Below are 44,228 nucleotides of genomic sequence, written 5' to 3' on the forward strand. Positions count from 1 at the left end.
CGGCGGTCGGTCCCGCCCTGCGCGGGCTCCTGCTCCCAGCCGCGCAGCCGAGCCGCGGCGGTGCGGAGCACCAGCTCCCGCGACCATCCCGACGATGCTCGGAGCCGCGGCGAGGCCGGTCGCGCCCTCCCGCGTCACCGCGGCCAGTGCGCCCAGGCCGGCGACCACGACCAGGAGCAGCGCCCCGAGCGGCGGGCGGCGGAACTCCAGCAGGCCCGCGGCGACCGCCAGCAGCGCGACGGCGAAGGCCAGCGAGAGGAGGAGGACGAGCTTGTCCCCCGTGCCGAAGAGCGCGATGGTCGCGTCCTTCACGCCGGCCGGCACGATGTCGATCACGAAGCCGCCGACCGCGACGAGCGGACCGCCCCCCGCACCGGTGAACACGGCCACGAGCTCGGCGCTCGCGAGCGCGACGGCGGCGGCGGCAATCCCCGTGAGGATCGCGAGCAGTGCGGCTCTTCTGGGGGGCATGGCCGCACTCTAAGCCACGGTCCGGAGTGCGGGCTGGGGCGCCGATCGTCAGATCGAGAGCAGTCGTGCCCCGTGCACGGGTCCGGTCACGCGGACCGCCCTGTAGCGTGCCGTCGTCAGCTCCAGCTGGAGCTCGTGCGCCGCGTCGGCGTCGGGCGCGAGGAACGCGACGGTCGGGCCGGAGCCGGACACGAGGCCGCCGAGCGCGCCGCTCTGCTCGCCGCGCTCGAGGATCCGCGCGAGGCCCGGCTGCAGGTGCAGCGCGGGCGCCTGCAGATCGTTGTGCATGGCATCGGCGAGCATCGCCGCGTCGCCCGCCCGCAGCGCCTGCAGCACGTTCGGGTCGACGGACGGCGACGTCGAGATCGGACGGAAGTCGTGCAGGTGGCGCTCGCGGTGCCGGTCCAGCTCGCTGTAGACCTCGGGGGTCGACAGGCCCTGCTCCGAGAGCACGAGGACCCACTCGAACCGGCCCTTGGCCAGCGCCGGGCTCAGCTCGTCGCCGCGGCCCACTCCGATCGCCGTGCCGCCGGTGAAGGCGAAGGGCACATCGGCGCCCAGGCTCGCGGCGATGCCGAGGAGCTGCTCGCGGGTGCACGCCGTGCCCCAGAGCGCGTCGCAGGCGAGCAGCGTGGCGGCGGCGTCGGCCGACCCGCCGCCCATGCCGCCCGCGATCGGGACGTTCTTCTCGATCTCGAGATGCACGCCCCGGCGGTACCCCGTGGCCCGTGCGAGCGCTCTCGCGGCCTTGATGGCGAGGTTGCTGCCGTCGACCGCCAGGCCGGACGTGTCGATCGAGCCGGAGAAGGCGACCGAGAAGTCCGGAGCGGCGCTGGCGCGCACGTCCTCGTAGAGCGACAGCGACTGGAAGGCCGTGGCGAGCTCGTGGTAGCCGTCGTCGCGGACCGCCCCCACTTTGAGGAAGACGTTGATCTTGCCGGGAGCCCGCGCGTGGACCACGGTCGACGTCGCGCGAGCAGCCATGCCTCCAAGCTACAGGGTGGCGGAGGGGCCCTCGTCCCGGTCCGAGCCGTCGTCGTCGGGGTCGTCCGAGCCCGACTCGGGCAGCGCACCGCCCCGGGTCGGCACGAGCGCCGGATCCAGGGTCCGGCCCAGCGCGACGAAGGACTCGACGGTCAGCTCCTCGCCCCGCGCCGTCTGCGGGACGCCCGCGGACTCGAGGGCGGTGATCGCGGCGGCACTGTCGCCGAACAGCGTGGCGAGCGACTGCCGCAGCATCTTCCTCCGCTGGGCGAACGCCGCGTCGACGACGGCGAAGACGGCCCGGCGCAGGGCCTCGTCACCCGGCTCCTCGCCGCGCTGGAACGACACGAGCACGCTGTCGACGTTGGGGACGGGCCAGAAGATCTGCCGCGAGACGGTGCCGCCGGTCGAGAACGAGCCGAACCACGCCGCCTTGACGCTCGGCCCGCCGTAGACCTTCGAGCCGGGACCCGCGGCGAGGCGGAGGCCGACCTCGGACTGCACCATCACGACGCCCGAGCGGATGCTCGGGAAGTGCTCGAGGAAGTGCAGCAGCACCGGCACCGAGATGTTGTACGGGAGGTTCGCGACCAGCCGCACGGGCCCGCCCGGCAGCTCGAGCACCTTCATCGCGTCGGCGTGCACGACGTGCAGCTCGGCACCGGGAGCCATCAGCTCGACCGTGTGCGGCAGCTGCTCGGCGAGGCGCCCGTCGATCTCGACGGCGACGACCTGCGCGCCCACCTCGAGCAGGCCCAGCGTCAGGGAGCCCAGGCCCGGGCCGATCTCGACGACCGTCTCGCCCGCCCGCACTCCGGCGAGCTTGACGATGCGGCGCACGGTGTTGGCGTCGTGCACGAAGTTCTGGCCGAGCTTCTTGGTCGGAGTGACGTCGAGCAGCTGCGCGAGATCGCGGATCTCGGCGGGGCCGAGCAGTCGAGGGACGGACGCCGCCTCGACCTCGGCCGCGTGACGGCCGCTCATGCGAGCTGTCCCACGGGCTCCGTCGGCTCCGATCCGACCTCGCCGCCCCACTCGCCGTAGACCTGCTCGGTGTTGGAGGCGATCGTCGCAGCCAGGTGCCCCACGTCGGTCTCGAGGTGCGCGGCCATGGCGCGCAGCGTGTGCGGGAGGAGGTAGGGGGCGTTCGGGCGTCCGCGCAGCGGCATCGGAGTGAGGAACGGCGCGTCCGTCTCGACGAGGATCAGGTGCCGCGGAGTGACGGCGAGCGCCTCGCGGAGCGGCTCCGCGTTCTTGAAGGTCACGTTGCCGGCGAACGAGAGGTACCAGCCCTCCTCGGCGCACATCCGGGCCATCTCGGCGTCGCCGGAGAAGCAGTGGAAGACGGTGCGCTCGGGGGCGCCGACCCGGCGGAGCGTCTCCATCACCTCGCGGTGGGCGTCGCGGTCGTGGATCTGCAGCGCGATGCCCGCCTCCTTCGCGATGCGGATGTGCTCCTCGAACGAGCGCTGCTGCGCCCCGCGGCCGCTCTCGCCGGTGCGGAAGTAGTCGAGACCCGTCTCGCCGACGGCGCGCACGCGGGGCTGCGTCGAGAGCTCGGCGATCACCGCGAGGGCGTCGTCGAGCTCGCCCCGCGCGTCGAGCTCGGGGGCCTCGTTGGGGTGGATCGCGACGGCGGCGAGCATGCGCGGCTCGGAGGCGGCCATCTCGGCCGACCAGCGGCTGGTCGCCACGTCGGTGCCGACCTGGACGACTCCGCGGACGCCGACCGTGGAGGCGCGGTCGAGCTGCTCGCGGTAGTCGAGCGGCTCGAGGCCGTCGGCGATCTCGAGGTGCGTGTGGTTGTCGTAGACGGGGACCACGAGGGCCTCGGGCAGCGGAGGGTACGTCAGGTCGCGGCCGGAGGTGTTCTCGCGGGCGCGGACGTGCTGGCTGTCGGTCATGCGCTCCAGGCTACCGGGAGGGCCCGGACGGCCCGCGTTCGGGGTGACGTCGGCCGCCCCTCCGCCTTGCTGGTCGAGGCCGCAGCAGAACCTCTGCCAGGAGCACCCGTCATCCACCATCCCGGCTGAGGAGCACTCTCGGCCGAGGTTCTGCACCGAGCTCGCTGGTCGAGTCGCCCCGCAGGGCGGATCGAGACCTACCGACTCCGGACATCGGGGATCTCGATACGCCCGCGGAGCGGGCTACTCGATCAGCGGAGGGAGGGCCCGGGCGGTCAGCTCGCGGGGGCCTCGATGCGGGGGAAGAGGGCCTCGAGGGTGCCGACGGTCGTGCCGACGGGCAGGCGGCCCCAGTCGCCCGCCTCGCGGATCGGCTGGGACGCGAGAGCGCCGAGGGACTCCTCGACCCCGAGTGCCGTCCACAGCTTCGCGGTCGCGCGGGGCACGACCGGCGAGAGCAGCACGGCCAGGGCGCGCAGCCCCTCCGTCGCCGTGTAGAGGACCGTGCCGAGCCGCTCGCGGTCGGCGTCGTTCTTCGCCAGCGCCCACGGCTCCTGCTCGGTGATGTAGCCGTTCAGCTCGTCGACGATGGTCCACACCGCCGTGATCGCGTCGTGGATGGCAAGGGCGTCGATCGCCGTGTCGGCCGTGGCGGCCGCGGCGGCGACGGTGCGCTGCACCCGCTCCTCCGCCTCCGTGGCCGCGGCGGGCGCGGGGACCACGCCGTCGTAGTAGCGGTTGAGCATGGCGATCACGCGCGAGGCGAGGTTGCCGAATCCGTTCGCGAGCTCGGCCTGGTAGCGCGCCGAGAGGTCCTCCCAGGAGAACGAGCCGTCCTGTCCGAACGTGATCGCGCGCATGAAGTAGTAGCGGAACGCGTCGGAGCCGAAGGTGTCGGTGATCTGCTCGGGTGCGATGCCGGTGAGCTTCGACTTCGACATCTTCTCGCCGCCGACGAGCAGCCAGCCGTGGCCGAAGACCTGCTTGGGCACGTCGAGACCTGCGGCCATCAGCATGGCGGGCCAGATCACCGCGTGGAAGCGGAGGATGTCCTTGCCGACGATGTGGGTCGCCGGCCAGCGGCGGGCGAACTCCTCGTCGTCCTGGCCGTAGCCGACGGCGGTGACGTAGTTGAGCAGGGCGTCGAACCAGACGTAGACGACGTGCGAGTCGTCCCACGGGACCTTCACGCCCCAGTCGAAGCTGGAGCGCGAGATCGAGAGGTCGGCGAGCCCCTGGCGCACGAAGCTGACGACCTCGTTGCGGGCCGACTCCGGCTGCACGAAGTCGGGGCGCTCCTCGTAGAGCGCGAGCAGGCGCTCGGTGTACTCGCTCATCTTGAAGAAGTAGTTCTTCTCGCTGAGCAGCTCGACCGGCTTGGAGTGGATCTTGCAGACGTACTGGCCCTCGTAGTCGCCGGTGCCCTCGTCGAGGTCCGAGAGCTGCTTGTACTCCTCGCAGCCCACGCAGTAGTAGCCCTCGTACTCGCCGGTGTAGATCGCGCCGCCGTCGTAGAGCTTCTGGAGGAACTTCTGCACGTTGACCTCGTGCCGCTCGTCCGTGGTGCGGATGAAGTCGTCGTTGGCGATGTCGATGGTGCTGAGCAGGGGCTGCCACGCGGTCTCGACGAGGCGGTCTGCCCACTCCTGCGGAGTCGTGCCGTTCGCCGTCGCGGTGCGGAGGATCTTCTGGCCGTGCTCGTCGGTGCCGGTGAGCAGCCAGGTGTCGTCACCGGCCTGACGGTGCCAGCGGGTCAGCACGTCCGCCGCGACCTCCGTGTACGCGTGCCCGATGTGGGGGACGTCGTTGACGTAGAAGATCGGGGTCGTGAGATAGAAGGAGGCGCCGTCGGACATGGCGACCATCCTATTCACCGCGCGGTGCGGCGCCTCCTGTGTGACGACGCGCTCAGCCGCGGCGCGACGCCAGCGCCGCCTCGTAGAGCTCGCGCCGCGAGAGGCCGGTGCGCTCGGCGACCTCGGCCGACGCCTCCTTGAGCCGCGCCCCGGCGGCGACCCGCGCGAGGACGTCGGCGAGCGCGTCCTCCTGCGACGCCTCCCGCTCCGGAGCGCCCTGCACGACGAGGCAGATCTCGCCGCGGAGCCCCCCGGCCGCCCACTCGGCGAGCTCGGCCGCCGTGCCCCGGCGCACCTCCTCGAACATCTTCGTCAGCTCGCGGCACACGACGACCCGGCGCTCGGGCCCCATCGCCTCGACCAGATCGGCGAGCGCGTCGCCGATGCGGTGCGGCGACTCGAAGAACACCATCGTGCGGCGCTCGTCGACGAGCGAGCGGAAGGTCGAGACCCGCTCGCCGTGCTTGCGCGGCAGGAAGCCCTCGAAGCTGAACCGGTCGGTCGGCAGTCCCGAGACGGCGAGCGCCATCAGGACGGCCGAGGGGCCGGGGAGCGCCGTCACCGCGACTCCGGCCGCGACCGCCGTCTCGACGAGGTGGTAGCCGGGATCGGACACGGTCGGCATGCCGGCGTCGCTGAGGACGAGCAGGTCCTCCTCGCGGGCGAGCTCGACCAGCTCGGCCGCCCGCTGGCGCTCGTTGTGGTCGTGCAGCGCGTAGAGGGCCGGCCGGTTCTCGATGCCGAGCGCCCGCAGCAGCTGGATCGTGACGCGGGTGTCCTCGGCGGCGACGTGCTTCGCGGTCGAGAGCGCCTCCACGAGCCGCCGGGAGGCGTCGCCGAGGTTTCCGATGGGCGTGCCCGCGAGGATGATCATGCGGCCAGTCTCCCAGCCCGATCGAGCGCAAGCCCCCTGCGGGGGTCCAGGAGCAGAGCGGAGGGTGGAGGTCCCGCGGCGATCGTGCGCGGGAGGGAGAAGGAGAACCGTGAAGGCAGTGCAGTACCGGCAGATCGGCAGCGAGCCCGAGGTCGTGGAGGTGGACAAGCCCGTGCCCGGGCCGGGCCAGGTCCTGCTCCGGGTGACCGCGGCGGGCCTCTGCCACTCCGACTCGTTCCTCATGGGTCTCCCCGAGGACCAGTACACCTACGGGCTCCCGCTGACCCTCGGCCACGAAGGCGCCGGAGTCGTCGATGAGCTGGGCGACGGAGTGACGGGCGTCGAGGTCGGCGATGCGGTGGCGGTCTACGGGCCGTGGGGCTGCGGCGTGTGCCGCACGTGCGCCTCCGGTCGGGAGAACTACTGCCCGCACGCCGCGGAGCTCGGCATCACCCCGCCCGGTCTCGGCTCGCCCGGCGCGATGGCCGAGTACGTCGTGATCGACGACGTCCGGCACCTCGTGCCGCTGGGCGACCTCGACCCGGTGGAATCGGTGTCGCTGACGGATGCGGGCCTCACTCCGTACCACGCGATCCGCTCGGTCGCCTCGAAGCTGGTGCCCGGAGCGACCGCGGTGGTGATCGGCAGCGGGGGCCTCGGCCACATCGGCATCCAGATCCTCAAGGCGATCTCGCCCGTGCGGGTCGTGGTGCTCGACCTCTCGGACGAGAAGCTGGCCCTGGCCCGCGAGGTCGGCGCCGACGAGACGCTGCGCTCGGACGACGAGGGCGTCGTCGCGCGGATCCGCGAGCTCACCGACGGCGAGGGCGCGGAGGTCGTCCTCGACTTCGTCGGCGCGGAGCCGACCCTCGAGATCGCCCGCCAGGTGGTCGCGGCCGACGGAGCGGTGCAGATCGTCGGCATCGGCGGCGGCGTGCTCCCGACCGGGTTCTTCTCCACTCCCTACGGCGCCTCGGTGCGCGCGCCCTACTGGGGCTCGCGGACCGAGCTGATGGAGGTGCTGGACCTGGCCCGCGCCGGGCTCGTGCGCGTGCACACCGAGCGCTACTCCCTCGACGAGGCGCCGGAGGCGTACCGCCGACTGCACGACGGGAAGGTGCGCGGGCGGGCGGTCGTGGTGCCGTGAGGCCCCGTTAGCATGGCCGGGTGACGGACCGACCGCAGCGCGACTTCGACGACCTGCTCCTCGACTCCGCCGGAGCGACCCGGTCGGTCCCCGTCGAGCCCGCGGAGGACGTCGCATCGGCACCCCGGGTGCGCGAGCCGCACCCCGACGTGCCGCGGGGCTCCTGGTTCGACGACGTGTTCGCGCGGCTGACCCTCACCCCGCTCCGGCGACGGCTGTGGGATCTCGGGCTGCCGATCGCCGTGGTCGTGCTCGCGGCCGTGCTGCGGCTCTGGAACCTCGGCCACCCCCGCTCCCTCGTGTTCGACGAGACCTTCTACGTGAAGGACGCCTGGACGCTCTGGAACCTCGGCTTCGAGGGCGCCTGGCCGGAGGACCCCGACCCGGGCTTCGCGGCGGGCGACGTCGGCACGTTCACGGGAGCGCCGTCCTTCGTCGTGCACCCGCCGCTGGGCAAGTGGATCATCGGACTCGGGATGGGCGTGCTCGGCGCCGACGACAGCGTCGGCTGGCGGATCTCGACCGCGATCGTCGGGATCCTCGCGGTCGCGCTCGTCATCGTCGTCGGGCGGCTGCTCTTCCGCTCGACGCTGATCGCCTCGCTCGCGGGCCTCTTCCTCGCGCTCGACGGCCACGCGATCGTGATGTCGCGCGTCTCGCTGCTCGACGGGATCCTCATGCTCGTCGCGCTGTGCGGCGTGACGGCCGTGCTGCTCGACCGCCGCTGGGCGGAGCTGAGGCTCGCCGAGAAGGTCGCGGCGGGGGCGCTGCCCAGCTGGGGGCCGGTGCTCTGGTGGCGGCCGTGGCTCCTGGTCGCGGGCTTCGTCTTCGGTCTCGCGGCCGGCGTGAAGTGGACCGGGATCTACTTCCTCGCGGCCTACGGCGTCTACCTCGTCGTGGTCGACGCGCTGATGCGCCGCCGCGCGGGCGTCCCCTTCTGGGGCAGCGGCGCCGTGCTCAAGCAGGGTCCGGTGACCTTCCTCCTGGTCGTGCCGATCGCGCTCGTCGCGTACCTCCTCACCTGGACCGGCTGGCTCCGGACCTCGGGCGGCTGGGCCCGGCAGTGGGCGACGGAGGCCCCGGGCAACGCCTGGACGGGCGCGATGGCGTGGGTGCCCGACTGGGCGCAGAGCCTCTGGCATTACCACGTGCAGATGTACGACTACTCGATCAACCTGCGCGCCACGCACCCCTACGAGGCGAACCCGCTCACCTGGCTGCTGATGAGCCGGCCGACCAGCATGTACTTCGTCGACGGGGCCGAGGGCGTCGACGGCTGCACCGCGGTGCGCTGCGCCGAGGCGATCACCTCGGTGGCGAATCCGCTGATCTGGTACGCCGGAGTCGCCGCGCTGCTCTACCTGCTCTACCGCCTGGCGCGGTACCGCGAGTGGCGCGCGGGCTTCGTCCTGATGGGCATCGTCGCGGGCTACCTGCCGTGGATGCTGTACCTGGACCGCACGGTCTTCCAGTTCTACTGCGTCGTGTTCCAGCCGTACATGATGCTCGCGCTCGCGATGACGGCGGGGATCGTGCTGGGCTCGCCGGGCGACCCGGTCCGGAAGCGGACCCGCGGGATCGTGGTCGTGCTCGGGTTCGTCGTGCTCGCCGCCGCGCTCACCGCCTTCTTCTACCCCCTCTGGACCGGGCAGCAGACCTCGTTCGCCTTCTGGCAGGCGCACATGTGCTCCCGTCGTGGGTCTGATCGGGAGACTCGGTCCCGGAGTCGCGGTCTGCGCGGCCGCCGCGGTGCTCGCGGCCGTCCTGCACGCTCTCGTGCCCGCGGTGCCGATGCTCACCGCGGCCGTCGCGCTCGGGATCGTCGTCGCGCAGGTGCCGGCGGCCCGCCCGGCGCTGGGCGGCGTGCTCTCGCCGGGGCTCAGGTTCTCGTCTCGGACGCTCATGCGCACCGGGATCGTGCTGCTGGGGCTGAAGCTCTCGCTCGTGGACATCGCGGCGCTGGGCTGGGCGGCGATCCTCGTCGTGGTGGGCATCGTGCTGGCGACCTTCGCGCTCACGTGGGCGCTCGGTCGGGCGCTCGGACTGCCCGGTCGGGAGCCCCTGCTGCTGGCGGCCGGGTTCTCGATCTGCGGTGCGTCCGCGATCGGCGCGATGGCCGGGGCGACACGGGCGAAGGAGTCGGAGCAGGCCGTGCCGGTCGCGCTGGTGACCCTCTGCGGAACGCTCGCGATCGCGGTGCTGCCGGCGCTGCGGCATCCGCTGGGCCTCTCGGCTGAGCAGTTCGGGCACTGGGTGGGAGCGTCGGTGCACGACGTCGGCCAGGTCGTCGCGACGGCGCAGGTCGCGGGGGCGTCGGCCCTCGCGATCGCGGTCGTCGTCAAGCTCACTCGCGTGGTCCTGCTCGCGCCGATGGTCGCGGTGGCGGCGGCGGTGACCCGGCGGAGCGGGGAGGCGGCCGGACCGCGGCCCGCGATCGTGCCGCTGTTCGTGGTCGGCTTCCTCGCGGCAGTGCTGCTGCGCACCTGGGTGCCGCTGCCGGAGGGGCTGCTCGCCGGCGCCGACACCGCCCAGACCTGGCTGCTGGCGGCGGCGCTGTTCGCCCTCGGCACCGGTGTCCGGCTGCGCGCGCTCGTGACGACCGGCTGGCGAGCGCTCGTCGTGGCGCTCGGCTCGTGGTTCGCGATCGCCGCGATGGCGCTGGCGGCGGTGCACGCGACGGTCTGATCCTGGGACTGTTACGGACTGCGACCGCTCTCGCGCCCCGCTGTCGGAGGGCGACGGTAACGTCGATCGCATGGCAGATCGCGAGTACGGCTTCAAGACGCGTGCAATCCACGCGGGCAACATCCCCGACCCGGTGACCGGTGCGCGCGCGCTCCCGATCTACCAGACCAGCGCGTTCGTCTTCGACGACACCGCCGACGCCGCGGCGCGCTTCGCCCTGCAGAAGTACGGCAACGTCTACTCGCGCCTCTCCAACCCCACCGTCGCCTCGTTCGAGGAGCGCGTCGCGAGCCTCGAGGGCGGCCTCGGCGCCGTGGCGACCGCGTCCGGCCTCTCGGCGCAGTTCATCGTCTTCGCGGCCCTCGTCGGCTCGGGCGATCACGTCGTCTCCTCCGCCAACCTCTACGGAGGGTCGATCACGCAGCTCGACGTGACCCTGCGCCGCTTCGGGGTCGAGACGACCTTCGTGCAGTCGAGCGATCCGGCCGACTACGCGGCGGCGATCACCGGGAAGACCAAGGTCCTCTACGCCGAGACCATCGCGAACCCGTCCGGCGAGATCGCCGACATCGAGGGCCTCGCGGCCGTCGCGCACGCCGCGGGCATCCCGCTCGTCATCGACTCGACCGTGGCGACGCCCTATCTGGTGCGCCCGATCGAGTGGGGCGCCGACATCGTCATCCACTCGGCCACCAAGTTCCTCGGCGGCCACGGCACCACGCTCGGCGGCGTCGTCGTCGAGTCGGGCCGCTTCCACTACTCGCACGAGAAGTTCCCGCTGCTGCACGACTCCGTCGCCTCCTACGGCGACCTCTCCTGGGACGGCAACTTCGGCGAGTACGGGTTCCTCACCCGCCTGCGCGCCGAGCAGCTGCGCGACATCGGCCCGGTCCTCGCTCCCCACTCCGCGTTCCTGCTCGCCCAGGGCGTCGAGACGCTGCCCTACCGGATCCAGGCCCACGTCGACAACGCCCGCCGCGTCGCCGAGTGGCTCGACGCGGACCCGCGCATCGAGGCCGTCTACTGGGCCGGCCTGCCCGCTCACCCGCACCACGAGCGCGCGCAGAAGTACCTGCCCAAGGGACCGGGGTCGGTGTTCAGCTTCGTCGTGAAGGGCGGCCGCGCGGTCGGCCAGACCTTCATCGAGTCGGTCGACCTCGCCAGCCACCTCGCCAACATCGGCGACGCGAAGACGCTGGTGATCCACCCCGCCTCGACGACGCACGCCCAGCTCACCGAGCAGCAGCTGCTCGACGCGGGTGTGCTGCCGGGCCTCGTCCGCCTCTCGGTGGGCATCGAGGACGCCGACGACATCATCTACGACCTCGACCAGGCGCTCGCGCAGGCGGTCGAGAAGCACGGCACGCCGGACGCGCCGACCGAGCTCCCGGAGGACGCCTCCGCGATCCTCCTCTCCCCCACCGTGGAGGTCTGATCCCATGACCACGACCGACGACACCGTCGTCCAGCTGTCCAACGGGCTCAGCTGCTCCGTCCCGACCAACTCGCCGCTGGCGAAGATGCTGCGCTCGCAGCGCACCTGGGTCGGCCCGGACGCGAAGCAGCGCCTCGACATCCTCCGCCGCGCGAAGACCGTCGCGATCGTGGGCGCCTCGCCGAACCCGGCCCGCTCGTCGTACTTCGTCTCGACGTACCTGCAGCAGTCGAGCGACTACGAGCTGTTCTTCGTGAACCCCAACGCCACGGAGATCCTCGGGCAGCCCGTCTACAAGAGCCTCGCCGACCTCCCCGTCGTGCCCGACATCGTCGACGTCTTCCGCAAGGCGAGCGACATCCCCTCCGTCATCGACGACGTGGTCGCGATCGGCGCGCCGACCGTCTGGGTGCAGCTCGGCATCTGGAACCAGGAGGCGGCCGAGTACGGCGAGTCGAAGGGCCTGACGGTGGTCATGGACCGCTGCATCAAGGTCGAGCACGCCCGCTTCCACGGCGGTCTCCACCTGCTGGGCTTCGACACCGGCCAGATCACCGCACGCAAGACGATCCGCTGAGACGACGGGCCGGCCGGGGAATCCCCGACCGGCCCGTCCGTCCCCGTCGCCCTCTCAGTCGCCCTTGACGTTCACCAGCTGGCGCAGCGTGTGCCGCACCTCGACGAGGTCGGCGGCGTCGGCCATCACCCGGTCGATCGGCTTGTAAGCCGCCGGGATCTCGTCGAGGAACGCGTCCGTGTCGCGGTACTCGATCCCCGTCATGGCCTCGCGCAGCTGGTCGTGCGTGAAGGTCCGGCGCGCCGCCGCCCGCGAGTACTCGCGACCCGCTCCGTGCGGGGACGAGTCGAGGGACATCGCGTTCCCCCGGCCGACGACCACGTACGAGGCCGTGCCCATCGACCCGGGGATCAGCCCGGGACGCCCGGCGTCGGCCTGGATCGCGCCCTTCCGGCTCACCCAGACGTCGCGGCCGAAGTGGCGCTCCTGCTCGGTGAAGTTGTGGTGGCAGTTGATCCGCTCCACCTCCTCGACCGGCGTGCCGATCCACTCCGAGACCTGCCGGACGACCCGGTCCATCATCTCCTCGCGGTTCAGCAGCGCGTACGTCTGCGCCCAGCGGAGCTCGGCGATGTAGCGGTCGAACTCGGCCGTGCCCTCGACGAGGTAGGCGAGATCCGGGTCGGGGAGCGTGATCCAGTGGCGTGCGCAGTAGTCGCGGGCGATCCGGATGTGCTCGCCGGCGATCCGGTTGCCCACTCCCCGGGAGCCGGAGTGCAGGAACAGCCAGACCGCCCCCGTCTCGTCGCTGCTGACCTCGATGAAGTGGTTGCCGCTGCCGAGCGTGCCCAGCTGCAGCCTCCAGTGCTTCGAGTACCGCGCCGGGTCGAAGCCCGCCGCCTCGGCGAGCGCGGCGAGCTCCGCGACGCGCGGCTCGGCGGTCGCGACGACCTTGCGGTTCGCGGCGCCCGCCGAGAGCGGCACGGCGCGCTCGATCTGCTCGCGGAGTGCCGCGAGGTCGCGGCCGGCCAGGTCGTCGCGCGTGAACCCGGTGCGCACGGCGATCATGCCGCAGCCGATGTCGACTCCGACGGCCGCGGGGATGATCGCGCCGAGGGTCGGGATGACCGACCCCACGGTCGCGCCGCGCCCGAGGTGGGCGTCGGGCATGAGCGCCAGGTGCGGGAACACGAACGGCATCCGCGAGGCGGTGAGCGCCTGCTCCCGCGCGTTGTCGTCGAGGATGCTCGCCCAGGAGACGAGGCGGTCGGTGAGCTTCTGCATGGTGCTGGTCTTCTTCATGGTGGTGTTCTTCTGCATGGTCCTTCCTCTCGTGAAGGCCCGGCGGTCGCCGGGGATGGGAGGAGACGCGTTCGGGACGGCGGGATGCCGCGAGCCGTGCACGCGCCGCCTCCCCTGCAGAGGAGGACGGGAGCGGTGGGGCCCCGAACCGGCGTCGTCCGGGGCCTGGGCAGCTGCCTAGGAGGTCCGGAGGACGCCGGGCTGGAGGTTCGCGGGCGTGCGCTCGCCCGAGAGGGGCAGCGTGTGTTCGCGGGACGCGGCGACCGTGCAGTCGGCGACGAGCAGTCTCGTGGTCATGCGACTGCTCCTTCCAGGCGTCGGGGGTGCGCGCTCCGGTGGCGCGCTCGGCGACGCTAGCAGCGCGGGCGAGACCTGTGCAACCCGGGCGTGTCGCGCTGTCCTCGGGTAGCGCTGTCCTCGGGCAGGAGGAGGGTCCTCCTCCGCGCCGGCGTGCCACCTCCCCCGCGCGACGGATTCGCCTCCGCATCGGGTGGAGGGTCTCTGGACGGCTCCTCCGATCGTCCGTTCGGCGGCGACGAGGCGGGTAGGCAGGAGGTGCACGGGAGAACGGACTCTCCGGGATCGGACAACGATCGGGCCGCCCGCGGCCTCGAGGAACTGGACGGACGATGAGGAACACGACCTTCACACCCAGCACCACCGCACCGGCTGCGAGCGCGGCGTCGGGGCCGAGGCCCCCGCACCGCGGCAGGCGCCTCCTGATCGCCGGCGTCGCCTGCGGCGCTCTGGCGCTCGGGCCGATCGCCGCCACCCCTGCCTTCGCCGCCCCGGCGGCCGCGACCAGCGCGGCGCAGAGCGCGGCCGCCGCCTGGAGCGTCGTCGCCGAGGGCGAGAACAGCGCCAACGCGCGTACCGTGCAGCACCTGCTCACCGCGGCCGGGCACCCGGTCGACGCCGACGGCGTCTTCGGCCCCGCGACCGCCGACGCGGTGAGGGCGTTCCAGAGCGAGCGCGGCCTCTCCTCCGACGGGATCGTGGGCGAGCAGACCTGGTCCGCGCTGATCACGACGGTCTCCTCCGGTGACAGCGGCGAGGCCGTCACCGCGCTGCAGGTGCAGCTGAACAAGACCGGTGCCGGGCTCACCGTCGACGGCGCGTTCGGGCCGGCGACCGCCTCGGCGGTGGAGGGATTCCAGTCGGGAGCCGGGCTCGCGGTCGACGGCGTCGCCGGCCCGCAGACCTGGCAGTCGCTGGTCGGCTCCGGCTCCGGCACGACCCCCGATCCGGGTCAGCCGGGCGAGACGTTCGCGTCCCTCAGCGAGGAGCAGCTCGCGAACGTCCGCACGATCATCGCCGAGGGGAGGACCGCCGGCGTCCCCGAGTACGGCTGGGTCGTCGCGATCGCGACGGCCATGCAGGAGTCGCGGCTGCGGAACCTCGAGGGCGGCGATCGCGACTCGGTCGGCCTCTTCCAGCAGCGGCCGTCGACCGGCTGGGGCGACGCGGCCGACCTCGTCGACCCGGTGTTCGCCTCGCGGGCCTTCTACGGAGCCGCGAACAGCCCGACCGAGAACACGGGCCTCCTGGACGTGCCGGGCTGGGAGTCGATGAGCGTGACCGAGGCGGCCCAGGCGGTGCAGGTCTCGGGCTACCCCGACGCCTACGCGCAGTGGGAGACCCTGGCCCGCGAGGCCGTCGAGAGCGAGGGATGAGGACCATGAGCAGCACCACCACCATCACGACCCCGATCGTCGAGGACGAGCCGCGCAGCCTCCGCGCCCGCGCCCTGGCCGTCCTCACCGCCCTGCTCCTCGCCGTCGGCGTCGTCGTCGGCGTCGCCACGAGCGCGCAGGCGGCCGACTGGCCGGTCCTCTCCTCCGGATCCCGCGGCGACGACGTGACCACCGCGCAGTACCTGCTGCGCGGCTCCGGCCAGTCGCTCGCCGTCGACGGGGAGTTCGGAGCGGGCACGGCGAGCGCCGTCACCGCGTTCCAGTCGGCGAAGGGCCTGGCCGCCGACGGCGTCATCGGCGGGCAGACGTGGGGCGCACTGGCCACGACCGTCCGGAGCGGCGACTCCGGTGACGCCGTGAGCGCCGCGCAGACCCAGCTGAACGCGAACGGCGCGTCGATCGCGGTCGACGGGGCCTTCGGCTCCGGCACCGATGCCGCCGTGAAGAGCTTCCAGAGCGGCGCCGGGCTGACCGCGGACGGCATCGTCGGGCCCGCCACCTGGAAGGCCCTGATTGCAGGGACCGGAGGCGGCACCACTCCCCCGCCGAGCGGCGATGCGGCGGCGACCGCGCAGGCGATCCTCGACGACCCGGGCATCGAGTTCGTGGCGCTCACCCCGGATCCCGCCTCCACGGCCCTGCAGAACGTCACCGACACGGCGGCCGGCCGGCCGGCGATGACGAGTCCCGAGGGGCACGCCGGGTCGGGACCCGTGCAGCTGGACCCGGTGATGCTCGACGCGCTCCTGCGACTGAGCACCGAGCACGGCTTCTCGGTGCGCGTCACCTCGATCGCGGGCGAGGAGCACAGCGCGGGATCGCTGCACTACACCGGGCGCGCGTTCGACATCGACATGATCGACGGGGTCACCGTCTCGGGCGGCGCCGACCACCTGCCGGTGCAGGCCGCCTGCGACGCGATGGGAGCCGGCAGCTCGCTCGGCCCCGGTGACGCCGGGCACGCCGATCACGTGCACTGCTCCTTCTGAGGGGCAGGACCACGCGAGGGCGGGTGCCGATCGGCGCCCGCCCCTTCCGCGCGCACCCGGCGTAGTCTCTCGACATGAGCGCCTACGTCTCCGTTCTCGACCTGTTCAGCGTGGGGATCGGTCCGTCGAGCTCGCACACCGTCGGCCCGATGCGCGCCGCCCTCGCCCTCGCCGAGCGCCTGCGGTCGGCGGGACTCCTCCCCCGGGTCAGCCGGATCGGCTGCACCCTGTACGGCTCCCTCGGCTCCACCGGGATCGGTCACGGCACCCCCGACGCGGTCGTCGCGGGCCTGGCGGGGCTCGACCCCGAGACCTGCGATCCCGAGGAGGTGCGCGGGGCCTGGCGCCGCCTCGACGTCGACGGGTCGATCCTGTTGGCAGGCGAGCAGCCGCTGCCGATGTCGAGTGACGACGTCGCCTTCGAGCCGCGGACCCGCCTGCCCGAGCACCCCAACGCGCTCACGTTCAGCGTGTGGCTCGGCGAGGAGGCGCTGCCGGAGTGGGAGGAGACCTACTACTCGATCGGCGGCGGCTTCATCCGGCGCGCGGGAGAGCGGGCCGACCTCGCGGCGCTGGCGGCGCATCCGCACCCCTTCGTCTCGGGCTCCGATCTGCTGGCGATCTGCGAGCGGACCGGCACGGGCATCGCCGGGATCGCCGCGGCGAACGAGGCGGCGCTGCATCCGGATCTCGACGTCGACGCCCGGCTCGACGCGATCTGGGACGCCATGGCGCGTGCGTCGAGCACGGACTCGTCACCGAGGGCGTCCTGCCCGGCGGCCTCGCCGTGCAGCGCCGCGCGTCGCTCATGCGCGAGCGGCTCGAGGCGCTCGAGGAGGACCCGCTCGACCGCGCCCGGGCGACGGCCGTGGAGTGGCTGCACGCCTTCGCGCTGGCCGTCAACGAGGAGAACGCGGCCGGCGGGCGCGTGGTCACGGCGCCCACGAACGGAGCGGCGGGCATCATCCCCGCCGTCGGCCACTACTACCTGCGCTTCGTGCCCGGTGCCGGGCGGGCGGGGCTGCGGGAGTTCCTCCTCACCGCCACCGCGATCGGCTCGCTCTGCAAGACCAACGCCTCGATCTCGGGAGCGGAGGCGGGCTGCCAGGGCGAGGTCGGCTCGGCCTGCGCGATGGCGGCTGGCGCCCTCTGCGCCGTGCTGGGCGGAAGCCCCCGCCAGGTCGAGAACGCCGCCGAGATCGCGATGGAGCACCACCTCGGACTCACCTGCGACCCGGTCGGCGGACTCGTGCAGATCCCCTGCATCGAGCGCAACGCCATCGCCGCGTCCACCGCGGTCAGCGCCGCCCGCCTGGCCCTGCACGGAGACGGGACGCACCGGGTCTCGCTCGACACCGTGATCGAGACGATGCGGCAGACGGGCATCGACATGTCCTCGAAGTACAAGGAGACGAGCGAGGGCGGCCTCGCGGTCAACGTCATCGAGTGCTGAGGTGAACCCGGGTTACGCGCGGGAGTGCGGCCGCGACGGCCGGCGCCTACCGTGGGCCGGGTGAGCAGCTCTCCCTACCTCGCCCGGCCGATCGTCTCGACGCAGTGGCTGGCCGATCAGCTCGGCCGCGACGGACTCGTCGTGATCGACGCGAGCGTGCTCTTCGTGCCCGCCTTCGACGGCCGCTACCGCTACCTCACCGGCGAGGACCAGTACCTCGTCGAGGGGCACGTGCCCGGTGCCGTCTTCGCGGATCTGCTCGAGCACCTCTCGGACGCCGAGGCGCCGCATCCGTTCACGAGGCTCGACCCCGAGCGGTTCGCCGCGGCGGTCGGCGCGCTGGGGATCGACGACGACTCCGTGGTCGTCGTCTACGACTCCGCGGTCGGCCAGTGGGCCTCGCGGCTCTGGTGGCTGCTGCGCACGGCCGGGCTCGACTCCGTGGCGGTGCTCGACGGCGGCCTGACGGCGTGGCGGCAGGAGGCGCGCCCGCTCGAGACGGGGCACGTCGCCCCGACGCCGCGCGACGGGCCGACCGTGCGCGAGGAGCGCCCGCTCTGGGTCGACAAGGCCGAGGTCGAGCGGGTGGTCCGCGGCGAGGCCCCGGGCGCTCTCGTCTGCGCGGTGCCGCCGAAGGAGTTCACGGGCGAGGCGGGGCAGCGTCCGCGCCGCGGCCACATCCCCGGCTCCCGGAGCGTGCCGGCCGCCCGTCTGGTCGACCGCGAGACGAACACCCTCCTGCCGCACGACCGGCTGCGCGCGCTCTTCGGCGACGCGCTCGACGCCGAGCGGGTGGTGCTGTACTGCGGAGGAGGCGTCGCGGCGGCGGCGGACGCGCTCGCCCTCACGCTGCTCGGCGTCCGCGAGGTGGCGATCTACGACGGATCGCTGAACGAGTGGGCCGCCGACCCCGACGCGCCCCTGGTGGTCACGGCCGCCTGACGAGCTCCGGCAGGTCCGTCGTCGGCAGCGTGCAGACGAACGCCTCGCAGGAGTAGGCGGTCGGCAGTCCCCCGCGGGAGGTCCGGCCCTCGAAGAGCTCGAACCCCGCCTCCGACCAGTCGGCGGCGGACCGATCGGTGACCAGGGCGAGCACGCCCACCTCGGTCGCCAGGGCGCCCCGCGCGAGACCGGTCAGCGGCGCCGCCTCCGGAGCGACCACGACCAGCTGCGTCACGGGCTCGGCCAGCGACGAGGCGAGCGCGAGCACCGCACCGAAGCCCATCGGCTGCTGCAGGGCTCCGGGGGCCACCGCGGCGACGACCGCCTCGGCCGCGTCGCGGTAGCGCCGCTCCCCCGTGAGCAGGAAGAGCTCGTGCGCGGCCCGCGCCGTCGCCGAGAGGCCGGAGGGGTATGCGCCCTCGGACGGATCGGCCGCCAGCAGCAGCCGCGCGCGACGAGCGCCGGGTCGCCGCCGCCGGGCAGGGCGAACGGCGGCCACGCCTCGGGCGCGGCATCGAGCGCGCCGTCGATCAGCGAGCGGGCGGCGAGGGCGTAGCGCGGCGCTCCGTCGGCGAGCGCCAGCTGCAGGAGCCCGCCGGCGAGCATCCCGAGGTCCTCGAGTGCGGGCCGGGCCGTCGAGACGCGCTCGTCGAGCGAGGCGCGGACGACGAGCGCGCCGTCGACGACGTGCCGGTCGAGGAGGAAGTCGGCCGCCCGGCGGGCGGCGTCGACCCAGTCGGCACGCCCGAGGAGGCGCCCGGCGCGGGCGAGCGCCTGGATCGCGAGGCCGTTCCAGCCGGTGACGACCTTCTCGTCGAGCGCCGGCGGTGCGAGGTGCGAGCGGTCCTCGGCGAGGTAGTAGCCGCCCTCGGAGCGCTGCCCGTCGACGATGCTCTCGGAGTCCTGGGCGCTGGCGAAGCCGCCGCCCGGGCGCTGCAGCGTGGTGATCAGGAACGACGCGATCCCCTCCGCGATCCCGGTGAGCGCGGTGCGGTCGGAGGTGCCGGCGCGGCCCAGCAGCAGGGCGGCGACGTCGAGCAGCTGGGCGTTGTCGTAGAGCATCCGCTCGTAGTGCGGCTCGCTCCAGTCCTCCCGGGTCGCGTAGCGGAAGAAGCCGCCGTCGCGATCGCGCAGGGGCGAGGCGGCGAGGGCCAGGAGGGTGCGCTCGGCGAGGTCGGCGCCGCCCGCCCGGGAGGCGAGGAAGCCGAGCACGGGCGCCACCGGGAACTTCGGCGCCGTGCCGAAGCCGCCGTGCACGCGGTCCTCCTCGGCGGCGAGGCGCCCGACGGCCGTGTCGAGGGCGTCGGCCCTGGGGAGCGCCGTCGACGCGGGCAGAGCGGCGGTCGCCTCGCGGAGGGCGTTCGCGAGCGAGCCGGCGGTGGCGTGCACCTCGTCGCGCCGGAGCCGCCAGGCCTCGCCGACCGCGTCGAGGACGTCCGAGAAGGCGGGCACGCCGCCCACGGCCCGCGGCGGGAAGTAGGTGCCGGCGTAGAAGGGCTCGCCGCCGGGCGTGGTGAAGACCGTGAGCGGCCAGCCCAGGTTGCGCGTGAAGGCGCTGGCGGCGGTGAGGTAGGCGGTGTCGACGTCGGGGTGCTCCTCGCGGTCGACCTTCACCGCGACGAAGCCGCCGTTCAGGCGCTCGGCGAGCGCCGGGTCCGAGAACGACTCGCGCGCCATGACGTGGCACCAGTGGCAGGTCGCGTAGCCGATCGACACGAGCACCGGCACGTCGCGCCGCTCGGCCTCGGCGAACGCCTCCTCGCCCCAGGGGAACCAGTCGACGGGGTTGTCCGCGTGCGAGCGGAGGTAGGGGCTGACACTGGAGCGCAGTCGTTCGGCCATGCCTCCACGCTAGACGCGAGCCTCGGCGCGGTCACGGGGTTGCAGAACCTGCACCGGGAGCCTCGCTCCGCCGTGATCGTGGCCGACGGGTCCTCTCAGCCGCGGTCCTGCTCCTCCACCTCGGGTGCCGGCACGAGCGGCAGCGCCAGGGCGGGCGTCAGCGCGACGATCGCGAAGGCGAGCGGATAGCCGACCAGGCCGATCAGCGCGCCCACCGCCGGCGCCGCGATCGCCGCCGCGGCGAACTGCCCCGTGTTCTGCGCCCCGAGCGCGCGGCCCGACCAGAACGGCCCGGCGATCTCGGCGACGGAGGTGAACGCCAGTCCGTTGTCGGCGACCGAGATCGTGGTCGCCACGACGAACAGGACCGCCGCCACGGCCACCGCGCCGTCGATCGCGCTCGTGGCGGCCAGGAGGAGCAGTGCCGCGACTCCGGCGACCGCGACCCAGCGCAGCGGACGCAGCCTCGACCCGACGCGGTCGCTGAGCACCCCGACTCCGATGCGGCCGAACGCGCCGGCGAACTGCGCGACGGCCACCAGGACGCCGGCCGCCCACGGCTCCCAGCCCTGGTCGGCGATCAGCCAGACCAGGCCGAACGTCGAGAGGGTGAACTGCGGCACGACCAGCAGGGCCGACACTCCGTGGATGCGCCAGAGCGCCCCACCCGAGCGGTAGGGGTTCCGCACCGGAGCCGAGGCCCCGGTCCGGGGCGGACGGGGCGGATCGACGATGCCGATCGCGCAGGCGACGGCGAGCACGGCGAGCAGGACGACGGGCAGGGCGAGCGCGGCCGGCACCCCGGCGGCGCTCGCGAGCGGCGGCACCGTGAGCGACGCGACCGCGACTCCGAGCGGCTGGCTCATCTGCCGGATGCCCATCGCGAGCCCGCGCCGGTTCCGCGGGAACCACCCGATCACCACGCGGCCGCTCGCCGCGTTGACGCTGCCCGACGCCATGCCGCCCAGCAGGAGGAAGACCCCGAGGAGCACGAGATCGCCGGTGAGCATCGCGGCGACCCCGGCGAGCGCCGTCGCGGCGACTCCGGTGGCGAGGACGATCCGCTCGCCGTGCCGGTCGGCGAGGGCGCCCCACGCGACGAGGGTGAGCACGAGCCCGACGTTCGGCGCGGCGGCGAGCAGGCCCGCCTCGGCGAGCGAGTAGCCGTACTGCGTGTGCAGGAGGGGGATCAGGAACGGCGGGACGGACACGAAGACGGTCGTCGCGGCCTGCGCGGCGACGCCGATCGCGAGCATCAGCCAGGGGCGGGGGGTGCGGGGCACAGTGCTCCAGGGATCACGAGCGGGACGGTGCCCAGGAGGCTACCGGGGCGACGGGGCCGGACGAGGCGCGACGTCGCTCCGTGTCGGGGCGCCGGGTCAGCGCTCGAAGAACCAGCCGCTGGGCCGCTGCGGCCCGCTCGGCGCGGCTCCGCCTCCGGTGCGCCCGCCCCGGCGGCCGAGGATCAGGTACGCGATGCTCCCGACGAACGGGGCGATCACGATGAAGGCGACCCAGCCGACCTTGCCCACCCTGCCCAGGCGCGGGTTCGCGAGCACGCCCTGGATCGCGAAGAGCAGCAGCACGATGTTCACGACCACGAGCAGGGACTGCGGATTCACGGCCGTGCTCTCCGCTCGAGGGTCTGCAGCCCCCGGCGGATCTCGCGGGGGGACGTGGGCATTCTGCCACGGCGCCGTAGGATGGAGGGCTCATGTCAGACGTCCTCAGCATCCGCTATCCGCCCGAGCTCCCCGTCTCGGCGCGGCGCGACGACATCGCCGCCGCGATCCGCGACCACCAGGTCGTCATCGTCGCCGGAGCGACCGGATCGGGCAAGACCACGCAGCTCCCCAAGATCTGCCTGGAGCTGGGGCGCGAGAGTATCGCGCACACGCAGCCGCGGCGCATCGCCGCGCGCACGATCGCCGAGCGCATCGCGGAGGAGCTCGACGACGAGGTCGGCGGCGTCGTCGGCTACCAGGTGCGCTTCACCGACAAGGCGAGCGCGTCGACGCGGATCAAGCTGATGACCGACGGCATCCTGCTCAACGAGATGAACCACGACCGGCTGCTCAGCCGGTACGACACGATCATCATCGACGAGGCGCACGAGCGCAGCCTCAACATCGACTTCCTGCTCGGCTACCTGCACCGGCTCCTGCCGCAGCGGCCCGATCTCAAGCTGATCATCACGTCGGCGACCATCGACCCGCTCAGCTTCGCCGCGCACTTCGCCGACGCCGAGGGGAAGCCCGCGCCGATCATCGAGGTCTCGGGACGCACGTTCCCGGTCGAGGTCCGCTACCGCCCGCTGGTCGCCGAGGAGCCGGAGGAGGAGGACGACACCGACACCCCGGACGCCACCGCCGGCAGCCGCGATCTGATGACCGGCATCGCCGACGCGCTCGCCGAGCTCGCCCGCGAGGATCCGGGCGACGTGCTCGTGTTCCTGTCGGGCGAGAACGAGATCCGCGACGCCGAGGACGCGATCCGCGGGCTCTCCCTGCCGGGCACCGAGGTGCTGCCGCTGTACGGGCGGCTGTCGGCCGCCGACCAGCACCGCGTCTTCGAGCGCTCGCGCACTCCGGGCGTGCGCCGCCGCGTCGTGCTCGCGACGAACGTCGCCGAGACGAGCCTCACCGTGCCGGGCATCCGCTACGTGATCGACGGAGGGACGGCCCGCATCTCGCGCTACAGCGCGCGGTCGAAGGTGCAGCGCCTCCCGATCGAGGCCGTGTCGCAGGCGTCGGCGAACCAGCGCTCCGGCCGCTCGGGCCGCACCAGCGACGGCATCGCGATCCGCCTCTACTCCGAGGAGGACTACCTCCGCCGCCCGGAGTTCACCGATCCCGAGATCCTGCGGACCGGCCTCGCGGCGGTCATCCTGCAGATGATCTCGCTCGGCCTCGGCGACATCGCCGAGTTCCCGTTCCTCACCCCGCCCGACTCGCGCGGTATCAAGGACGGTCTCGACCTGCTGACCGAGCTCGGCGCGATCCGCACGCCCGGCGCGTCCTCCTCCGACGCCCGCTCCTCCGACGCCCCCTCGCGAGATAGCACCTCGGTACGCGGCACGCCGCAGAGGGCGAACCGGAGCGGCATCCCGCGGAAGGAGCAGGGCCCGCAGCTCACCCGCATCGGCCGCGACCTCGCGCGCCTGCCGATCGATCCGCGGTTCGCCCGCATGGTCATCGAGTCGCGCACGCACCACACGAGCCGCGAGGTCATGGCGATCGTCGCCGGCCTCACCATCCAGGACGTCCGCGAGCGCCCGCTCGAGCGCCGCGCGCAGGCCGACCAGCAGCACGCCCGCTTCCTCGACCCGACCAGCGACTTCCTCACGCTGCTCAACCTCTGGAACTACGTCGAGGAGAAGCAGCAGGAGCTCTCCTCCAGCGCCTTCCGCCGGCTCTGCAAGGCCGAGTACCTCAACTACCTGCGCGTGCGGGAGTGGCAGGACGTGTTCCGCCAGCTCCGCCAGCTCGCGAAGCCGCTGCGCCTCGAGCTCGGCGAGCCGCGCGTGGATCCGGACGGCATCCACCGCTCGGTCCTGGCCGGGCTGCTCTCGCACATCGGCGTGAAGGACACCACCTCGCAGCAGGCCCAGCGAGCGGCCAAGAGCCGGGAGCGCCAGAACGTGCAGTACGTCGGCGCCCGCAACGCCAAGTTCTCGATCTTCCCCGGCAGCGCGCTGGCCAAGAAGCTGCCCGACGCGGTGATGAGCGCCGAGCTCGTCGAGACGAGCCGCCTGTTCGCCCGCTCGAACGCCGCCATCGACCCGGCCTGGGCCGAGGCGATCGCGGGCGACCTCGTGAAGCGGCAGTTCAGCGAGCCGCACTGGGAGAAGTCGCAGGGCGCGGCCGTCGCCTACGAGCGGGTCACCCTCTACGGAGTGCCGCTCGTCGCGCGCCGCCGCGTGCAGTTCTCCCGCATCGACCCCTCCTACGCGCGCGAGCTGTTCCTCCGTCACGCTCTCGTCGAGGGCGAGTGGGAGTCGCGGCACGCGTTCGACCGCAAGAACCGGGCCCTGCGAGCCGAGCTCGAGCGCCTCGAGGAGCGCACCCGCCGCCGCGACCTGCTCGTCGACGACGAGGCCGTCTTCGACTTCTACGACCGCCGCATCCCGCGCGACGTCACCTCCGTCCGCTCCTTCGACTCCTGGTGGAAGACGAAGCAGCACGACGAGCCCGACCTGCTGACGATGACGCAGCAGACCCTGCTGCCCGAGGACGCGGAGGAGATCGACGAGACCGCGTTCCCCACGCAGTGGCGTCAGGGCGACCAGCGCTTCCGCCTCTCCTACCGGTTCGAGCCGGGCACGGAGGAGGACGGCGTGACGGTGCACGTGCCGCTCGCGCTCCTGCCGCGCGTCACTCCGCTGGGCTTCGACTGGCTCGTGCCGGGGCTGCGCGCCGAGCTGGTCACCGCCATGATCAAGGCGCTCCCCAAGCACCTGCGCCGGAACGTGGTGCCGGCGAACGACTGGGCGAAGCGCCTCACCGCCTCGCTGCCGCAGGACGTGCCGAACCCGCCGACGGAGTCGTTCGCCGCGACGCTCGCCGGAGCGATCCGCCGCGAGGCGGGCGTGGTGATCGACGGCTCCGACTTCGATCTCGAGCGGATCCCCGCGCACCTCCGGGTCACGTTCGCGATCGCCGACGAGCGCGGCCGCACCATCGCCGCCGGCAAGGAGCTGGCCCCGCTGGCCGAGCGCCTGCGCGGACGCGTGCGCGACGAGGTCGCCCGCGTCGTCGAGGCCCGCGTGCCCGACGCGCTGGAGCGCCGGGGCCTGAAGACCTGGGACATGCCGGAGCTGCCGCGCACCACCGACACCCGCCAGGGCGGCAACACGATCCGCGCGTACCCGGCGCTGATCGACGACGGCGACTCCGTGTCGATCCGCCTGATGGCGACGCCCGAGGACCAGGCCCGCGAGCACCCCAGGGGCGTGCGCCGCCTGCTCCTGCTCGCGACGCCCAGCCCCGTGGCCTACGTGCAGCAGCACCTCAGCTCGAACGAGAAGCTCGTGCTCGCGCAGAGCCCGTACCAGAACACGACGGCCCTCTTCACGGACTGCCTGCTGGCCTGTGTCGACGCGGTGCTCTGGCGGATGAAGCCCGACGGCATGCTGTTCCTCCGCGCCGAGTTCGACGCGGTGCGCGACCGGGTCTCGGCGAGCGTGATGGACTCGATGTTCGAGACCGTGAAGACGGTCACCACCGTGCTCTCGACCGCGCGGGCCGCCGAGAAGGCTCTGAAGAACTCGACCAGCATGGCGCTGCTGCCGGCGCTGACCGACGCGCGCGAGCAGCTGTCGGCCCTCGTGCATCCGGGCTTCGTCTCGGCGACCGGTCTCGAGCGGCTGCGGCACCTGCCGCGCTACCTCGCGGCCATCACCGAGCGGTTCGGCAAGATCTCCGAGAACGTGGGCCGCGACCGCGTCTGGCTGAACGAGGTGCAGGCGGCCCTCGAGCTCTACCGCTCGGCCGGCGGCGCGCTGCCCCTGCCTCCGCACTCCCCCGAGAACCTGCAGCGCGCGCGCTGGATGATCGAGGAGCTGCGCGTGAGCTTCTTCGCGCAGTCGCTGGGCACCGCCGAGAGCGTCTCGCTGCAGCGGATCCGGAAGGTCCTCGCGGGCTGACCGGCGGCCTCGGGGCGCCGTCCCCGGCGGCCGCCCCGGGCGGCTAGTGTCGTCCGGTGGGCAGCTACACCGAACTCCTCAGAACCCCCGGGGTGGGGCGCATCATCGCCGCGCAGCTCACGGCGCGCTTCCCGTTCGGGATGCTCTCGCTCGCCTTCCTCCTGCACGTCGAGCACGTGCACGACTCGTACGCGGCGGCGGGGCTCGTGCTCGGCTCGATGTCGATCGGGCAGGCCATCGCCGGGCCGCTGACCAGCCGCTTGATGGGCCGCCTCGGCATGCGCCGGGTGCTCACGCTGACCCTGATCGTCTGCGCCGCCGCGATCATCGCCATGGCGGTGCTGCCGCTGGAGGTCTGGCAGTTCGTCGCGATCGGCTTCCTCGCCGGGCTCAGCATGCCCCCGGTGCAGCCCGCCGTCCGCACGATCTACCCCAAGATGGTGCCGAGCTCGATGCTCACCCCGCTCTTCTCGCTCGACGCCTCGGCGCAGGAGATCATCTGGGTGCTCGGACCGGTGCTGACGACCTTCGTGTCGATCCAGGTCTCGACGGTCGCGGGCATCCTGACCGCGGCCGTGTTCCTGATCGGCGGCGGCATCTGGTTCATCGCGTCGCCCGAGGTCGGGCGGGTGCGCATCCCGCGCTCCAAGCGCCGGATCGGCGTGGTGCTGACCAAGCCGCCGGTGCTGCTGGCGACCGTGGTCGGGTTCCTCCTGGTCGGCGCGTGCGCGGCGGTCGAGGCGGGCGTCGTCGCCGTGTTCGGCGAGGGCGGGGTGGAGTCGGGAGTGGTGCTCGCGATCTTCGCCGCCGGCTCGCTCGTGGGCGGTCTGACACTGGGGCACATCCCGATCAGCCGCTGGGCCACCGCACGTCGCATGCTGATCGTGACGGTCGGCATGGGGCTGGCCGCCTTCTCGACCGACTTCTGGTGGCTCTCGATCACGCTGTTCCTGGCCGGGGTCGGCATCGCTCCGGCCCTCGCCGCCCTCTTCACGATCACCGCCGCCAGCGTGAAGTTCTCGGACACGGCGGAGGCGTACGGCTGGGTCGGCACCGGCCAGCTGATCGGCGCCGCGCTCGGCTCCGCGATCGCCGGCGTGCAGATCGACTCCGAGGGCCCGACCGCGGCGATCGTCGTGGCCGCCGTCTTCGCCTTCGTCGGGTTCGTGGTGCCGGCGGTCGGCCGCCGCTACCACCCGGATCTGCGCGGCCGCGACTCGAGCCCGCTCCCCGACACCGAGCCGGTCGAGCTGCCGACCTGACCGCCCCTCGGGGTTTCCCCGGCAACACCCCTAAAGTGGTCGCCACGCGGCGGCCGGAGGTGAGGCGACGATGGGACTGCGGGAGGACGCCGAGGAGCTCGTCCGCGCGCATCGACGCGCGGTGGAGCAGGCCCAGGCGATCGAGCCCTGGGCCGATCCCGAGGCGCCGGAGTGGTGCGGCGAGCTGGCCGCGGCGCTCTGGCAGGGCGCGTTCCGCCCCTCCCCCGTCTACTACCGCGCCGAGGACCCGTCGCACGCGTGGCGGGGACCGCACACGGTGCAGCTGCACCACCTGGGCTTCGGCTGGATGATCACGGCCCGGTCGATGCGCGACGGCGCGCTGGTGCCGAGCACGGCGGTCGTGCTCGAGACGGGGTCGCTCTGGCTCGGGCTCGGGCCCGGCCGCCGGCCGCACCGGGGGCTGCTCGCCCTCGCCGACACCGAGAGCGTCGAGGGACTGCAGCCGGGGCACGACCACTACTTCGCGGTCCGCCGCTTCGCCGCGGGCGACGACGCCACGGCGGCCGAGCGGCGGCTGCTGTTCGGAGTCGCCGGGCTCGCCGCGCTGATCGAGGACGCGGTGCGCGTCGTCCGCACGGAGAGCTCGGCTGGGAGCTCTGAGCTCCTCCCGCGTCCAGGGACGGTGACGGACCGCGTGCCAGCATGGGGGGCATGAGCGTCCCCCTGATCCCCCTGAACGACGGCCGCGCGATCCCGCAGCTCGGACTCGGCGTCTACAAGATCGGCGACTCCGAGGCCGCCCGCGCGGTCGGCACGGCGCTGGAGGCGGGCTACCGGCACATCGACACCGCCACCCTCTACGCCAACGAGCGCGGAGTCGGCGAGGGCATCCGCGCGAGCGGGATCCCGCGCGAGCAGGTCTTCGTCACGACGAAGGTGTGGGACGACGACCACGGCTACGACGAGACGCTCGAGGCGTTCGACCGCAGCCTCGAGCTCCTCGGCACCGACTACATCGACCTCTACCTCGTGCACTGGCCGATCCCGTCCCGCGACCGCTACGTCGACACGTACCGCGCGCTCGAGCGGCTGCAGCAGGAGGGCCGCGCGCGGTCGATCGGCGTCTCGAACTTCGCGATCGAGCACCTCGAGCGCCTCGGCGCCGAGACCGGGGTCGTCCCCGCGGTCAACCAGGTCGAGCTGCACCCGCGGCTGCCCCAGGAGGAGCTGCGCGCGTTCGACTCGGCCCACGGCATCGTGACCGAGGCGTGGTCGCCCCTGGCCAGGGGGCGCCTGCTGGAGGAGCCCCTGCTGGCCCGTGTCGCCGCGCGCCACGGGGTCTCCCCCGCGCAGGTCGTGCTCCGCTGGCACGTGCAGAACGGGGTCGTCGTGATCCCCAAGTCCGTCACTCCCGAGCGGATCCGCGCGAACATCGACGTCTTCGGCTTCGAGCTGGACGCCGAGGATCTGGCAGGAATCGCCTCTCTCGCGACCGGCGAGCGCACCGGTCGCGACCCCCGCTTCGACTGACGCGCCCTAGCCTTCCACCATGACGACGCGGACCGCCCTCCTCCTGCACGGTCTCGGCGGCGCCGGGGGCACCTGGTGGCGGGTGGCCGAGGCGCTCGAGGCCGCGGGCTGGACGGTGAGCGCGCCGGATCTGCGCGGCCACGGCGACGGGGCGCGCGGCGGCTCCTCGCGGCACGACGACTTCGCGGACGACGTCCTCGCGCTGCGACCGGACGGCGGCGGTGCGTGGGGGCTGGTGGTCGGCCACTCACTCGGCGGTGCGGTGGCCGTGCGGGCGGCGGCGCGCGATCCGGAGTGGGCCGCGCGGCTCGCGCTGATCGACCCCGTCCTGCGCCTTCCCGAGGAGAGCGCGCGGAGGTGCGCGCCGACGAGCTCGACGCGCTCACCGCGACGGACGAGCAGCTCGCCGCCGCGGTGCCCGGCTGGGACGCCCGCGACCGCGCCGAGAAGCTGCGGGCGGCGCACTCGGCCGACCCCTCCTCCGTCGCCGCGGTATTCGACGACAACGACCCGTGGGACCTGCTGGCCGACGTGCCCGCCCTGCGGTCCCCGGTGCTGGTGCTCGCGGGCGACCCGCAGGTCTTCACGTTCCTCGGCCCGCGGCTGGCGGCCGAGGTGCTGCGGGCGAATCCGCGGGTGCGGTACGCGGTCGTGGCGGGAGCGGGGCACAGCCCGCACCGCGACCGGCCGGCCGAGACCGTGGCGATGCTGCGGGAGTGGGCGGAGAGCCCGGCGACGGCCTGAAACCGGCTCACCCGAGGAGCGGCCGCCGCGACGGTCCCGCCGTGTTTCTCAGAGGTGAAATCAGCCCCGGAAGGGTGTCCTTCTCGTGACTTCTGAGAATAGCCTCGCCTGCAGCGCACCCCGTTCGCAGAAGCGGGGAGCGCCGGTCGCCCACCCGGCGGCCTCTGTCATCGACGAAGGGACACCCCTGTGGTGAACAGCACACCCCGAGCACCCGGCGCACGGCGCCGGCGCTCCCTCCTCGGCACCAGCGCGATGATCGGAGCGGGCGCCCTCGTCGCCGGCTTCGTCTTCGCCCCGAGCGCGAGCGCGGTCGAGGCCGCCGACCTCGCCGACGCCGTCACGGTCGACGGCATCATGGAGCACCTGGAGGCGTTCCAGGCGATCGCCGACGCGAACGGCGGCAATCGGGCCATCGGCACGACGGGCTACGAGCTCAGCGGCCAGTACGTCGAATCCGTTCTCGCGGCCGCCGGCTACGAGACCGAGCGCCAGGACTTCACGACGACGACGCAGACGATCGACGCGTTCTCGCTCACCACGACCCCCGCCGTCGAGGGCATCCCGATGTCGTTCACGCCGTCCACGCCCGAGGGGGGCGTCACCGGCGAGCTCATCGCTCCCGTCGACCCGCTCGGCTGCACGGCCGATGCGTGGGCCGGTCTCGACGCCACGGGCGGAGTCGCCCTGGTCAGCCGCGGCACCTGCTCGTTCGCGGAGAAGAGCGCAGCCGCGGGAGCGGCGGGCGCCTCCGCGGTGATCATCTACAACAACGCCCCCGCCGAACCGCTGAACGGCACGCTCGGCGCTCCCGACGAGGCCTTCGTCCCGTCGGTCGGCGTCACCCTCGAGGAGGGCCAGGCGCTGCTCGCGGCGCTGCCCACGAGCGCGACGCTCGTCCTCGAGCAGACGACCACCGACACCGACACCTTCAACATCATCACCGAGACCGCGGGCGGGAACCACGACAACGTGGTCATGCTCGGCGCGCACCTCGACGGAGTGCCCGAGGGCCCCGGCATCAACGACAACGGCTCCGGATCGGCGACGCTGCTCGAGACGGCCGTCGAGCTGGCCGAGGCCGGCGAGACCACGAACGCGGTCCGCTTCGCCTGGTGGGGCGCCGAGGAGGTCGGCCTGGTCGGCTCCTACAACTACGTCGACTCGCTGACGGAGGAGGACGCCGCGAAGATCGCGACGTACATGAACTTCGACATGGTCGCCTCGCCCAACTACGTCGTCTCGGTCTACGACGCGAACGAGTCCACCTACGAGGCCCCGGTCGAGGTGCCCGCGGGCTCCATCGCCACCGAGAAGGCGTTCACGGACTACTTCGACTCCATCGGCCAGCCGTGGATCGACACCGCGTTCGACGGACGCAGCGACTACGACGGCTTCATCTCGGTGGGCATCCCCTCGTCGGGCGTCTTCACCGGAGCCGACGACATCAAGACGGAGGAGGAGGTCGCGCTCTTCGGCGGCACCGCCGGAATCCCGCACGACCCGAACTACCACTCGGTCGGCGACGACCTGGCGAACATCAACCAGGAGGCGCTCGGCATCACCTCGAAGGCGATCGCGTTCGTGACGGCTTCGTTCGCGGATGACACCTCGGCGATCGACGAGGAGAAGAACCCGACCCCGCCGACGCCGGAGCCCACGCCGGTCACGCTGCCGACGAGGGCCGAGATCCTGCGACTGCTCGCCTCGGGCATGAGCTACCGCGAGATCATCGCCGAGATCGGCATCACCGCCGAGAACGCTCAGCAGTACCTCGACGCGGGCCTGGGCGGGCTCGGTCTCGACCGCGCGAAGGTCGAGCGCCTCGTGCGCGAGTACCTCGCCGACCGCGAGCTGCTGACGGGCGCCGGCGTGTAGTCGACGGTCCCTGCGTTCAGGGAGCCCCGGGACGTCGAGACCGCCTGCTGCTGCAGGCTCCCTCGACGGCCCGGGGTTCCTTCGCGCGCGGCGCCGTCAGGGGCGGCGGGCGCGGTCGAAGGCGTCCTCGACGTCCTCGTCCGGGTCGGCGAGGAGGCGGAGGGTCGCGAGCGCGTGGATCCGCCTCGCCTGCTCCCCGGAGCGCGCGGCGGCCTCGAGGGCGGGAGCCGCGGACTCCTCGAGCATCAGGAGTGCCCGGGTGAGGCTCCGCTGCTCCGGACGATCGCCCTCGCCGAGGTGCTCGGCGAGCTGCCGGGCGAGGGCGGGACGCTCCTCCGGGGGTGCGAGGCGGGCGGCGGTGCGCCAGGCGGCCTTCGCGACCTCGAGGTGCTCGTCGTGCAGCAGCGAGGGCGTGATCGCGTCCCACGCCCGCGGATCGCCCACCTTGGACAGGGTGTGCAGGGCCTGCGCGCGGGCCTGCGGCGACTCCGACGTCAGCTCGGCGAGCAGCGGATCGACGGTGACCGCGGCGTCGTGCCGCACCAGCGCCCACGTGAGCATCTCGCGCACGCCGAAGTCGGGCTCGACGGCGCAGCGCTCGACGAGCACCGGCACGTACTCGTCGGCCGGTCTCGTGCCCGCGCTCATCGCGGCCTGCAGTCGCGACGAGGCGCTCGGCGCGAGCAGCGCCGCCCGGAGCCGGTCCGACGGCCGTGTCTCGTCGCTCATCCGCGTCTCCTCGCTCGCCATCCGCCCATTCCACACCCGCGGGCCGGGAGGACGTCGAGTGCCGGAAGGGCTTCCCGCCGCCGGGGCGCACGGTGTTCACTGAACGCATGCGAGCCATCTGGAAGGGCGCGATCACCTTCGGCCTGGTCAACGTGCCGGTGAAGATCTACAGCGCGACCGAGGACCACGACATCGCTCTGCACCAGGTGCACGACCGCGACGGCGGGCGGATCCGGTACCAGCGCAAGTGCGAGGTCTGCGGCGAGGTCGTCTCGTTCGATCACATCGACAAGGCCTACGACGACGGAGAGCACACGGTCGTGCTCACCAAGGACGAGCTCAAGGCGCTGCCCGAGGAGCGCGACCGCGAGATCGACGTGGTGCAGTTCGTGCCCAGCGACCAGGTCGACCCGATCATGTTCGACCGCGCCTACATCCTCGAGCCCGACTCCTCCTCCCCCAAGGCGTACGTGCTGCTGCGGCGCACCCTCGAGCAGACCGACCGCACGGCGATCGTGGAGTTCGCGCTGCGGCAGAAGACCCGTCTCGCGGCGCTGCGCGTGCGCGGCAAGCTGCTGATGCTGCAGACCCTGCTCTGGGCCGACGAGGTGCGCGAGGTCGAGTTCCCGTCCCTCGAGGGCACCACCCGGATCGCGGCCCGCGAGCTCGAGATGTCGTCGCACCTCGTCGACTCCTACTCCGAGGACTTCGACGCGTCGAAGTTCACCGACGCCTATCAGGAGGAGCTGCGCACCCTGATCGACGCGAAGATCGAGCAGGGCGACGCGCTCGACACCGCTGCGACCTTCGGCGAGAAGCCGGAGGAGGAGGGCGGCGGCGAGGTGCTCGACCTGATGGAGGCGCTCAAGCGCTCGGTCGAGCGCAGCCGCGGGGCGAAGGGCGACCCGAAGGGCGACGACGACGCTCCCGCGAAGACGAGCACCGCGAAGCGCTCGTCGAAGGCGGCCGCGGAGGACGACGCAGAGGGGTCGGGCGCTGCGGCGAAGAAGCCGGCGGCGGAGAAGCCGGCCGCGAAGAAGGCGCCGGCGAAGAAGGACGCCGCGAAGAAGCCCGCGGCGAAGCGGACGGCGGCGAAGAGCGACGAGGAGAAGGCCGCGTCCTGACGCGGACAGCCGGCGACTCCGGCGCGTCAGCGCCTCAGACGAGCTCGTCGACGTCGTCGAGGTCGACCGATGCCGAGCTCACCAGCGCCAGGAGCGCCTCCCCGTAGGCGTTCTCCGGCAGCGCGTCCTCGAAGGTCCGCGTCGCCCCGCCGAGCACGATCTCGACCACGTGGCGCGGGGGTTCGCCCTCCTCGCGGCGCAGCGAGCGGAACGTGCCCCGCAGCAGCTCCCGCAGCTGGTCCTCGCGCGGCATCCAGAGCGAGTCCTCGAGCGAGACCGAGTCCAGCGCCCACTCGGTGGTGCCGTTGAAGCCCAGCACGGTGCCGCTGGGGTACTCGTGCGCCTCGATCGTCATGTCGCTGACGGTGAACACGTCGCCGTCGAACCCCTCCCGCTCGATCCGGAAGCGGTCGCCGGTGGCGGGTGACCAGCGCACGCCCGCGGTGCGCAGCGCTCGGGCCAGCTCGAAGGAGATCATCCCCCGATCATGACCGCCGTTCCCGGACGTCCGCCGCGAGCGGTCAGAGCTGGGCGTCGCGCAGGAGCGAGCGCACGCCCAGGTCGGAGCGCCGCGCGTCGTCCTCCAGACCGTCGACCACGACGGCCGCGCCGACCCACTCCGCACCGGCGAGGGCGACCAGGCGGCGGCAGGCCGCGGCCTGCGTCCCGGTCTCGATCCAGTCGTCGACGAGCAGCACGCGGTCCCCCGGAGCGAGGACCGCGCGGCGCACCCGGAAGTGGATCGGATCGTCGCGGTAGTCGCGCGGGAGCGCCGACTCCCACCAGTCGACGCCGTCCTCGACCGGCGCCGACGCCTTCCGCGCCTCCACGAGGCCCGCGCCGCGGTGCAGGGCGACCAGGGCGGCCAGCGGAGTGCCCCGCGTCTGCGGACCGAGGACGACCGTCACCTCCTCGTCGGCGAACAGGGCGTCGAGGCCGGGGCCGAGTGCGGCGAGGAGGCCCGGATCGCGCCACCAGCCGGTCACGTCGGCGGATGCGAATCCGTCCGTCCGATCCCGGGAGTCGCCGTGCGAGCGGACCAGACGGCGGCGCAGGTCGTGGGGATCGCTCATGGCTCGACCGTAGTGGCGCGCGCTGCCGTGCCCGCTGCGACGCGATGTCGGTGGCTGAGTTCACACTCATGAAACACCCGGTTCACGGAGCGGGCATCTGGACTGCATAGCGTGGCTACTCGTGCCCCTTTCAGGGGAACGAGCACCACCGGCCGCGCTCCATCAGCGCCGACGCACGCGCGACAGACCGTCCCCACCGGGACGGCGATCGAGAGGACACCCATGCCCGACACCCCGGTGCACGACACCGCCATCCCCTTCCGCCGACGCAGGCGCGCACTCGCCGGCGCCGGCTCGCGGGCCTCGCGCTGGTCGCCGCCCCGCTCGTCGCCCAGTCCGCCTCGGCCGCCCCGGCCGGGGACGAGCTCGTCATCAGCGAGATCTTCACCCGCGGCGGCTCGACCGGGGCGGTCTTCAGCAACCGCTACGTCGAGCTCCACAATCCCACCGGGTCCGACATCGCCCTGTCCGGCACGAGCCTGCAGTACCGCTCGGCGACGGGCACGGCGAACCCCTCGACGACCGTCGCACTCCAGGGCGTCGTCCCGGCCGGCGGCCACTTCCTCGTGCAGGGCGCCAGCAACGGCACGAACGGCGCGGCGCTGCCCGATCCCGACCAGGTCGCGAACGGCCTCAACATCGCGGCGGGAGGCGGCACCGTCTTCCTCGTCGACGGCACGGCTCCGCTCGTCGCGCCGCCGACCGGGGCCGCTCCCCAGCCCGGCACGGTCCTCGACCTCCTCGGCTACGGCACGTCGAACACCTACGAGACCACGGCCGCCGCGGTCCCGACGAACACCGAGTCGATCTCGCGCGCCGACGGCACCGCCGGCGACACCGACGTGAACAGCGCCGACTTCACCGTCGGAGCGCCGACGCCCCGCTCGAGCGGCACCGACGCCGAGCCCGAGCCGACCCCCGGCCCCACGACGCCGCCCGTCACTCCCCCCGCGACCGCCGAGAGGGCGACCATCGCCGAGATCCAGGGCAGCGGAGCCGCGTCGCCGCTCGTCGGCCGCACCGTCACCACCACCGGCGTCGTCACCGCCCGCTACCCCTCCGGCGGGTACAACGGCTACGTGATCCAGACGCCCGGCACGGGCGGCACCACCACCGGCCGCACCGCCTCCGACGCGGTCTTCGTCTACTCCTCCGCCTCGGTCGGCTCGGTCGCGATCGGCGACCACCTCGAGATCACCGGCGTCGTGAGCGAGTTCAACGGACTGACCGAGCTCACGCCGACCTCGGCCGCGACCGTCGTGCGTCTCGAGGCCGCCGCCGCCCCGGTCGTCCCGGCGACCGTCGAGCTCCCCCGCACGCTCGAGGAGCGCGAGCTGCTCGAGAGCATGCTGATCGCCCCGCAGGGTGCGTTCACCGTGACCGACACCTACGACCTCAACAGCTTCGGCTCGATCGGCCTCGCTGCGGGCACCTCTCCGCTCCTCACCCCGACCGAGGTCGCCCGCCCGGGCTCCCCCGAGCTCGCCGCGGTCGTCGCCGACAACGCGGCCCGCGCGATCGTGCTCGACGACGGAGCCTCGATCAACTTCCTCGGGTCGGCCGCCAGCAAGGCGATCCCGCTGCCCTACCTCACGCCGACCGAGCCGATCCGCGTCGGAGCCCCGACGACCTTCACCGGGCCGGTCGTGCTCGACTACCGCAACAACGGGTGGGCCTTCCAGCCCGTCACGCAGCTGACCGTCGAGAACTCCGCGACGGTGCAGCCGGCCGAGTTCGCCGACACCCGCACCGCGGCCCCCGAGGCCGTCGGCGGCGACGTGGCGATCGCGTCCTTCAACGTGCTCAACTACTTCTCGACCACCGGCGACTCGGTGGCCGGCTGCACGTTCTACACCGACCGCGACGGCGACCCCGTCACGGTGAACAGCGGCTGCGACGCCCGCGGCGCCGCGAACGCCGACGACCTCGAGCGCCAGCAGGCCAAGATCGTCACCGCGATCAACGCCCTCGGCGCCGGCGTCGTCTCGCTGGAGGAGATCGAGAACTCCGCCAAGTTCGGCAAGCCGCGCGACGAGGCCCTCGCCACGCTGACCGCCGCCCTCAACACCGCCGCCGGCTCGGAGGTCTGGGCCTACGTCGCCTCGCCCGCCGCGCTCCCCGCGCTGTCCGAGGAGGATGTGATCCGCACGGCGTTCATCTACAAGAAGGCCGTCATCGAGCCCGTCGGCGAGTCGGTGATCCTGACCGACACCACTGCGTTCTCGAACGCACGCAAGCCGCTCGCCCAGGAGTTCCGCCTGATCGGCGTCGCCGAGAGCGAGTTCGTCGCGATCGTCAACCACTTCAAGTCGAAGGGCTCCGGATCGGGCGCCGACGCGACCAGGGAGACGGTCAGGGCGCCTCCAACGCCTCGCGCGTCGCCCAGGCCACCGCGCTCGTCGCCTTCGCCGACCGTCTGAAGACCGAGAAGGCGACCGAGCTCGTCTACCTGCTCGGCGACTTCAACGCCTACTCGCAGGAGGACCCGGTGAAGGTCATCACCGACGCGGGCTACCTCGACCAGGGCGCGAAGGACGGCGGCGAGTACTCCTACTCGTTCGACGGCGCGGTCGGCTCGCTCGACCACGTCTTCGCCTCGCCCGCCGCCGACGCGATCGTCACCGGGGTCGACACCTGGAACATCAACAGCGGCGAGTCCGTGGCACTGGAGTACAGCCGCTACGACTACAACGCGACGATCTTCTACGACACCTCCGCGTTCCGCTCCAGCGACCACGACCCCGTGATCGTCGGCCTCGACCTGCCCGAGGCGCCCGTCACGTCCATCGACGTCGCCACGAGCGCCGAGACCGGAGCCCGCGGCCCGTTCGCGACGATCACGGTCACGGCCGTGAACAACGGACCCGAGCCCGTCTCGGTCGTCGTCTCGACCGACTACGGCACCAAGTCGACCAAGAAGCTCAAGCCGGGCCGCGAGTTCAGCGTGACCTTCAACACTCACGAGCGCGCACTCGCCGCGGGCGTCGCGACCATCGTGGTCAGCGCGCCCGACGGGTCCGAGCTCACCGTCGAGGAGGCGTACCCCGCCCGCTGAGGCGGGCCGACTCCCCAGGAAGGCACGGGCCGCGCACTCTAGAGTGCGGCCCGTGCCTGAGGGAGACAGCGTCCACCGACTCGCCGCCCGTCTCCGCTCCGCGGCCGACGGGCGGTTCGTCGTGGAGGGCGAGCTCCGCTCCGGCAATGCCGCGGGGACCGCGCTCGCCGGCCTGCGCGTCCTCCGCCACGAGACGCACGGCAAGCACCTGCTGACGCACTTCGACCAGCATCTGGTGCTGCGCACCCACCTGCGGATGCAGGGCTCGTGGACCGTCACCGCGCCGGGCCGCGCGGTCCCGCGCCGCGTCCTCCCCGACGTGCGCGTCCGACTCCGCCTCGACGGCGGCACGACGCTGTGGGGCCTCGAGCTCCCGGTCGTCGAGCTGCTCCACGAGCGGGACCTGCCCACCGCGATCGGGCACCTCGGTCCCGACCCGCTCCGCGACGACTGGGACGCCGACGAGGCCGTCGCCCGACTCCTGCGCGCGCCGGAGCGGCCGGTGATCGCCGCGCTCCTGGATCAGCGGGTGCTCGCCGGGCTCGGAAACCTCTGGGCGAACGAGGTCTGCTTCCTCCGCGGCGCCTTCCCCTGGCGCCCCGTCGGCTCCCTCGCGTCCGCGCCCTCGTCGCGACCTCGGCCAGAGCCCTGCGCGCCTCGGTCACGATCCCCGGCATGTTCCAGACCACCACCGGCGACACCCGCGCCGGCGAGCGCCACTGGGTCGTCGGCCGGGCCGGTCGTCCGTGCCGCCGCTGCGGCACCGTCGTGCTCGTGCGGGCCGAGGTCCCTCACGATCCCGAGCGGCGCCGCACGTGGTGGTGCCCGCACTGCCAACCCGAGCCGTCCTGAGGAGCCCCGGGGCTCCCCTTCAGCGGATCGAGCCCGTAAATTCGAGAGGGAGCCCGCATCACCCCTCGCAATGACCGCGACCCCCGGGAGGCCCCGTGTACGACCCCGTGCTCCTCCGGACCTTCCTCGCGGTCGCCGAGACGCGGGGGTTCACCCGGGCGGCGGCGCAGCTGGGCATCAGCCAGCCGACCGTGAGCCAGCACGTGCGCCGGCTCGAGCAGGCGGCCGACCGCATCCTCGTCGTGCGCGACACCCGCGAGGTCGAGATCACCGACAACGGAGTGGCGATGGCCGGCTTCGCCCGGACGATCCTCGCCGCGCACGCCGCCGCCGAGGACTACTTCAGCGGCACCGCGATGAAGGGCCGGCTCCGCTTCGGCTCGGCCGACGACCTCGCGATCACGCAGCTCCCCCGCATCCTCCGGCACTTCCGGCAGCTGCACCCGCAGATCAAGCTCGAGCTGACCGTCGACCAGAGCGCCCCGCTCCGGCGCCGACTCGAGGCCGGCCAGCTCGACCTCATCTTCGTCAAGACCGCTCCCGGATCCACGGACGGCCGGCTCGTGCGCCGCGACACGATGGTCTGGGTCGCGCACGAGAAGACGGTCGTCGAGCGCGACGGGACCGTGCCGCTGATCGCCTACCGCGGTCCGAGCGTCTCGCGGCAGATCGCGATCGACGCGCTGGAGGCGGCCGGTCGCACCTGGCGCATCACCTGCAACACCCGCGAGGTGAACGGCGTGCTCGCGGCGGTCCGCGCCGGCATCGGCGTCGCCGTCTTCCCGCGCTCGCTGATCCCGGAGGACCTCGTCACCGTCGGCGACCGCGCCGGCCTGCCCGAGCTCGAGGACATCGACTTCCGCCTCCTCGAGAGCAGCACCGCCGCCCGCGAGCCGGTCGAGGCGCTGACCAGCGCGATCATGGAGCGCACCCACGTGCACGCCCGGTCCTGACGGCGGTGCGGGCGCCGCGGCCCCTGCGTAGTCTGGAGCGAGCGACACGGAGGGGGTCCGGATGAGCGACCAGTGGGGATCCCCGGATCCTGCGGCACGACGGGACGCGAAGGCGGTGGAGCCCGCGGCGGGAGGCGAGGCCCTCGCCGTCGAGCGGGTCGAGGACGCCGACCGGGCGATCGCGGTCCGCGAGCTCAAGCGCAAGCGCGACTTCTTCGGCTCCGTCGGCGGCTGGGCGAGCGTCTCGGCGATCACGACGACCGTCTGGCTCGTCTCGGGCGGCGACGGCTACTTCTGGCCGATCTGGCCGATGCTCGGCATCGGGATCGGCGTGGTCGGCCAGGCCGCCTCGATCTGGGGCCCGGTCAAGAAGGAGATCACCGAGGACGACATCGCGGCCGAGATGCGCAAGCGCGAGCAGCGCCGGCGCTGACGGGCGACGCGACGACGACCCTCCGGCTCAGCTGCCGCCGTCGAGCCGCCCCACGCCCGTGACCCGTACCACGGCGGCTCCCGCCTCGTCGGACTCCGCGAGGTCGACGGTCGCCGAGATCCCCCAGTCGTGGTCGCCGGCCGGGTCGTCGAGGATCTGCCGCACCCGCCACTGGGTCGGCGTCTGCTCGACGAGCAGCATCGCCGGTCCGCGGGCGTCGGGGCCGGTGCCGATCGTGTCGTGCTCGTCGTAGTAGTCGTCCAGCGCCTCCCCCCACGCGTCGGCGTCGAATCCGGCGGCCGCGTCGAGCTCACCCAGGGCCTCGTGGTCGTCGAGTGCCGCGAGCGTGACCCGACGGAACATCTCGTTGCGCACGAGCACGCGGAAGGCGCGCTGGTTAGCGGTGAGCCGGCGCGGAGCGGGCGGCACGATCGCCTGGTCGGCGTCGTGCAGAGCCGGATTGACCAGCTCCTCCCACTCGTCGACGAGCGAGGAGTCGACCTGGCGCACCAGCTCGCCGAGCCACTCGATCAGGTCGTGCAGCTCCTCGTTCTTGATCTCGTCCGGGATCGTCTGCCGTGCCGCGCGGAACGCGTCGGACAGGTAGCGCAGGACGAGTCCCTCCGACCGCGACAGCTTGTAGAAGGCGGTGTACTCGCCGAACGACATCGCCCGCTCGTACATGTCGCGCACGACCGACTTCGGCGACAGCTCGAAGTCGCGCACCCAGGGCTGCGCCGCCGTGTAGGTCGCGAAGGTCGCCTCGAGCAGCTCCTCGAGCGGCCTGGGGTGGGTGACCGACTCGAGCAGCTCCATCCGCTCCTCGTACTCGATCCCGTCGGCCTTCATCGCCGCCACCGCGTCGCCGCGCGCCTGGAACTGCTGGGCGCCGAGGATCTGCCGCGGGTCGTCGAGCGTCGACTCGAGCACCGAGATCACGTCGAGCGCGAAGGTGGGCGACTCCTGGTCGAGGACGTCGAACACCGCGAGGGCGAACGGCGAGAGCGGCTGGTTGAGCGCGAAGTTGGGCTGCAGGTCGACGGTCAGCCGGATGCGCACCACGCCGTCGGCTCCGACGCTCTGCTCCACGCGCCCGCCTCGCGCAGCGTGCGGTAGATCCCGAGCGCGCGCCGGGCCAGCTGCAGCTGCCGCTTCCACGGCTCGTGGTTGTCGAAGATCAGCGCGTGCACGTTCGCGAAGGCGTCGCCGCCGCGCGCGATCACGTTGAGCAGCATCGCCGACGTGATCGTCATGTGCGAGGTGAGCGTCTCGGGCTCCGCGTCGACGAGCTTGCGGAAGCTCGGCTCGCCCCAGCTGACGAAGCCCTGCGGAGCCCGCTTGGCGACCCACTTCCGCCGCTTCTTCGGATCGTCGCCCATCTTGTCGAGCGCTTTGCGGTTCTCGGACTCGTGCTCGGGGGCCTGGACGACGACGGTGCCCGCGGTGTCGTAGCCGGCGCGACCCGCCCGGCCCGCGATCTGGTGGAACTCGCGCGCCGAGAGCTGGCGCATCCGGGTGCCGTCGTACTTCGTCAGCGCCGTGAGCAGCACCGTGCGGATGGGCACGTTGATCCCGACGCCGAGGGTGTCGGTGCCGCAGATGACGCGGAGCATGCCCTGCTGCGCGAGCTGCTCGACGAGGCGGCGGTACTTCGGCAGCATGCCGGCGTGGTGCACGCCGATCCCCAGCCGCAGCAGCCGCGAGAGGGTCTTGCCGAAGGCCGTGGTGAAGCGGAACCCGCCGATCACCTCGGCGATGCGGTCGCGGTGCTCGCGGCTCGCGATGTTCGCGCTGGTGAGCGCCTGCGCGCGCTCGAGGGCGGCGGCCTGCGAGAAGTGCACGACGTAGACGGGCGACTGGTTCGTCGCGAGCAGCTCCTCGATCGAGTCGTGGATCGGCGCGATCTCGTAGAAGTAGTGCAGCGGCACCGGCCGCTCCACGCCCGTCACGCGCGCCGTCTCGCGGCCCGTGCGCCGGGTGAGGTCGGCGGCGAGCGCCGTCACGTCGCCCAGGGTCGCCGACATCAGCACGAACTGCACGTGGGGCAGCGTCAGCAGCGGCACCTGCCAGGCCCAGCCGCGCGAGGGGTCCGCGTAGAAGTGGAACTCGTCCATGACGACCTGGTCGACCGGCGTCTCGGCCCCGTGGCGCAGCGCCAGGTTCGCCAGGATCTCGGCCGTGCAGCAGATGATCGGGGCGTCGGAGTTGACGGAGGAGTCGCCCGTCACCATGCCGACGTTCGCGGCCCCGAACACGTCGACGAGGGCGAAGAACTTCTCGGACACGAGGGCCTTGATCGGCGCCGTGTAGTAGCTGCGCTTCCCGGCGGCGAGCGCCGCGGCGTGCGCGCCGATCGCGACGAGCGACTTGCCGGTGCCGGTGGGCGTCGAGAGGATCAGGTTCGCCCCCGATGCGATCTCGAGCATCGACTCGTCCTGCGCGGGGTAGAGCGGCAGTCCGCGGGCCTCGGCCCACTCCGTGAACGCCAGGTAGACGGCGTCGTCGTCCACGCGCCCGTCGGCGTCGGGCGTCGGCATCCGTTCGAGCAGCGTCGGGTTCATCCCTCCATCCTCCCAGGCCGCACCGACGCCACGGGCGGGGAGCCGGATCCCGTCGGCGGTGCGGGCTAGGCTCCCCGGATGCGCGCCGCGATCCCCGCTCCCCGACTCGACCCCCTCCGCCTCGACTCCCTCGCCGAGGGGTTCGCGGGTGATCTCGGAGCCCGCGAGCACGCCGAGGGCCTGCGCTTCGACGGGGTCGACCTGACCGGCGCCGATCTCACCGCGGCGTCCCTCAGCGAGTGCCTGCTCGACGCGGTCGTGCTCGCCGGCGCCCAGCTGCGCGCCGCCTCCGTCGTCGAGTCGCGCGTCGAGCGGATCGACGTGCCCGGCCTCTCCGCGGCCCGCAGCCGATGGCGATCGGTCGAGCTGCTCGGCTCGCGGCTCGGCTCGGCGGAGCTCTACGAGAGCACCCTCGAGCAGGTGCGCATCAGCGACTGCAAGCTCGGCTACGTGAACCTGCGCGGAGCCTCGCTCCGCGACGTCCTGCTCGAGCGCTGCACGATCGACGAGCTCGACCTGGGAGGCGCCACCGGTGCCCGGGTCCGCCTCGTCGACTGCGACGTCCGCTCCCTCGAGCTCGGCGGTGCCCGTCTCGAGCACCTCGACCTGCGCGGGGCCGAGCTGCACGTGCTCGGCGGCCTCGACGGCCTGCGTGGAGCGGCGCTCACCGAGCTGCAGCTGAGCCTGATGCTGCCGTTGTTCGCGCAGCACTTCGGCGTGCAGGTGCTGGGCTGAGGGTCAGCGCCGCGCGAGCCTCGTGAGGGCCCGCCGCCCCAGGAGGAACGCGCCCAGCACGAGCGCGGTGACGATCACGAAGCTCCACTGCACGCCCTGCTGCGAGACGATCCGGAGCAGCAGCCCGACGACGACCGTGCCCGCCCAGACGATCAGCCCGGTCGGCACGATCCGGTCGGGAGCGCGCCACGAGCGCGCGAGCGCCCAGCCCGCGAGCAGCCCCGCGAGGAACGGCCAGAAGGTGGTGAGGAAGCCCAGCAGCTCCGCGCCCTCCTCGTGGCTGCGGCGTCCGATCAGGACGAACACCGCGACCAGGAGGACGTCGAGCGCGAGGGCGACCGCCGCTCTCACGCGGGTTCCGTCACGAAGTCGATCAGCTGCTCCACCCGTCCCAGCAGCGCGGGCTCCAGGTCGCGGAACGTGGTGACCGTCGCCAGGATCCGCTGCCACGCGCGGGCGATATCGGCCTGCTCCTCGTGCGGCCAGCCGAGCGCCTCGCAGATGCCGTGCTTCCACTCGATCGAGCGAGGGATCTCGGGCCAGCGGGTGAGGCCGACTCGGTCGGGCTTCACCGCCTGCCAGATGTCGATGTAGGGGTGGCCGACGACCAGGACGTGCTCGCCGTGCGGGCCGGCGGCGACGGTGTCGGCGATGCGCGACTCCTTCGATCCGCGGACGAGGTGGTCGACGAGCACCCCGATGCGGCGTCCCGGACCCGGACGGAACGCTCGGACCAGCTCGTCCAGGTGGTCCACGCCCTCGATGTACTCGACGACGACGCCCTCGATCCGCAGATCGTGCCCCCACACCTTCTCGACGAGCTCGGCGTCGTGCCGCCCCTCGACGTAGATGCGGCTGGGCAGCGCGACGCGCGCCTTCGCGTCGGCGACGTGGAAGGATCCGGAGGCGGAGCGCGCCCGGCCGAGGTTCGCGTCGCGCTTGAGACCGGGCGCCTTCAACGACACCGGCTTGCCGTCGATCAGGAAGCCGGGCCCGATCGGGAACACCCGGACCTTCCCGAACCGGTCCTCGAGCCGCACCATCCGCATCTCGACGCCGAGCACCGCGCCCACGAATCCGGAGGCGACCTCCTCGACCACGAGGTCGCGCACGGCCTCGACGACCGCCACCTCGACCTTGTGCTTCGCCCGCCAGTCCCCGGCGAGCACGTCCTGCCCGTACCTGTCGTCCATCCGACCGAGGGTAGCCGCCGCACGCGCGCGCCCCGCCGCGCCGGGCCGGAGCGTCGACGGCGGAGCACCACCCCGGAGCCGAACGCCTCGTGCCGGTCTTCTGGGGACGTGGGTCTCGATACGCCCCTTCGGGGCTACTCGACCAGCAGGAGGACGGGGTCTACTGACCTCCCGCTGATCGGGCAGCCCGCGCAGCCCCCTCTCTGCTGATCGAGTAGCCCGCGCAGCCCCCATCTCTGCTGATCGAGTAGGCCGCGCAGCGGGCGTATCGAGATCCATGTCCACCAGCAGCCCCGCCTCCAGAGCGTCCCTGTCACGTTCCGCCGCCACCTGGCGCGATCGCGCCCGTGGTGTCGGTGGTCCCTGGTCTCATCCTCGTATGGTTCTCCTGGACGTCGAAGCAAGA

35 protein-coding genes and 5 pseudogenes are annotated in these 44,228 nt (G+C 72.9%); 23 read left to right on the top strand and 17 right to left on the bottom strand.

Annotated elements, in window-relative coordinates; all coding sequences use genetic code 11:
* The 6 genes and pseudogenes from B0T42_RS11645 to rsmI all read right to left on the bottom strand — a co-directional run.
* Positions 1–471 (bottom strand): annotated as a pseudogene (locus B0T42_RS11645) (molybdopterin-dependent oxidoreductase); the annotation flags it as partial.
* 48 nt (positions 472–519) lie between these two features.
* The gene (locus B0T42_RS11650; protein WP_077223292.1) at positions 520–1,455 is read right to left on the bottom strand and encodes a 4-(cytidine 5'-diphospho)-2-C-methyl-D-erythritol kinase; all 936 of its coding nucleotides are present in this window, start codon (positions 1,453–1,455) and stop codon (positions 520–522) included.
* Positions 1,456–1,464: 9 nt separating this feature from the next.
* The gene (rsmA, locus tag B0T42_RS11655) at positions 1,465–2,439 is read right to left on the bottom strand and encodes a 16S rRNA (adenine(1518)-N(6)/adenine(1519)-N(6))-dimethyltransferase RsmA (protein ID WP_077223293.1); all 975 of its coding nucleotides are present in this window, start codon (positions 2,437–2,439) and stop codon (positions 1,465–1,467) included.
* Complete coding sequence (locus B0T42_RS11660) at positions 2,436–3,359, bottom strand: TatD family hydrolase (RefSeq protein WP_077223294.1); 924 nt, start codon at positions 3,357–3,359, stop codon at positions 2,436–2,438. Before B0T42_RS11660 ends, rsmA begins: the two co-directional genes overlap by 4 nt.
* A 275-nt stretch (positions 3,360–3,634) precedes the next feature.
* Positions 3,635–5,215, bottom strand: coding sequence for a methionine--tRNA ligase (gene metG / locus B0T42_RS11665; RefSeq protein WP_077223316.1), 1,581 nt, complete (start codon positions 5,213–5,215; stop codon positions 3,635–3,637).
* A gap of 52 nt (positions 5,216–5,267) precedes the next feature.
* Positions 5,268–6,089, bottom strand: coding sequence for a 16S rRNA (cytidine(1402)-2'-O)-methyltransferase (gene rsmI, locus B0T42_RS11670; protein WP_077223295.1), 822 nt, complete (start codon positions 6,087–6,089; stop codon positions 5,268–5,270).
* Positions 6,090–6,198: 109 nt separating this feature from the next.
* Here rsmI and B0T42_RS11675 point away from each other — a divergent pair, with 109 nt between their 5' ends.
* The 5 genes and pseudogenes from B0T42_RS11675 to B0T42_RS11695 all read left to right on the top strand — a co-directional run bounded on the left by B0T42_RS11675 (position 6,199) and on the right by B0T42_RS11695 (position 11,933).
* Positions 6,199–7,236 (top strand): NAD(P)-dependent alcohol dehydrogenase, encoded by a 1,038-nt coding sequence (locus B0T42_RS11675; protein ID WP_077223296.1) that lies wholly within the window; start codon positions 6,199–6,201, stop codon positions 7,234–7,236.
* Between the two features lie 299 nt (positions 7,237–7,535).
* Positions 7,536–8,831, top strand: a pseudogene (locus B0T42_RS11680) (dolichyl-phosphate-mannose--protein mannosyltransferase); the annotation flags it as partial.
* 100 nt (positions 8,832–8,931) lie between these two features.
* Complete coding sequence (locus tag B0T42_RS11685; RefSeq protein ID WP_077223297.1) at positions 8,932–9,921, top strand: YeiH family protein; 990 nt, start codon at positions 8,932–8,934, stop codon at positions 9,919–9,921.
* A 70-nt stretch (positions 9,922–9,991) separates the two neighbouring features.
* Complete coding sequence (locus B0T42_RS11690) at positions 9,992–11,356, top strand: O-acetylhomoserine aminocarboxypropyltransferase/cysteine synthase family protein (protein WP_077223298.1); 1,365 nt, start codon at positions 9,992–9,994, stop codon at positions 11,354–11,356.
* Positions 11,357–11,360: 4 nt separating this feature from the next.
* Complete coding sequence (locus tag B0T42_RS11695) at positions 11,361–11,933, top strand: CoA-binding protein (protein ID WP_077223299.1); 573 nt, start codon at positions 11,361–11,363, stop codon at positions 11,931–11,933.
* Positions 11,934–11,987: 54 nt separating this feature from the next.
* Here B0T42_RS11695 and B0T42_RS11700 read toward each other — a convergent pair whose 3' ends face one another.
* On the bottom strand, positions 11,988–13,157 hold the full coding sequence (locus B0T42_RS11700) for an RtcB family protein (protein ID WP_077223317.1): 1,170 nt from the start codon (positions 13,155–13,157) through the stop codon (positions 11,988–11,990).
* Positions 13,158–13,804: 647 nt separating this feature from the next.
* Here B0T42_RS11700 and B0T42_RS22120 point away from each other — a divergent pair.
* The 4 genes and pseudogenes from B0T42_RS22120 to B0T42_RS11720 all read left to right on the top strand — a co-directional run bounded on the left by B0T42_RS22120 (position 13,805) and on the right by B0T42_RS11720 (position 18,253).
* Positions 13,805–14,848 carry a peptidoglycan-binding domain-containing protein gene (locus B0T42_RS22120; protein WP_077223300.1) on the top strand — a complete coding sequence of 348 codons (1,044 nt, stop codon included), beginning with the start codon at positions 13,805–13,807 and terminating at the stop codon, positions 14,846–14,848.
* A gap of 5 nt (positions 14,849–14,853) precedes the next feature.
* The gene (locus B0T42_RS11710) at positions 14,854–15,858 is read left to right on the top strand and encodes a peptidoglycan-binding domain-containing protein (RefSeq protein WP_077223301.1); all 1,005 of its coding nucleotides are present in this window, start codon (positions 14,854–14,856) and stop codon (positions 15,856–15,858) included.
* A 74-nt stretch (positions 15,859–15,932) separates the two neighbouring features.
* Positions 15,933–17,311 (top strand): annotated as a pseudogene (locus tag B0T42_RS11715) (L-serine ammonia-lyase).
* A gap of 60 nt (positions 17,312–17,371) precedes the next feature.
* Positions 17,372–18,253 (top strand): sulfurtransferase, encoded by an 882-nt coding sequence (locus tag B0T42_RS11720; RefSeq protein ID WP_201788532.1) that lies wholly within the window; start codon positions 17,372–17,374, stop codon positions 18,251–18,253.
* Here B0T42_RS11720 and B0T42_RS22330 read toward each other — a convergent pair.
* The 4 genes from B0T42_RS22330 to B0T42_RS11735 form a co-directional block, all read right to left on the bottom strand.
* Positions 18,240–18,521: a hypothetical protein gene (locus B0T42_RS22330; protein WP_342418239.1), complete on the bottom strand. Its 282-nt coding sequence runs from the start codon at positions 18,519–18,521 to the stop codon at positions 18,240–18,242. The two genes, B0T42_RS11720 and B0T42_RS22330, sit on opposite strands and share 14 nt — an antisense overlap.
* Positions 18,485–20,095, bottom strand: coding sequence for a thioredoxin domain-containing protein (locus tag B0T42_RS11725; protein ID WP_342418240.1), 1,611 nt, complete (start codon positions 20,093–20,095; stop codon positions 18,485–18,487). Before B0T42_RS11725 ends, B0T42_RS22330 begins: the two co-directional genes overlap by 37 nt.
* A 95-nt stretch (positions 20,096–20,190) precedes the next feature.
* Entirely contained in the window at positions 20,191–21,351 is a 1,161-nt protein-coding gene (locus B0T42_RS11730; RefSeq protein WP_077223318.1) for an MFS transporter, read from the bottom strand.
* A 123-nt stretch (positions 21,352–21,474) separates the two neighbouring features.
* Complete coding sequence (locus B0T42_RS11735) at positions 21,475–21,717, bottom strand: PLDc N-terminal domain-containing protein (protein WP_077223303.1); 243 nt, start codon at positions 21,715–21,717, stop codon at positions 21,475–21,477.
* 92 nt (positions 21,718–21,809) lie between these two features.
* On the opposite strand from B0T42_RS11735, the gene hrpA reads away from it, so the two are divergent.
* The 6 genes from hrpA (at position 21,810) to B0T42_RS11765 (ending at position 31,114) form a co-directional block, all read left to right on the top strand.
* Positions 21,810–25,739 carry an ATP-dependent RNA helicase HrpA gene (hrpA, locus tag B0T42_RS11740; RefSeq protein ID WP_077223304.1) on the top strand — a complete coding sequence of 1,310 codons (3,930 nt, stop codon included), beginning with the start codon at positions 21,810–21,812 and terminating at the stop codon, positions 25,737–25,739.
* A 56-nt stretch (positions 25,740–25,795) separates the two neighbouring features.
* Positions 25,796–27,001: an MFS transporter gene (locus B0T42_RS11745; protein WP_077223305.1), complete on the top strand. Its 1,206-nt coding sequence runs from the start codon at positions 25,796–25,798 to the stop codon at positions 26,999–27,001.
* Positions 27,002–27,071: 70 nt separating this feature from the next.
* Positions 27,072–27,677, top strand: coding sequence for a hypothetical protein (locus B0T42_RS11750; RefSeq protein ID WP_077223306.1), 606 nt, complete (start codon positions 27,072–27,074; stop codon positions 27,675–27,677).
* Entirely contained in the window at positions 27,674–28,492 is an 819-nt protein-coding gene (locus B0T42_RS11755; protein WP_077223319.1) for an aldo/keto reductase, read from the top strand. Before B0T42_RS11750 ends, B0T42_RS11755 begins: the two co-directional genes overlap by 4 nt.
* 19 nt (positions 28,493–28,511) lie before the next feature.
* Positions 28,512–29,294 (top strand): alpha/beta hydrolase, encoded by a 783-nt coding sequence (locus B0T42_RS22720; RefSeq protein WP_077223307.1) that lies wholly within the window; start codon positions 28,512–28,514, stop codon positions 29,292–29,294.
* A 134-nt stretch (positions 29,295–29,428) separates the two neighbouring features.
* Positions 29,429–31,114 carry a M28 family peptidase gene (locus B0T42_RS11765; RefSeq protein WP_236720249.1) on the top strand — a complete coding sequence of 562 codons (1,686 nt, stop codon included), beginning with the start codon at positions 29,429–29,431 and terminating at the stop codon, positions 31,112–31,114.
* A gap of 96 nt (positions 31,115–31,210) precedes the next feature.
* On the opposite strand, the gene B0T42_RS11770 is transcribed toward B0T42_RS11765, so the two are convergent.
* Complete coding sequence (locus tag B0T42_RS11770) at positions 31,211–31,843, bottom strand: HEAT repeat domain-containing protein (RefSeq protein ID WP_077223321.1); 633 nt, start codon at positions 31,841–31,843, stop codon at positions 31,211–31,213.
* Positions 31,844–31,950: 107 nt separating this feature from the next.
* Between B0T42_RS11770 and ku the strand changes: the two genes are divergently transcribed.
* Positions 31,951–32,967 carry a non-homologous end joining protein Ku gene (ku, locus tag B0T42_RS11775; RefSeq protein WP_077223308.1) on the top strand — a complete coding sequence of 339 codons (1,017 nt, stop codon included), beginning with the start codon at positions 31,951–31,953 and terminating at the stop codon, positions 32,965–32,967.
* A 34-nt stretch (positions 32,968–33,001) separates the two neighbouring features.
* Here the strand turns inward: ku and B0T42_RS11780 are convergent, their stop codons facing one another.
* Positions 33,002–33,445 (bottom strand): pilus assembly protein CpaE, encoded by a 444-nt coding sequence (locus B0T42_RS11780; RefSeq protein WP_077223309.1) that lies wholly within the window; start codon positions 33,443–33,445, stop codon positions 33,002–33,004.
* Positions 33,446–33,488: 43 nt separating this feature from the next.
* Positions 33,489–34,040, bottom strand: coding sequence for a phosphoribosyltransferase family protein (locus B0T42_RS11785; RefSeq protein ID WP_077223310.1), 552 nt, complete (start codon positions 34,038–34,040; stop codon positions 33,489–33,491).
* A 380-nt stretch (positions 34,041–34,420) separates the two neighbouring features.
* Between B0T42_RS11785 and B0T42_RS11790 the strand changes: the two genes are divergently transcribed.
* The 6 genes and pseudogenes from B0T42_RS11790 to B0T42_RS11805 all read left to right on the top strand — a co-directional run bounded on the left by B0T42_RS11790 (position 34,421) and on the right by B0T42_RS11805 (position 39,333).
* Entirely contained in the window at positions 34,421–36,460 is a 2,040-nt protein-coding gene (locus B0T42_RS11790; RefSeq protein WP_236720253.1) for an ExeM/NucH family extracellular endonuclease, read from the top strand.
* A gap of 68 nt (positions 36,461–36,528) precedes the next feature.
* Positions 36,529–37,095: a hypothetical protein gene (locus B0T42_RS21355; RefSeq protein ID WP_236720250.1), complete on the top strand. Its 567-nt coding sequence runs from the start codon at positions 36,529–36,531 to the stop codon at positions 37,093–37,095.
* Positions 37,096–37,147: 52 nt separating this feature from the next.
* Positions 37,148–37,648 (top strand): annotated as a pseudogene (locus B0T42_RS21360) (DNA-formamidopyrimidine glycosylase family protein); the annotation flags it as partial.
* 122 nt (positions 37,649–37,770) lie between these two features.
* Positions 37,771–37,947 carry a hypothetical protein gene (locus tag B0T42_RS21365; RefSeq protein WP_236720251.1) on the top strand — a complete coding sequence of 59 codons (177 nt, stop codon included), beginning with the start codon at positions 37,771–37,773 and terminating at the stop codon, positions 37,945–37,947.
* A 95-nt stretch (positions 37,948–38,042) separates the two neighbouring features.
* Positions 38,043–38,900 carry a LysR substrate-binding domain-containing protein gene (locus B0T42_RS11800; RefSeq protein WP_077223311.1) on the top strand — a complete coding sequence of 286 codons (858 nt, stop codon included), beginning with the start codon at positions 38,043–38,045 and terminating at the stop codon, positions 38,898–38,900.
* A 61-nt stretch (positions 38,901–38,961) separates the two neighbouring features.
* On the top strand, positions 38,962–39,333 hold the full coding sequence (locus tag B0T42_RS11805) for a 2TM domain-containing protein (RefSeq protein ID WP_077223312.1): 372 nt from the start codon (positions 38,962–38,964) through the stop codon (positions 39,331–39,333).
* A 27-nt stretch (positions 39,334–39,360) separates the two neighbouring features.
* Here B0T42_RS11805 and B0T42_RS11810 read toward each other — a convergent pair.
* Positions 39,361–41,894 (bottom strand): annotated as a pseudogene (locus B0T42_RS11810) (DEAD/DEAH box helicase).
* A 78-nt stretch (positions 41,895–41,972) separates the two neighbouring features.
* On the opposite strand from B0T42_RS11810, the gene B0T42_RS11815 reads away from it, so the two are divergent.
* On the top strand, positions 41,973–42,629 hold the full coding sequence (locus tag B0T42_RS11815) for a pentapeptide repeat-containing protein (RefSeq protein ID WP_077223313.1): 657 nt from the start codon (positions 41,973–41,975) through the stop codon (positions 42,627–42,629).
* A 3-nt stretch (positions 42,630–42,632) separates the two neighbouring features.
* Here the strand turns inward: B0T42_RS11815 and B0T42_RS11820 are convergent, their stop codons facing one another.
* Positions 42,633–42,980, bottom strand: coding sequence for a DUF3054 domain-containing protein (locus tag B0T42_RS11820; RefSeq protein WP_077223314.1), 348 nt, complete (start codon positions 42,978–42,980; stop codon positions 42,633–42,635).
* Positions 42,977–43,822 carry a DUF3097 domain-containing protein gene (locus tag B0T42_RS11825; RefSeq protein ID WP_077223315.1) on the bottom strand — a complete coding sequence of 282 codons (846 nt, stop codon included), beginning with the start codon at positions 43,820–43,822 and terminating at the stop codon, positions 42,977–42,979. The genes B0T42_RS11820 and B0T42_RS11825 overlap by 4 nt, the downstream gene beginning before the upstream one ends.
* Positions 43,823–44,228 lie beyond the last annotated feature (406 nt).

Source organism: Rathayibacter rhapontici (genome assembly GCF_001995175.1).
In the GTDB taxonomy this organism is placed as follows: Bacteria; Actinomycetota; Actinomycetes; order Actinomycetales; family Microbacteriaceae; genus Rathayibacter.

Bases quoted from the DNA above. Each gene is read 5' to 3' on its own strand.
- B0T42_RS11660 (WP_077223294.1), bottom strand. From the start codon at position 3,359: ATGACCGACAGCCAGCACGTCCGCGCCCGCGAGAACACCTCCGGCCGC.
- B0T42_RS11650 (WP_077223292.1), bottom strand. From the start codon at position 1,455: ATGGCTGCTCGCGCGACGTCGACCGTGGTCCACGCGCGGGCTCCCGGC.
- B0T42_RS11700 (WP_077223317.1), bottom strand. From the start codon at position 13,157: ATGCAGAAGCTCACCGACCGCCTCGTCTCCTGGGCGAGCATCCTCGAC.
- B0T42_RS11785 (WP_077223310.1), bottom strand. From the start codon at position 34,040: ATGAGCGATCCCCACGACCTGCGCCGCCGTCTGGTCCGCTCGCACGGC.
- ku (WP_077223308.1), top strand. From the start codon at position 31,951: ATGCGAGCCATCTGGAAGGGCGCGATCACCTTCGGCCTGGTCAACGTG.
- B0T42_RS22120 (WP_077223300.1), top strand. From the start codon at position 13,805: ATGAGGAACACGACCTTCACACCCAGCACCACCGCACCGGCTGCGAGC.
- B0T42_RS11825 (WP_077223315.1), bottom strand. From the start codon at position 43,822: ATGGACGACAGGTACGGGCAGGACGTGCTCGCCGGGGACTGGCGGGCG.
- B0T42_RS11815 (WP_077223313.1), top strand. From the start codon at position 41,973: ATGCGCGCCGCGATCCCCGCTCCCCGACTCGACCCCCTCCGCCTCGAC.
- B0T42_RS11755 (WP_077223319.1), top strand. From the start codon at position 27,674: ATGAGCGTCCCCCTGATCCCCCTGAACGACGGCCGCGCGATCCCGCAG.
- B0T42_RS11695 (WP_077223299.1), top strand. From the start codon at position 11,361: ATGACCACGACCGACGACACCGTCGTCCAGCTGTCCAACGGGCTCAGC.
- rsmA (WP_077223293.1), bottom strand. From the start codon at position 2,439: ATGAGCGGCCGTCACGCGGCCGAGGTCGAGGCGGCGTCCGTCCCTCGA.
- B0T42_RS11770 (WP_077223321.1), bottom strand. From the start codon at position 31,843: ATGAGCGACGAGACACGGCCGTCGGACCGGCTCCGGGCGGCGCTGCTC.
- metG (WP_077223316.1), bottom strand. From the start codon at position 5,215: ATGTCCGACGGCGCCTCCTTCTATCTCACGACCCCGATCTTCTACGTC.
- B0T42_RS11710 (WP_077223301.1), top strand. From the start codon at position 14,854: ATGAGCAGCACCACCACCATCACGACCCCGATCGTCGAGGACGAGCCG.
- B0T42_RS11780 (WP_077223309.1), bottom strand. From the start codon at position 33,445: ATGATCTCCTTCGAGCTGGCCCGAGCGCTGCGCACCGCGGGCGTGCGC.
- B0T42_RS11750 (WP_077223306.1), top strand. From the start codon at position 27,072: ATGGGACTGCGGGAGGACGCCGAGGAGCTCGTCCGCGCGCATCGACGC.
- B0T42_RS21365 (WP_236720251.1), top strand. From the start codon at position 37,771: ATGTTCCAGACCACCACCGGCGACACCCGCGCCGGCGAGCGCCACTGG.
- B0T42_RS22720 (WP_077223307.1), top strand. From the start codon at position 28,512: ATGACGACGCGGACCGCCCTCCTCCTGCACGGTCTCGGCGGCGCCGGG.
- B0T42_RS11805 (WP_077223312.1), top strand. From the start codon at position 38,962: ATGAGCGACCAGTGGGGATCCCCGGATCCTGCGGCACGACGGGACGCG.
- B0T42_RS11730 (WP_077223318.1), bottom strand. From the start codon at position 21,351: ATGCTCGCGATCGGCGTCGCCGCGCAGGCCGCGACGACCGTCTTCGTG.
- hrpA (WP_077223304.1), top strand. From the start codon at position 21,810: ATGTCAGACGTCCTCAGCATCCGCTATCCGCCCGAGCTCCCCGTCTCG.
- B0T42_RS11690 (WP_077223298.1), top strand. From the start codon at position 9,992: ATGGCAGATCGCGAGTACGGCTTCAAGACGCGTGCAATCCACGCGGGC.
- B0T42_RS11725 (WP_342418240.1), bottom strand. From the start codon at position 20,095: ATGGCCGAACGACTGCGCTCCAGTGTCAGCCCCTACCTCCGCTCGCAC.
- rsmI (WP_077223295.1), bottom strand. From the start codon at position 6,089: ATGATCATCCTCGCGGGCACGCCCATCGGAAACCTCGGCGACGCCTCC.